General features: G+C 61.5%; 54 protein-coding genes and 3 pseudogenes (1 of these 57 only partly in view). 18 read left to right on the top strand and 39 right to left on the bottom strand.

Going from position 1 to position 56,478, the window contains the following annotated elements; genetic code table 11:
- Positions 1–35: 35 nt before the first annotated feature.
- On the bottom strand, positions 36–467 hold the full coding sequence (locus NKI67_RS02980) for a VOC family protein (protein ID WP_352644437.1): 432 nt from the start codon (positions 465–467) through the stop codon (positions 36–38).
- A 110-nt stretch (positions 468–577) separates the two neighbouring features.
- Positions 578–1,348, bottom strand: a complete 771-nt coding sequence (locus NKI67_RS02975) for an AraC family transcriptional regulator (RefSeq protein ID WP_352644505.1) — start codon at positions 1,346–1,348, stop codon at positions 578–580.
- 290 nt (positions 1,349–1,638) lie between these two features.
- On the opposite strand from NKI67_RS02975, the gene NKI67_RS02970 reads away from it, so the two are divergent.
- Together NKI67_RS02970 and NKI67_RS02965 are read left to right on the top strand one after the other, a co-directional pair.
- Positions 1,639–2,001 carry a VOC family protein gene (locus tag NKI67_RS02970; protein WP_031211108.1) on the top strand — a complete coding sequence of 121 codons (363 nt, stop codon included), beginning with the start codon at positions 1,639–1,641 and terminating at the stop codon, positions 1,999–2,001.
- Positions 1,998–2,363 (top strand): DoxX family protein, encoded by a 366-nt coding sequence (locus NKI67_RS02965; RefSeq protein WP_023674265.1) that lies wholly within the window; start codon positions 1,998–2,000, stop codon positions 2,361–2,363. Before NKI67_RS02970 ends, NKI67_RS02965 begins: the two co-directional genes overlap by 4 nt.
- 374 nt (positions 2,364–2,737) lie before the next feature.
- Here NKI67_RS02965 and NKI67_RS02960 read toward each other — a convergent pair whose 3' ends face one another.
- Positions 2,738–3,130: a GFA family protein gene (locus NKI67_RS02960; RefSeq protein ID WP_031211109.1), complete on the bottom strand. Its 393-nt coding sequence runs from the start codon at positions 3,128–3,130 to the stop codon at positions 2,738–2,740.
- Positions 3,131–3,297: 167 nt separating this feature from the next.
- A complete protein-coding gene (locus NKI67_RS02955; RefSeq protein ID WP_023674267.1) occupies positions 3,298–4,146 on the bottom strand; it encodes a beta-keto acid cleavage family enzyme in 849 nt (282 codons plus the stop codon).
- 96 nt (positions 4,147–4,242) lie between these two features.
- On the opposite strand from NKI67_RS02955, the gene NKI67_RS02950 reads away from it, so the two are divergent.
- The 10 genes from NKI67_RS02950 (at position 4,243) to NKI67_RS02905 (ending at position 16,289) form a co-directional block, all read left to right on the top strand.
- A complete protein-coding gene (locus NKI67_RS02950; protein ID WP_023674268.1) occupies positions 4,243–5,148 on the top strand; it encodes a MurR/RpiR family transcriptional regulator in 906 nt (301 codons plus the stop codon).
- Positions 5,145–6,476 carry an aspartate aminotransferase family protein gene (locus NKI67_RS02945; protein ID WP_023674269.1) on the top strand — a complete coding sequence of 444 codons (1,332 nt, stop codon included), beginning with the start codon at positions 5,145–5,147 and terminating at the stop codon, positions 6,474–6,476. Before NKI67_RS02950 ends, NKI67_RS02945 begins: the two co-directional genes overlap by 4 nt.
- A 94-nt stretch (positions 6,477–6,570) precedes the next feature.
- A complete protein-coding gene (locus NKI67_RS02940; protein WP_023674270.1) occupies positions 6,571–7,524 on the top strand; it encodes a TAXI family TRAP transporter solute-binding subunit in 954 nt (317 codons plus the stop codon).
- Between the two features lie 56 nt (positions 7,525–7,580).
- The gene (locus NKI67_RS02935) at positions 7,581–10,181 is read left to right on the top strand and encodes a TRAP transporter permease (protein WP_023674271.1); all 2,601 of its coding nucleotides are present in this window, start codon (positions 7,581–7,583) and stop codon (positions 10,179–10,181) included.
- An 88-nt stretch (positions 10,182–10,269) separates the two neighbouring features.
- Complete coding sequence (locus tag NKI67_RS02930; RefSeq protein WP_023674272.1) at positions 10,270–11,175, top strand: DMT family transporter; 906 nt, start codon at positions 10,270–10,272, stop codon at positions 11,173–11,175.
- A gap of 195 nt (positions 11,176–11,370) precedes the next feature.
- Positions 11,371–12,090, top strand: coding sequence for a FadR/GntR family transcriptional regulator (locus tag NKI67_RS02925; protein WP_023674273.1), 720 nt, complete (start codon positions 11,371–11,373; stop codon positions 12,088–12,090).
- Positions 12,091–12,141: 51 nt separating this feature from the next.
- Entirely contained in the window at positions 12,142–13,116 is a 975-nt protein-coding gene (locus NKI67_RS02920) for a sialic acid TRAP transporter substrate-binding protein SiaP (RefSeq protein WP_023674274.1), read from the top strand.
- A 144-nt stretch (positions 13,117–13,260) separates the two neighbouring features.
- Entirely contained in the window at positions 13,261–13,833 is a 573-nt protein-coding gene (locus tag NKI67_RS02915; RefSeq protein ID WP_023674275.1) for a TRAP transporter small permease, read from the top strand.
- Between the two features lie 3 nt (positions 13,834–13,836).
- Entirely contained in the window at positions 13,837–15,243 is a 1,407-nt protein-coding gene (locus NKI67_RS02910) for a TRAP transporter large permease (protein WP_023674276.1), read from the top strand.
- The gene (locus NKI67_RS02905) at positions 15,240–16,289 is read left to right on the top strand and encodes an L-idonate 5-dehydrogenase (RefSeq protein ID WP_352644434.1); all 1,050 of its coding nucleotides are present in this window, start codon (positions 15,240–15,242) and stop codon (positions 16,287–16,289) included. The genes NKI67_RS02910 and NKI67_RS02905 overlap by 4 nt, the downstream gene beginning before the upstream one ends.
- Positions 16,290–16,399: 110 nt before the next feature.
- Here NKI67_RS02905 and NKI67_RS02900 read toward each other — a convergent pair whose 3' ends face one another.
- From NKI67_RS02900 to NKI67_RS02875, 6 genes are all read right to left on the bottom strand, one after another.
- Positions 16,400–17,506, bottom strand: coding sequence for a hypothetical protein (locus NKI67_RS02900; RefSeq protein WP_156937508.1), 1,107 nt, complete (start codon positions 17,504–17,506; stop codon positions 16,400–16,402).
- Positions 17,507–17,543: 37 nt separating this feature from the next.
- Positions 17,544–18,989, bottom strand: coding sequence for a S8 family serine peptidase (locus tag NKI67_RS02895; RefSeq protein ID WP_023680788.1), 1,446 nt, complete (start codon positions 18,987–18,989; stop codon positions 17,544–17,546).
- 12 nt (positions 18,990–19,001) lie between these two features.
- Positions 19,002–19,937, bottom strand: a complete 936-nt coding sequence (locus NKI67_RS02890) for a phosphatase PAP2 family protein (RefSeq protein ID WP_198023675.1) — start codon at positions 19,935–19,937, stop codon at positions 19,002–19,004.
- A gap of 73 nt (positions 19,938–20,010) precedes the next feature.
- Positions 20,011–20,370 (bottom strand): hypothetical protein, encoded by a 360-nt coding sequence (locus tag NKI67_RS02885; protein WP_031213365.1) that lies wholly within the window; start codon positions 20,368–20,370, stop codon positions 20,011–20,013.
- A 78-nt stretch (positions 20,371–20,448) separates the two neighbouring features.
- Positions 20,449–20,877 (bottom strand): hypothetical protein, encoded by a 429-nt coding sequence (locus NKI67_RS02880; protein WP_023680785.1) that lies wholly within the window; start codon positions 20,875–20,877, stop codon positions 20,449–20,451.
- A complete protein-coding gene (locus NKI67_RS02875) occupies positions 20,877–22,532 on the bottom strand; it encodes a vanadium-dependent haloperoxidase (protein ID WP_023680784.1) in 1,656 nt (551 codons plus the stop codon). The genes NKI67_RS02880 and NKI67_RS02875 overlap by 1 nt, the downstream gene beginning before the upstream one ends.
- Before the next feature lie 227 nt (positions 22,533–22,759).
- On the opposite strand from NKI67_RS02875, the gene NKI67_RS02870 reads away from it, so the two are divergent.
- Positions 22,760–24,424, top strand: a complete 1,665-nt coding sequence (locus NKI67_RS02870; protein ID WP_352644431.1) for an AfsR/SARP family transcriptional regulator — start codon at positions 22,760–22,762, stop codon at positions 24,422–24,424.
- 202 nt (positions 24,425–24,626) lie between these two features.
- Positions 24,627–25,298 (top strand): annotated as a pseudogene (locus tag NKI67_RS02865) (zinc-binding dehydrogenase); the annotation flags it as partial.
- Between the two features lie 187 nt (positions 25,299–25,485).
- Here NKI67_RS02865 and NKI67_RS02860 read toward each other — a convergent pair.
- The 13 genes and pseudogenes from NKI67_RS02860 to NKI67_RS02800 all read right to left on the bottom strand — a co-directional run bounded on the left by NKI67_RS02860 (position 25,486) and on the right by NKI67_RS02800 (position 32,525).
- Positions 25,486–25,794: a type II toxin-antitoxin system RelE/ParE family toxin gene (locus NKI67_RS02860; protein ID WP_023674278.1), complete on the bottom strand. Its 309-nt coding sequence runs from the start codon at positions 25,792–25,794 to the stop codon at positions 25,486–25,488.
- The gene (locus NKI67_RS02855) at positions 25,791–26,051 is read right to left on the bottom strand and encodes a CopG family ribbon-helix-helix protein (protein WP_031211112.1); all 261 of its coding nucleotides are present in this window, start codon (positions 26,049–26,051) and stop codon (positions 25,791–25,793) included. The genes NKI67_RS02860 and NKI67_RS02855 overlap by 4 nt, the downstream gene beginning before the upstream one ends.
- Before the next feature lie 56 nt (positions 26,052–26,107).
- Complete coding sequence (locus NKI67_RS02850; RefSeq protein WP_245274603.1) at positions 26,108–26,506, bottom strand: ABC transporter permease family protein; 399 nt, start codon at positions 26,504–26,506, stop codon at positions 26,108–26,110.
- A complete protein-coding gene (locus NKI67_RS02845; protein ID WP_031211113.1) occupies positions 26,503–28,245 on the bottom strand; it encodes a relaxase/mobilization nuclease domain-containing protein in 1,743 nt (580 codons plus the stop codon). The genes NKI67_RS02850 and NKI67_RS02845 overlap by 4 nt, the downstream gene beginning before the upstream one ends.
- A complete protein-coding gene (locus tag NKI67_RS02840) occupies positions 28,242–28,493 on the bottom strand; it encodes a hypothetical protein (RefSeq protein ID WP_156937256.1) in 252 nt (83 codons plus the stop codon). The genes NKI67_RS02845 and NKI67_RS02840 overlap by 4 nt, the downstream gene beginning before the upstream one ends.
- A pseudogene (locus tag NKI67_RS02835) lies at positions 28,490–29,091 on the bottom strand (lytic transglycosylase domain-containing protein). Before NKI67_RS02835 ends, NKI67_RS02840 begins: the two are co-directional and overlap by 4 nt.
- Positions 29,092–29,539: 448 nt before the next feature.
- Complete coding sequence (locus NKI67_RS02830; protein ID WP_023674284.1) at positions 29,540–29,866, bottom strand: DUF736 domain-containing protein; 327 nt, start codon at positions 29,864–29,866, stop codon at positions 29,540–29,542.
- Positions 29,867–29,910: 44 nt separating this feature from the next.
- Positions 29,911–30,471 (bottom strand): S26 family signal peptidase, encoded by a 561-nt coding sequence (locus NKI67_RS02825; RefSeq protein ID WP_023674285.1) that lies wholly within the window; start codon positions 30,469–30,471, stop codon positions 29,911–29,913.
- Positions 30,468–30,899, bottom strand: coding sequence for a replication initiator protein A (locus tag NKI67_RS02820; RefSeq protein WP_023674286.1), 432 nt, complete (start codon positions 30,897–30,899; stop codon positions 30,468–30,470). The genes NKI67_RS02825 and NKI67_RS02820 overlap by 4 nt, the downstream gene beginning before the upstream one ends.
- A gap of 17 nt (positions 30,900–30,916) precedes the next feature.
- Complete coding sequence (locus NKI67_RS02815; protein ID WP_023674287.1) at positions 30,917–31,207, bottom strand: helix-turn-helix transcriptional regulator; 291 nt, start codon at positions 31,205–31,207, stop codon at positions 30,917–30,919.
- Between the two features lie 114 nt (positions 31,208–31,321).
- Positions 31,322–31,846, bottom strand: coding sequence for a DUF2285 domain-containing protein (locus NKI67_RS02810; protein ID WP_352571244.1), 525 nt, complete (start codon positions 31,844–31,846; stop codon positions 31,322–31,324).
- 46 nt (positions 31,847–31,892) lie between these two features.
- Positions 31,893–32,078, bottom strand: coding sequence for a transcriptional regulator domain-containing protein (locus tag NKI67_RS02805; RefSeq protein ID WP_352455880.1), 186 nt, complete (start codon positions 32,076–32,078; stop codon positions 31,893–31,895).
- Between the two features lie 168 nt (positions 32,079–32,246).
- Positions 32,247–32,525, bottom strand: coding sequence for a DNA -binding domain-containing protein (locus NKI67_RS02800; protein WP_023674289.1), 279 nt, complete (start codon positions 32,523–32,525; stop codon positions 32,247–32,249).
- 126 nt (positions 32,526–32,651) lie between these two features.
- Between NKI67_RS02800 and NKI67_RS02795 the strand changes: the two genes are divergently transcribed.
- The gene (locus NKI67_RS02795) at positions 32,652–32,867 is read left to right on the top strand and encodes a helix-turn-helix domain-containing protein (RefSeq protein ID WP_023674290.1); all 216 of its coding nucleotides are present in this window, start codon (positions 32,652–32,654) and stop codon (positions 32,865–32,867) included.
- 193 nt (positions 32,868–33,060) lie between these two features.
- On the opposite strand, the gene NKI67_RS02790 is transcribed toward NKI67_RS02795, so the two are convergent.
- The 6 genes from NKI67_RS02790 to NKI67_RS02765 all read right to left on the bottom strand — a co-directional run bounded on the left by NKI67_RS02790 (position 33,061) and on the right by NKI67_RS02765 (position 44,552).
- The gene (locus tag NKI67_RS02790; protein WP_023674291.1) at positions 33,061–33,390 is read right to left on the bottom strand and encodes a DUF736 domain-containing protein; all 330 of its coding nucleotides are present in this window, start codon (positions 33,388–33,390) and stop codon (positions 33,061–33,063) included.
- Between the two features lie 849 nt (positions 33,391–34,239).
- Entirely contained in the window at positions 34,240–35,175 is a 936-nt protein-coding gene (locus NKI67_RS02785) for a DUF2493 domain-containing protein (RefSeq protein WP_031211117.1), read from the bottom strand.
- 313 nt (positions 35,176–35,488) lie between these two features.
- Positions 35,489–36,535, bottom strand: coding sequence for a DUF7146 domain-containing protein (locus tag NKI67_RS02780; RefSeq protein WP_023674295.1), 1,047 nt, complete (start codon positions 36,533–36,535; stop codon positions 35,489–35,491).
- Complete coding sequence (locus NKI67_RS02775) at positions 36,535–40,893, bottom strand: strawberry notch family protein (protein ID WP_023674296.1); 4,359 nt, start codon at positions 40,891–40,893, stop codon at positions 36,535–36,537. Before NKI67_RS02775 ends, NKI67_RS02780 begins: the two co-directional genes overlap by 1 nt.
- Positions 40,894–41,258: 365 nt before the next feature.
- Positions 41,259–43,373, bottom strand: a complete 2,115-nt coding sequence (locus NKI67_RS02770) for a ParB/RepB/Spo0J family partition protein (protein WP_352644426.1) — start codon at positions 43,371–43,373, stop codon at positions 41,259–41,261.
- 237 nt (positions 43,374–43,610) lie between these two features.
- The gene (locus NKI67_RS02765; protein WP_023674298.1) at positions 43,611–44,552 is read right to left on the bottom strand and encodes an ArdC family protein; all 942 of its coding nucleotides are present in this window, start codon (positions 44,550–44,552) and stop codon (positions 43,611–43,613) included.
- A 494-nt stretch (positions 44,553–45,046) separates the two neighbouring features.
- Here NKI67_RS02765 and NKI67_RS02760 point away from each other — a divergent pair, with 494 nt between their 5' ends.
- The 3 genes and pseudogenes from NKI67_RS02760 to NKI67_RS02750 form a co-directional block, all read left to right on the top strand.
- Positions 45,047–45,478 (top strand): excisionase, encoded by a 432-nt coding sequence (locus tag NKI67_RS02760; protein ID WP_245274605.1) that lies wholly within the window; start codon positions 45,047–45,049, stop codon positions 45,476–45,478.
- The gene (locus NKI67_RS02755; protein WP_245274606.1) at positions 45,475–46,536 is read left to right on the top strand and encodes a tyrosine-type recombinase/integrase; all 1,062 of its coding nucleotides are present in this window, start codon (positions 45,475–45,477) and stop codon (positions 46,534–46,536) included. The genes NKI67_RS02760 and NKI67_RS02755 overlap by 4 nt, the downstream gene beginning before the upstream one ends.
- 504 nt (positions 46,537–47,040) lie before the next feature.
- Positions 47,041–47,241 (top strand): annotated as a pseudogene (locus NKI67_RS02750) (transposase); the annotation flags it as partial.
- A 751-nt stretch (positions 47,242–47,992) separates the two neighbouring features.
- Here the strand turns inward: NKI67_RS02750 and NKI67_RS02745 are convergent.
- From NKI67_RS02745 to NKI67_RS02700, 10 genes are all read right to left on the bottom strand, one after another.
- The gene (locus tag NKI67_RS02745; protein ID WP_352619987.1) at positions 47,993–48,817 is read right to left on the bottom strand and encodes a 3-methyl-2-oxobutanoate hydroxymethyltransferase; all 825 of its coding nucleotides are present in this window, start codon (positions 48,815–48,817) and stop codon (positions 47,993–47,995) included.
- 145 nt (positions 48,818–48,962) lie between these two features.
- A complete protein-coding gene (locus NKI67_RS02740; RefSeq protein ID WP_023674303.1) occupies positions 48,963–49,742 on the bottom strand; it encodes a TIM barrel protein in 780 nt (259 codons plus the stop codon).
- Between the two features lie 6 nt (positions 49,743–49,748).
- On the bottom strand, positions 49,749–50,057 hold the full coding sequence (locus NKI67_RS02735) for a MocE family 2Fe-2S type ferredoxin (RefSeq protein ID WP_023674304.1): 309 nt from the start codon (positions 50,055–50,057) through the stop codon (positions 49,749–49,751).
- An 11-nt stretch (positions 50,058–50,068) separates the two neighbouring features.
- Positions 50,069–51,028, bottom strand: a complete 960-nt coding sequence (locus tag NKI67_RS02730; RefSeq protein WP_352644423.1) for a sugar phosphate isomerase/epimerase family protein — start codon at positions 51,026–51,028, stop codon at positions 50,069–50,071.
- Positions 51,025–52,029 (bottom strand): Gfo/Idh/MocA family oxidoreductase, encoded by a 1,005-nt coding sequence (locus NKI67_RS02725; protein WP_031211122.1) that lies wholly within the window; start codon positions 52,027–52,029, stop codon positions 51,025–51,027. Before NKI67_RS02725 ends, NKI67_RS02730 begins: the two co-directional genes overlap by 4 nt.
- Positions 52,030–52,131: 102 nt before the next feature.
- On the bottom strand, positions 52,132–52,977 hold the full coding sequence (locus tag NKI67_RS02720) for an ATP-binding cassette domain-containing protein (protein WP_352457196.1): 846 nt from the start codon (positions 52,975–52,977) through the stop codon (positions 52,132–52,134).
- Between the two features lie 39 nt (positions 52,978–53,016).
- Positions 53,017–54,051, bottom strand: a complete 1,035-nt coding sequence (locus NKI67_RS02715; protein WP_352644420.1) for an ABC transporter permease — start codon at positions 54,049–54,051, stop codon at positions 53,017–53,019.
- 9 nt (positions 54,052–54,060) lie between these two features.
- Complete coding sequence (locus NKI67_RS02710; protein WP_023674310.1) at positions 54,061–54,996, bottom strand: ABC transporter permease; 936 nt, start codon at positions 54,994–54,996, stop codon at positions 54,061–54,063.
- Positions 54,997–55,203: 207 nt separating this feature from the next.
- Positions 55,204–56,169 (bottom strand): sugar ABC transporter substrate-binding protein, encoded by a 966-nt coding sequence (locus tag NKI67_RS02705; protein ID WP_031211128.1) that lies wholly within the window; start codon positions 56,167–56,169, stop codon positions 55,204–55,206.
- Between the two features lie 102 nt (positions 56,170–56,271).
- Positions 56,272–56,478: the final stretch of a sterol desaturase family protein gene (locus NKI67_RS02700; RefSeq protein ID WP_023674312.1), read on the bottom strand. It continues 837 nt past the right edge of the window; only the last 207 of its 1,044 coding nucleotides appear in the window; its start codon lies beyond the right edge, outside the window — the gene reads right to left on this strand; its stop codon occupies positions 56,272–56,274.

Genomic DNA, 56,478 nt, shown 5'->3' with positions numbered 1-56,478 from the left:
GCCAGCACCGGCGAGACTGCAGGCCCGCGCCGCCCTTAAAGAGGATTCTCACTCGGTATGTTGGCGGGGTTCCAGACGACCTCCCACAGGTGTCCGTTCGGGTCGCGGAAATATCCGGCGTACCCACCAAAGAATGTGTCCCGGGCAGGCTTGATGATCTCGGCTCCGGCGCGGGCGGCCTCATCCATCACTTGATCGACTTCTTCGCGGCGCACAACGTTGTGTCCGATCGTGAACGAGGTCGAGCTGATCGGCGCCTTGGGGAGGCCGGTGTCGTAGGCGAGGTCGTCCTGCGCCCAGATCGCGAGCTTCAACCCGCCGGACAGCGTGAAGAACGCGACGGCGCCATGCTCGAACTCGCGGCCGATGATCCCTTCCGTCGGCAAGCCGAGACCGTCGCGGTAGAATGCGAGAGAACTCTCGAGGTCGGCGACAGCGATAGTCAAAACCGAAATGCGCGGTTTCATGGCAGTCTCCTCTGGTTGTCGGAGACACCAGGATAAAGTCGGGCGACAATGAAGACTTGAACAAAACGGCCAACAGCGCGCCGCCAAGTCGAAGGACGCGCCGAGAGGTTTCACCCGTTCTGCAGCAGCCGATGAATCTGTCGCGGGGTGCTTCCTGTCAGGCGTCGGCTCTCGCGGACAAGATGCGCCTGGTCGGAATAGCCCGCCTCGGCTGCCAGGATGGCCGTAGCGCTGTTCGATTGGCTCGAAAGCCGCAGAAAGCGCTGGTAGCGGAGGATACGGTCGAGCGTCTTGGGGCCATAGCCGAAGCTCTCGTCGAAGCGCCGGCGCAACGTCCTTTCGCTCATCTCGAGCGCGCGCATCAACCAGGGGATGAGAGGCGCGTCGGGTGGCGGCCCGCGCTCAATCAAGCGATATGCCGCCTGCATGGGAACGTCTGTCGCGTGGGAGGCCGCCTCCTCGGCGACGACCTGTTGGAGCGAGCAGGCCAGATCCTCGAGATTGTCACCAGCGCGCACGCGGCTGGCGAGGCGCCGGGCTCGCGCTCCCCATAAATCGTCGAGCGACAGCCTCTGGCCGACAAGCTCGATTTGCGGCACGCCGAGCCATGCCGCCGCCGTGGCAGGATGAAAGCGCAAGCCGATCACGCTCTCGTCTGCCGCGAGAACCACGGTCTGCGGCTCCTTGTCAGGGCCAGCAATTCGGAAGCTGCCTCCGATCCATTGCAGATCGATCGTTGCGTCGGGCATGATGACGATCGGCGGTGAGCCCGCCGGGTCCATTCGATGCACCCACACCGAAGCAAAGCTCCCGCGAAGCCGCGCCGACGCTGGACGTTGCTCAAATGAACCCGTTGCCTGCGCTGGGACGGGATCGCTCATCTCGCTCCTCTTCGGACTACCGGCGGTGAACCTACGACGCAGTGGCTGCGCCCGCCGTCGCTCGAGACAAGAATCTGCACGACCGACAACGTCTGCCAATCGAGAACGGTTGCAAGAATCGGTTGTTTTCTTCCGGCCGGAAGGAAGAGGGCAGGTGAGGGGTGATGCTACGTGCATCGCCATCGGCAGCGCCGTGTGCGGCTCATACGTCGATGGCCGTTTCGTTCAATCCGGCAAGCGAGATGCGTGCTTATCTTTCGGCGTCGTACATCACACGAGAGGTATGCGTCATGAGCAACAACAACGATCAACGGATCGACTACGTCGAATTCAACGTGAAAGACATTCAGCGGTCACGCGACTTCTACGGAAAGGCCTTCGGCTGGACCTTCACCGACTACGGCCCGCAATATTGCGAGTTCAACGACGGGCGCTTGTCAGGTGGCTTTGCCGCTGGCCCAGCGAGGTCCGGAGGAGGCCCGCTCGTCATCCTCTATGCAGATGATTTGCCGGGAACGGTCAAGCGGGTCGAGCAGGCGGGAGGCAAGATCGTCAGGCCGATCTATGGATTCCCGGGCGGCAGGCGCTTCCATTTCGCGGACCCGGATGGTTACGAGCTTGCGGTTTACACCGAGGACGGCAGCAAGGAATGATCGCGTTCTTCCACCACCTCGGATTGGTTTTGCTCGGCTGCGTCTTTATCTGGGCGGGCGCCGAGCATTTCCTCAGGTTCCGGGCGGTTGCAGCGTCCCTGGCCGAGCGGGGCTTTCCTGCTCCCAGGCCTCTTCTCGCGGCCGGATCGGTGCTTGAGATTGCAGGTGGCTTTTGCTTAGCAACGGGCCTTGGTGGACCGTTTCCCGCCGCGACCTTGGCCGCATTCACCATTGCGGCGTCGTTCATGGCGCTCAACTTCTGGCGCTACAGCGGCGATGAACGCGAAGCGCTTCGTACCGGCTTCACCATCAATGTCGCCGTCTTGGGCGGGTTGATTGTCGCCGCGACCACTAGCCTGTGATCATCGTTTCGAGGCGGCGGGCCACTGGACCACGACAGTGCCATTCCACGACGCTGCGCTGCTTGGGCATTTCGTTGATGGCTTCCGCAAGGCCGATCTTCCGGCGTGACCTCCTAAACGGCCAGCATTGAACGCGGCGCTCTGTACAAAGCCTACGTCAGGATCGCGACGATGAATCCCATCCCCTGCGATCCTCCTCTAAGGTACGGCGCCTTGGCTGTCACGGGTCACCTTAGGCGCTCACGAATGCCTATGGGGCAATGTGGATGAAGGCAGCGCACCTTGTAAGCGTGCAAGTTCACATTTTAGCGGCGCGAGAAGGCGGCCTCATCCGTGTTCTGATGTCGTTGCCTCCTCGGCAGCGTTCGTGCGACCTATTCCTCAAAGCGACCCGTGGCGTCACGATCGCGCTCGTATCGTCTGGTGAGCGGAAACGGCGGCAACCAGGCCTCGCGACGGATGATCCAGCTTTCGTAGGTTGGCATCAGCTGGTCAGGCGCATCCAGCGACCCCAGGTTTACTTCGATTTCGTCTGCGGTGCGTCCGAAAATGGAGGAGCCGCAGCGGGGACAGAAAAACCGCCCGGCATAGTCGCGTGTTTCGCCGTCGATCGTCACCGCATCCTCAGGAAAAATCGCGGAAGCGTGAAAAAGGGCGCCATGATGCTTGCGGCAGTCAAGACAGTGACAAAGGCCGACCCGGTATGGGCGCCCCGACGCGATAATTCGGACGTTGCCGCACAGGCAACCGCCGGTGAATCGGTCCATGCTGCGTCTCCTCCAAAATCAAGCGGCCGGAATGGTTACAACGACCGGCACTGTTGTTGCAATCGCCGCGCCGCGGGCGGGGACACGTCGTTCTTCCGTGGCGATGACATTGCAGCCGCCTCTCTATGCCTTGCGCGAGCTTGCCGCCGAAAATAGGCTTTGGTTTGTCATATGGAACGAAACGGCGCGTTCCATTGAGCCGCCAACTCGGCGGCCGAGGCGATCTTGACACCGCAGTCGGCGAGTATGCGTGCGACGGTCGCTACCAGCTCGGCGTTGGACGAGGCTATGCTGCCGTCCGGAAGGAAAAGATTGTTTTCGAAGCCGACCCGGACATGGCCGCCAAGCAACGCGGCGGCGGTCACGCACGCCGCTTCGTTGCGGCCGAAGGCGCAGACGCTCCAATGGTCGAAGCGCGGCATGTTCGCCGCAAGGAATGGCAAGAGATCGGCAGGAACGGACGTCTGTCCCGGCGTGTAGCGGCCCAGCACGTAGAGAACCGGTATGCTTGCCCAGGGGATCAGTCCGCGCTGCTGCATGTCCGAAAGCCTGACGGCCTCCTCGGGCGAATAGAGGATGATCTGCGGCGCAACCCCCTCGGTGTGCAGCCAGGCCATGAAGCGCACGAAGGCGAGTTCCGATCCGGCATCAGGAACGATTTCGCGAAGCGCCAGGGAGACAGCTTGCGGCTTTACATCTTGTACGACGGCCATCTGTTGGGCCGGCGAATAGATACCGAGCGCTTCGGAGGTGATCTGGATTACCAAGCGGTCGCCGGCAGCACCGCGGATGGCGGCGATCGCCTGGCGGTAGGCGTCGGCGTCGAGCAGATGATTGTCGCTTCTGTCACGGACATGAACGTGGATCATAGCCGCACCGGCATCGGCGCATTCCGCGGCCGTCCTCGCAAGTTCGGCTGGTGTCAGCGGAATCGCCGGATGGTCGGCCTTGCTGCGACGTCCCCCGTTCGGGGCGACGGCTATGGCGATGCGGTCGAGACCATGGGGCGGCTTCATGGGAACGTTCTGTAAGTGACAAGATGCATATGAATCAGTCTTTGATCACACTGAAACAGACGTTGCAATCGCTGGTCTGGCGAGCTAGCAATATCCATGGACCAGGAAGAGCTTGCTGGACAGATCGTCACTGCCTTCGACGGTATGTCGGCGCAGCTTCGGTCCGCTGCGCGCTATGTCCTTGATAAGCCGTATGATGTCGCGCTGTTGTCTATGCGCGAGCAGGCCAGGCACGCAGGAGTGCAGCCGGCGACGATGACGCGGCTGGCCCAGCATCTCGGCCTTGATGGCTACGAGGCGGTACGCGATATCTACGCCGCCGCGATCCGGGACGGCGAAATCGGTTTCGCCGGCAAGGCGGGCCTTCAGGTGGCCAGCCAAAAGCTCAAGGGCGACCACGCGCTGGCGGCCGATATTCTGGATTCGATTTCCAGCCAGCTTTCCCATCTCGCCGAAGGCAGGTCGATCGACCGTCTGGTCGAGACGGCCAGGGCGCTGAGTGCGGCAAGGCGCGTCTATTGCCTCGGCCTGCGCTCGAGCCACGCAGTCGCCTGGCATCTGCATTACATCCTGTCGCTGATCGGCGAGAAGTCGGTGCTGCTGCACGGCATCGGCGGAACCGATGGCGACGCTCTGGCCCATGCGACCAAGGACGACGTGCTGATCGCCGCCAGCGTCCTGCCCTACACGCGCTTCACCATCGAGCTTGTCGAGTACGCTGCCGGCCGCGGCGTACCGGTCATTGCGATCACCGACAGCGGGGTAGCGCCCTTGGCGCTGCTTGCCGATCACCTAGTCGTCGTGCCGACCGGCAGTCCGTCCTTTTTCCACACCATGACGCCAGCTTTCATCGTTGCTGAGGTCCTCGGTGCTCTTGTCGCAGGGCAGGCAGGCGAGGGCGCTGTTGAGTCGCTGCGACGTTTCGATGAGCAGGGCGCTGCTCTCAAGACCCATCTGAACCAACGTCCGCCGAAGAAAATGCCCATGAGGGACCGTCGATGACACACATTCTTCATCGAACCATCCACTCGACGCTGCCGGTCGCCATTCGCGGCCAAGGCATCGAACTGTTCGATGCCGAGGGCAAGTCCTATATCGACGCGTCGGGCGGCGCGGCCGTGTCCTGTCTCGGCCACGGCCATCCCGACGTGATCGCTGCACTGCACACCCAGCTTGACCGCATCGCCTACGCCCACACCAGCTTCTTCACCACCGAAGCGGCGGAGCGCTTGGCGGATCGGCTGGTCGAGGACGCGCCGAAAGGCTTGGACCACGTCTATCTAGTCAGCGGCGGCTCGGAGGCGGTCGAGGCCGCGCTCAAGATGGCCAGGCAATATTTTGTCGAGAAAGGCGAGCCGCAACGGCGCCATCTCATCGCACGCCGGCAGAGCTATCACGGCAATACGCTCGGCGCTCTTGCCACCGGCGGCAACGAATGGCGGCGCGCCCAGTTCAGGCCGTTGCTGATCGAGACCCACCATATCGACCCCTGTTACGCCTATCGCTATCAAAAGCATGGCGAAAGCGACGAAGCCTATGCGGCGCGCGCCGCCCAGCAGCTCGAAGACAAGATCCTAGAACTCGGCCCGGACGAGGTCATCGCCTTTGTCGCCGAGCCGGTGGTGGGTGCCACGCTCGGCGCGGTGCCGCCGGTCGCGGACTACTTCAAGCACATTCGCGCGATTTGCGACCGCTACGGCGTGCTGCTCATTCTCGACGAGGTGATGTGCGGCATGGGCCGTACCGGCACGCTGCATGCGTGCGAGCAGGACGGCATCGCTCCCGACCTGCTGACCATCGCCAAGGGGCTCGGCGGTGGCTACCAGCCGATTGGCGCGGTGCTGCTCGGCCGGCATATCTTCGATGCCTTTGCCCAAGGCTCGGGCTTCTTCCAGCATGGGCATACCTATATGGGCCATCCAATGGCAGCGGCGGCCGGCCTTGCCGTGCAGGAGGTCATCCGGCGTGACGGTCTGCTCGACAACGTCAGCGCAATGGGCGCGCAGCTGGACGAACGCCTGCACCAACGCTTCGATAACCACCATCACGTCGGCGACATTCGCGGGCGGGGTCTATTTAGGGGAATCGAGCTGGTGGTTGATCGCGCCAGCAAGGAACCATTCGACCAGAGGCTTGAACTCAACGCCCGCATCAAGCGCGAAGCAATGGCCCGCGGCCTGATGATTTATCCGATGGCCGGGACGATTGATGGTGTGCGGGGCGTTCATGTGCTTGTGGCGCCGCCATTCATCATTTCCAAACAGGATATCGATCGGATCGTCAAACGGCTCGGTGAGGCGATCGACGCTGCGATCGCTTCAGCGGCCTGACCCGCACGACGCGGACCGCCTCAACCAGTTCCAACGCGTCATCGGCGACGGGCCGGGACACCCCACCAGAGAGGTAGCAACCATGTACAGTTCAATGAAAACCCTGATCGGCGCGGCGGCCTGCATGCTGCTGGCGCTGCCATCCGTCGGAGCCGAGCAGCGCTTCGTCACGGTCGGCACCGGCGGGGTCACCGGCGTCTACTACGCCGTCGGCGGCGCCATTTGCCGACTGATGAACAAGGACCGGCAGAAAACCGGCATCCGATGCTCGACGGAGTCGACCGGCGGTTCGGTCTTCAACGTCAACTCCATCCAGACCGGCGACCTCGATTTCGGCTTGACCCAATCGGACGTCCAGTACCAGGCCTATGAGGGGACCGGAAATTTCGACGGCAAGCCGTTCAAGGATCTGCGGGCCGTGTTCTCCGTCCATCCCGAGCCGTTTACCGTGCTAGCGCGGCCGGACGCCGGCGTCACCAAATTCGAGGATTTCAAAGGCAAACGCTTCAACGTCGGCAATCCCGGGTCAGGCACCCGCTCGTCCATGGAGGAGTTGCTCAAGCAGATGGGCTGGACGCTCGGCGATTTCTCGCTTGCCGCGGAGCTGAAGGCGGACGAGCAGGGCAGCGCGCTGTGCGACAACAAGATCGACGGTTTCTTCTACGGCGTCGGTCATCCTTCCGCCGCGATCCAGGATCCGACCACGGCCTGTGGCGCCAAACTCATCCCGCTGACCGGTCCGGCAGTGGACGCGCTGTTGGCAGCTCATCCGTACTATTCAGTCGCCACCATCAAGGGCGGCATGTACGCCAACAATCCGGACGACGTGACGACATTCGGCGTCCGCGCGACAGTGGTGACGAATGCCAGCACGCCCGATGAGGTGGTCTACGAACTGGTGAAGTCGGTCTTCGAAAATTTCGACGACTTCAAGAAACTGCATCCGGCTTTCGCCAATCTCGATCCCAAGGAGATGATCAAGACCGGTCTGTCGGCGCCAATGCATCCGGGCGCGGAGCGCTATTATAAGGAGAAGGGCTGGCTCTGAGGCCTTCAATGCGAGGCGCCACAGGCGCCTCGCATCGCAAATAATTGTGGGGAACGATGACAGATCAAAGCCAGCGGGCGGCAGGGCCTGACCAACCCGTTATCGACATTGACAAGCTTAGCGAGATCGTCGCCGAGGCCGACACCGGTGGGCGCAAGCCGACCGGCCGCACCGCGAAGCTGATCCTCGGCGTATCGCTGGCATGGTCGCTGTTCCAGCTCTGGTATGCCTCGCCCCTTCCGTTCATGCTCAATTTTGGTGTCGTCAGCGACGGCATCGCCCGCTCCATCCATCTGGCCTTCGCCCTGTTTCTGGCGATGCTGACATTTCCGGCCTTCAAGACCTCGTCGCGCAGCCGGGTGCCGCTGCCCGACTGGGTGCTAGGCATCGCCGGGGCGGCGTCCGCCCTCTATCTGTTGGTCTTTTACAGCGATATCGCCCATCGGCCGGGCCTTCCTACTACGGCTGACCTGGTCGTCTCGATCGCCGGCGTCCTCATCCTGCTCGAGGCCGCCCGTCGCGCCGTCGGGCCTGCCATCACCGTCATCGCGGCGATCATGCTGACCTATATCTTCGCCGGGCCTCACCTTCCTGGCCTGCTCGGCCACAAGGGCGCGACGTTATCGCGCGCAGCCTCGCAGATGTGGCTGACGTCGGAGGGGGTCTTCGGTGTTGCCCTCGGTGTGTCCACCAACGTCGTCTTCATGTTCGTTCTGTTCGGAACATTGCTGGAGCGCGCCGGCGCCGGCGGCTTTTTCATCCAGCTTGCCTTCTCGCTGCTCGGCAAATACCGCGGCGGTCCGGCCAAGGCCGGTGTCGTGGCTTCCGGCCTGACCGGCATGATTTCCGGGTCGTCGATCGCCAATGTCGTGACCACCGGAACCTTCACCATCCCGCTGATGCGTCGCGTCGGATATTCTGCGGTGAAGGCGGGCGCCATCGAATGCGCGGCCGGCGTCAATGGTCAGCTGATGCCTCCGGTGATGGGCGCCGCCGCGTTCTTGATCGCGGAATATGTCGGCATCTCCTATGCCGAGGTGGTCAAGCACGCCTTCTACCCGGCGCTGCTGACCTACGGCTCGTTGTTCTACATCGTCGATATCGAGGCGATGAAGATGGGGCTGAAGGGTCTGCCGTCGCGCAGCGCCCATTCGGCCTATCAGGGTGCGCTGCGCGGGCTGATGGGCGTATGCGGCTTCATCGTCCTCGCAGGGCTTGTCTATTACGGCATTGGCTGGACGAAGATCGTTTTCGGCGCGGCCGCGACCTGGATGATCACTGCCGCGCTGATCGCCGTTTACATCGGCCTTGTCGCCTACCGGGCGCGTTATCCCGACCTGCCGCTGGAGGATCTGGAGGGCGAGATCGTCAGGATTCCCCACTTCGGCGAGACGGCGCGCACCGGCCTGCATTTTCTGCTGCCTGTGATCCTGCTGATCTGGTGCCTGATGGTGGAGGAGTTGTCGCCCGGCCTGTCGGCATTCTGGGGCGCTGTCGCCCTTATGGCGCTGATCGTCACGCAGCGGCCGCTCACCGCCTTTTTCCGCAAGGACCGCGCGCTGGCGCAGCATTGGCTTCACGGTTTCGACGATCTGGTCGGTGGCCTGTCCGCCGCCGCACGCAACATGACGACGGTCGGCATTGCCACTGCGACGGCCGGCATCATCGTCGGCACGGTTCTGCTCACGGGCATCGGGCTGGTAATGACCGAGCTGGTCGAATTCATCTCGGGCGGCAGCTTCATCGTCATGCTTTTGTTCACCGCGGTGATCTGCATCATTCTCGGCATGGGCATGCCGACCACTGCGAGCTATGTCGTCGTCGCCACCTTGATGGCGCCGGTCATCGTCGATTTGGCGGCGCAGAACGATCTTGCCGTGCCGCTGGTCGCCGTCCACATGTTCGTTTTCTATTTCGGGCTGATGGCGGACGTGACGCCGCCAGTGGGGCTGGCGGCTTATGCTGCTGCGGCAATTTCAGGCGCCGATCCGGTGAAGACCGGCATTCAGGGCTTCAAGTACGAGATCCGTACCGGCCTCTTGCCATTCATCTTCATCTTCAACACCGGACTGCTGATGATCGATCTCGAAGGGCCGTTCGACTTCGTCGCGATGGTGGTCACATCGACGCTCGCCATGGTCTCGTTTGTAGCAGCGACGCAGAATTGGATGCTCGTGCGCAACCGCTGGTACGAGACGATTGCGTTGCTTGTGGCCTGTTTCATCTTGTTCAGACCGGGATTGTTGCTCGATCAGGTGAGCGAACCTTATCGGGCAGTGCCTGCCTCCGAACTCAGCCGTATCGTCGACGAGACAGCCGAAGGCGGAGCGGTTCGCCTGCGCCTGACGACACTGAACCTCAACGGCGATGAGATATCGAAGCTGGTTCGGCTACAACTCGGGCCCGCAAATTCATCGGCCGAACGCCTGAAGGCTGCGGGCCTGGACGTCAGTGCGCTTGGCGATAGCGTGACAGTCGGCGTCGTGCGACTGGGCAGCCAGGCGGCCAAATTCGGCCTGCAGCCCGGCGACGAAATCAACCAGGTGCTAGTCCCTGCGGAACGGACGTCGCGCTATTGGTTCGCCATTCCGGCTCTGCTGTTGCTCGGTCTCGTCGTCTGGGGCCAGAAGCGGCGAAGGCGGGCGGTTGGTCTGTAAACGTCTTGTGAGCGGAAGCGTCTTGGCCAGCATGTCGGTAACCAAAGAACCAAACGACGCCCTGGAGCCGGCTAACGCGGAAATGCGCATGACGACGCGCGACCGCCCCTTCGAACCCGTCGACTACGGGCTTTACGCGCTGACGGTCATTGCCTGGAGCGCATCGTGGTTCGCGATCGAACTTCAGGTCGGCAGCGGCGTGTCGAACGAGGTCAATCTGGTCTGGCGCTTCGCCATCGCCACGCTGCTGATGTTTGCCTGGGCGGGTTTTTCCGGTCGGCGGCTCCGCTTTCCGATCGCCGATCATTTGCGCTTTGCTGTGCTTGGCATCCTCATCTTCTCGTCGAACTTCCTGTTTTTCTATTATGGCGCCGGCTATCTCGTCAGCGGCTTGCTCTCGGTCGTCTTTTCGCTCGCCTCGGTCATCAACATGCTGCTCGGTGCCTTGGTCATCGGCGAGCGCCCGGCGCCGCGCATTCTCGCCGGCGGCATCATCGGCTTCGCCGGAATAGCGCTGATGTTCTTTCCCGAAATCGCTGCCAACGGGCTTTCCGGCGGCACGTTGGTGGGCCTTCTCCTGTGCCTCTGCGGCACGCTGAGCTTCTGCGCCGGCAATCTCGTCTCCGTCGCAAACCAGCGCCGCGACCTGCCGCTCGTTTCAACGAGCGCCTGGGGCATGCTTTATGGCACTCTGTGGTCGGCGTTCCTGGCCTTCCTGCTTGGTGAGCCGTTCGTGTTCGCGACGACCGCCCCTTATATCGGCTCGCTGGTCTTCCTCGCCGTCATATCGACGGTCATGGCTTTCGCCGCCTACCTGACGCTGCTCGGACGCATTGGCGGCGCCCGCGCCGGCTATGCGACCGTCATATTTCCCGTCTTTGCGCTTTTGATCTCCACGGCGCTGGAAGGTTATGACTGGACTGCGTACGCGATCATCGGGCTCGTCCTCGTTGCCGCCGGAAACGTCCTGGTCATTCGCGGAGGACGGCGCTGACGCATGCAATACTTCGCAATGCGCCGCCTTCCGCTGCGCGGGCCGCGCCACATAGGTGCACCGGATAGATGGGTCAGGGCGCCTTCTTCTTCTGTCTTTTTTATCCAGCTTGACTCTCTTGGTCGTCAGTTTAGGCTGCGGTCAATGGGTCAGACCAATGTACCAGGGTTGGCCCCGGGAGGGAACTAAACGCGCATGCCGATCCAGTCCGTTGAACCACGCCGGCTTTACCGACAGGTCGCCGATCAGCTCAGGCAGCTGATCGATGCCGGCGAGTTTTCCGTCGGCGACCGCCTGCCGACCGAGCGGGATCTGGCCGACCAGCTCGGAATTTCCCGCCCGACAGTCCGTGAAGCGCTGATAGCGCTGGAGGTCGAAGGCCGCATACGCATCCGCGTCGGCTCGGGTATCTACGTCATCGATCCGCCGAGCGCCGCCGCCTCCGAACCCGAAGTCGAGGAAGGCCCGTTCGAGCTGTTGCGCGCGCGCGAATTCGTCGAAGGCGCGATCGCCGCCGAAGCGGCCCTCCATGTCCGGCCTGCAGATATCGAACGGCTCGACGACGTGCTGCGCCGGATGGAGGCCATGCGTCACCCCAACAAGATGACCATTGCGCTCGACCGGGAATTCCACACCGCTGTCGCCGGCATTCTCGAGAACGCGGTGCTGGTGCGCTTCATCGGCGAGCTTTTCGACCAGCGCATGAACCCGTACTTCGAACGCCTGTCGATCTATTTCGAGACCAGCGATTCCTGGCAGGTCGCGGCAAAGGAACATCGTGCCGTGCGCGATGCAATTGCCGCGCGCGACCCCGAGCGGGCCAAGGCCGCCATGCAGCAGCATCTGCGCCAGTCGCAAATCAGATTCTCACGCAATTTCGATGAGAGAGCCGCAGCCAAGGAGGTTGCGGAATAGCAGTTGGCCGGGGGGAGATCCGGCCGTCAAGTTCAACCAGGGAGGAATTAGATGCTGAGAAAATACGCAGTTCTGCTCGGTGCGATCGCCGCAATTGCCATACCCATGGCGTCGGCCTCGGCGGAAACGGTCCTGAAATGGGCACATGTCTACGAGACGACGGAGCCCTTCCACACCGAATCCGTGTGGGCGGCCGACGAAATCAAGAAGCGCACCCAGGGCCGCTACGCCATCGACGTCTATCCGGCCTCGCAGCTTGGCAAGGAAGCGGACATCAACCAGGGCCTGATGCTCGGCACCGTCGACATCATCATTTCCGGATCGAGCTTCGCGGCGCGCGAATATCCACCGATCGGCGTCACCTATTTCCCATACACTTTCCGCGATGCCGACCATCTGCTGAAATACACCAAAAGCGACGTCTACAAGGCCCTGACCAAGGGCTATGAGGACAAGACCGGCAATCATATCGCCGCCACCACCTATTACGGGACGCGGCAGACCACCTCGAACCGTCCGATCGCCAAGTGCTCCGACATGCAGGGCTTGAAGATGCGCGTTCCCGACGTGCCGGCCTATCTGGCCATGCCGCGTGCCTGCGGCGCCAACACCGCGCCGATTGCCTTCGCCGAGGTCTATCTGGCCCTGCAGAACGGCACGGTGGAGGCCCAGGAGAACCCGCTGACCACCATCGAGGCGAAGAAATTCTACGAGGTGCAGAAGAACATCGTGCTCACTGGCCATATCGTCGATCATCTCAACACCATCATATCGGCGTCGCGCTGGGCCTCGCTTTCCGACGAGGACAAGAAGATCTTCACCGAGGTGATGCAGGAGGCTGCCGCCCGCGCCACGGCAAAGATCGTCGCCCGCGAAAAGGAACTGGTGCAGGTATTCAAGGACCGCGGCATCACCGTAACCGATGTCGACCGTGCCGATTTCGAGAAGAATGTCCTGGAGAAGGTCACCTTCGAGGAGTTCGGCTACAACAAGTCCGATTGGGAAGCGATCCGCGCCATCAAATAGGCTATCCGGAAATCGGATGCTTAATCAAGAGGATAGAGCGGCAATCGGATTTGCTGCTTTGACCTGCCCTTCCGTCCGGCTCCAAATTGCGCCGGACGGCCTTTTCAATCCTTGACGACCCACCAGCTTCGGGAGCCCGCGCCGATGGCCGAGGAACACCACACCGAGATCACCGTCGAAGAGATCGCGCACGCCTTCGAGGAGGTGCCGGTACACGTCGACCTGTCGGACCACGGCGTCGAGGACTGGATTACGCTTGCCGTTTTCTGGGGCATGGTCGTCTGTGTCTTCCTGCAGTTCTTCACCCGCTATGCGCTGAACAACAGCCTTGCCTGGACCGAGGAGATCGCCATCAACGCGCTCGTCGTCGTCGTTTTTCTGGGCGCCGCCATGTGCGTGCGCCTTTCGCGCCATATCCACGTCGACGTGCTTTACCACTATCTGCCGGAGCGTGTCGGCCGCTGGCTGGCGCTCGCCGTCGATATTATCCGCATCGCATTCTTCGCCTACGGATCCTGGCTGATGTGGCGCTACGTCACGATCGTGGCGCATGAGCGCATGGTCACCGTCAACCTGCCGCGGCGCTGGTTCTTCTACGCCGTACTGGCGGGCTTCGTGCTGATGCTTCTGCGCTCGATCCAGGTCTTTATCGGCAATTACCGGCGCGGCTATTCGGTGCTCGAGCGTCCCGGTGCGTTCGAGACAGCGGGGGTCTGAGCGATGCTGCTTCTGGTCGGGGGCTTTCTTGTCCTGATGCTCATCGGCGTGCCGGTCGCCGTTTCGATGGCGGCCGCGTCGATCCTTTACCTCGTCATCTACGGCGTCGCGCCCGATATCATCGCGGCCCAGCGCATGATCGCCGGGGTGGAGAGCTTTCCGCTACTCGCCGTTCCGTTCTTCATCCTGGCCGGCAACCTCATGAACATCGCCGGCGTCACCGGGCGCATCTATTCCTTCGCCCTTGCCCTGGTCGGCTGGATGAAAGGCGGCCTGGCGCAGGTCAACATCATCGGATCGGTGATCTTTTCCGGCATGTCGGGCACCGCGCTCGCCGACGCCGCTGGCATCGGCACCATCGAGATCAAGGCGATGAAGGATCACGGCTATCCTATCGACGCCGCGGTTGGCGTCACCGCCGCTTCCGCCACGCTCGGGCCGATCTTTCCGCCCTCGCTGCCCTTCGTCATCTACGGCATGATGGCCAATGTCTCGATCGGTGCGCTGTTCATGGCCGGCATCCTGCCCGGCGTGGTCATGACCGTGCTGATGATGATTACGGTTGCCATCTTTGCCTACAATCGCGGCTGGGGTTCCGACACGCCTTTCGAGCTTCGGCGGCTCGCCGAAGCGGCGGGCGAGGTGCTGGTGGTGGCTGCCTTTCCGATTGGCTGTTACGTGCTTGTGCAGCTTGGCCTGTCGATCAACATCGCGGTCGGCATCGCGCTGCTGCTGCTGATCGCCGCGGACTGGTATTTCGATTTCTCCGCGGTCATGGCGCTGATGACGCCGGTCATCCTGATCGGCGGCATGACGATGGGCTGGTTCACGCCGACCGAAGCGGCGATGGCGGCTGTGATCTGGTCGCTTTTCCTCGGGCTGGTGCGCTACCGCACAATGACGCTGCGTTTGCTTGCCAAGGCCAGCTTCGACACGATCGAAACGACCGCGTCGGTGCTGTTCATCGTTACCGCCGCATCGATCTTCGCCTGGCTGCTCACCGTCAGCCAGGCGGCACAGCTGTTTTCGAACTTCATTTTCGCGCTCACCGAAAATAAATGGGTCTTCCTGATCCTGGTCAACATCCTGATGCTGGTGGTCGGCTGCTTCCTCGATACGATCGCCGCGATCACGATTCTGGTGCCGATCCTGCTGCCGGTCGCCGCCGTCTACGGCATCAACCCGGTGCATTTCGGCCTGATCATGACGCTCAACCTGATGATCGGGCTTTTGCACCCGCCGCTCGGCATGGTGCTGTTCGTGCTGTCGCGCGTCGCCAAGCTTTCGGTCGAGCGCACCACCATGGCGATCCTGCCGTGGCTGGTGCCGCTTATCGTGGCGCTGCTTCTGATCACCTTCATACCCGCCATCACGCTTTGGCTGCCGACCGAGATGGGCTTGATCCGGTGAGCGGCCAGGTGATTGCCGCAACGCTGTTCGGCCCGCAGGACCTGCGCGTCGTGGAGCGTCCGCTTGAACCGCTGGCACCAGGTATGGTGCGGGTGCGCTTTGGGGCAGGGGGCATCTGCGGCTCCGACCTGCATTATTTCCGCCATGCCCGTACCGGCGACTTCGTCGTCACTTCGCCGCTTGTCCTCGGCCACGAAATCTCAGGCGAAATCGTCGAGATCAACGGCGCCGCGCCCGGCCTTGGCGTCGGCGACCATGTCGCGGTCAATCCATCGCGCTGGTGCGGGCGTTGCGCGCGATGCCTGGAAGGCCGCGCCAATCTCTGCGAAAACATCTACTTCATGGGCTCGGCATCGAAGACACCGCATATGCAGGGCGGCTTCGTCAGTCTGTTCGACGCCACGCCCGCGCAATGTTTCAAGGTTCCACTTGATGTGGCCTACCAGGCGGCGGCACTTGCCGAGCCGCTAGCGGTGAGCCTGCACGCCGCCACGCGGGCGGGCGACATCAGGGGCCGCAATGTCATCCTGTTCGGTGCCGGCCCCATCGGTCTCTTGACCATGCTCGCGGCCAGGCTTGCCGGCTGCGCTGAACTGACCGTCGCCGACATCGCCGCCGCGCCGCTCGCCTTCGCCCGCAGTTTGGGCGCCGACAGGACGATCGACCTTTCCGGCGGCGACGCCGAACTCCAGGCGCTCGCGGCCGGCGGTTCGCTTGATGTGGCGTTCGAGATTTCAGGCACTGCCGCAGGCCTTGCCGCGGCGATCGCCAGCGTCCGGCGCGGCGGCACGGTGGTCCAGGTCGGCAATCTTCCCGGCGGCCAGATCCCGCTGCCTGCCAATGCAGTGATGGCCAAGGAGATCGACCTCAAAGGCACCTTCCGCTTCGGTACGGAGTTCGGCCGGGCGGTCGATCTCATCGTTTCGGGGGAGGTGGATGTCCTCAAGCTGGTGACCGCCGAGCGCACGCTTTCTTCCGCGCCCGACGCCTTCCTTCTTGCCGCCGACCGTTCACAAAGCGTCAAGGTCGTGCTCACTGCGGACTGATCGAGAAACGGCCCAAACGCATTGAGCCGCGCGAGACGTTGGCAGTCAAACTCAATCACTTGTTCTGTGCTGACGTTTCGTGGAACGGGTCGCTCAGATGGAACGCCGGCTCAGGGAAGAGGGAAATCACGCCGTGTGCAGTCCGCCAAAGATAGTCCTGGCTTTGAACTGCAGAACCAAGTTGTTATGGGCGGCTGGAAGCGACTAAGTGCCGTGTCCATTTCGGACAACATGTTCGCATCTGTCTGCTTGCAGTTGTCTGGGCTGTCGTTACAGACGAGGATAGCGCCCGCGGCACGTTTCGACTGCTGGCCGGTCATCGTGCCGAACGCCGTTGAGAATTGCATTGCGCGTGCGACCGCGCTTTTCCACAAATATATCGGCTCAATCGCGATTGCATGTGTGTCGTTTACACAGTCGGCTATGGTTTTGTCGCTCAGCCGCATCTGCGTCACCATTCCAGCACAGAATTGCGACTGTAGTTCCGCTTGCTCATCTCCGATTGCGAGCCCTGCAATCTCTGACCTTGCGCGGTCGGAAAGTGACACGATGTAAGGGGGCCGCGGGCCGTACCGGTCAACATAAGAAAATTCACAGGTATTCATACCCGTAGCTGAATCGTGTTCTTGAGAACCAGTAAGCTTTCCGAAAGTGATGATCGACTGTCCGGCGTCCAAGGTTGGAAAAAACTTCCTCTGGGATTGAATGTCATAGAAGTCGAAATAATAATCCATGCCGGCGCCGTCGGAGGTCTGCAATGCGCAGCGAAAATTCGATCTGATCGAGGCGGTAGAATAGCCGGTATTCTTTCCGCCGACGCGGATCAAAGAGATGTATTGCGTCACCCTGTCCGTTTGGTCGCTCACTCCGCGATCGTCTAGACCTACATTGACAATGTCGGGATTAAATAGCTCGGCCGTCACATAGGCTCTGTCTTGGTCGAACCAACTCAGCATGGCAGCGACCGTCGGGGTGAAGAATGCAGTTAATAGCGCAGCCACTGCCGCAGGAAACCCGATCCAGTCGCGTACGAGTTTTGCACCAAGTGTCACCTTTTGCCATCTGGTTGCCCCTCTACCGAGATCTGCCAGGCAGTGAGGGCATCGAATGGCTTTTAAGGAGATCGGCTCGTCACATTTCGGACATTGCCTCCCAGAGCCGGGGAATACAGATCTCGGGTCGGCCGTTGCCGTTGCCTTCTCTGTGCCGTCTTCCATGCTTGCCTCCAAATAATCGAGACTTACAGTCGTGCCTTCATGGTTTGATTGGCACGACGTCGCTGATCTGGACGTAAGGGGGTGGCTGGTCTCCCTTATTAAGTTTCGAGCGCGACGAGCCTGATGAGGTAAGCACCAGTTCAGCTGGACGTTTGCTCAGCAGCAGCTCGCGCAATTGGCTGCCGGAGTGTCGTTTGCTGCTGTCGGCAAGTGCCTTCGCTTGAATCAACGAAGCCAGACCTGCAATCAGCGCCGATGCGGCCGAGGTTCCGCCGAAGCGGGTATAGAGAAGCCCGGTCGGCAGGGGTGTTGTTTCGTCGATGACGTCCGCATCGCCGGCCAGGCGGGCAGGTACGTCAATCGCCAGAACACTGAAGGGTGAATATTCGGCTCCGGCCTTCGCACGTGCTGGCCCAACCGACCTGGCAATTGCGCTGCCCATCTCAGCGGCGAGGTCAATTCGTACGACATGGTCGGTGATCATAGCCTCGTCGTCACTCGGGCCGTAGATCGTAACGCCTGAAGCGTAGGTGCCGCTCGAGTAGGCGGAACGCCACCCCAGCTGATTGCCCGCGCCAACAACGATCAGAGATGTCGCTCCGAAGGGTGCCTCCGTCGCAGTCGCCAATGCCGCGGGATAGGCCGGTTCGGCCATTCCGTCATTCCCGGCCGCGAGAATGACCGGACGATCCGCTGCGATCGCTGCCAGGAGATGCTCAAAGATCTTCTTGTCGGTGGCCAACGCCTCGTCGTCGTCGAACCGCGTCATGCGAACACCCGTCCCAGACGCGTTCTTCCCTCTGGCCAACCTGCCGAGATCGTTCACCGATCGCGGCAGCAGAATGACATCGGCGCGACAGGCGACCGCGTGCAGAAGCGCGGTGACAAGTGGAGCGATTTCATGGCTGTAGGGGGTGGCGACCGGAATAATCGTCGCAAACGGATTCACGCCAAAGTACGGCAAAACGGCGCCATCGAGCGCAGGCGCCGACCCCGCCGGCGGCTCCTTCAGTGTCCGGCCTGCTATAAGACCGGCGCAAGAGGTGCCGTGTCCGGCAAAACGCTCTGCCGGATCGGCAGCGTTGACAAGCCGGGGCTCCCCTTCGGACATCGCTTTGATGCGCCGGGCAATATCGTCGCGAACGGCGTCGTCGGCGATCATTTTCAATATTGGAGCCATCGTCGCTTCAAGGTTCTGCCAGCCATCCCGGGCGGCGCGCCGGTCCTCCTCGCGATAGACTACTCCGTCGGTCGACACCGCCACGTCCAGCCGGGCTTCGATGCAGCTAGCTGGCAGATTTGGATGCCTCGATGTGCAGCCGCTGTCGATAATGGCGACCCGGCTCTCAGGCAGGCCCTTTGACCAGATTGGCGGCACAACGCCTGGTCTTTGCGCGTCGAGCAAGCCAATGCTGGCAAGATGCCAGAGATAGAAAAGAGGGGACTCGGTCCGCTCCTGTCCTGGTGCAGTGTCCGGTTCCATAGCTCCCCTCCCTCAGTGCCATTCCAGGAGAGCTTGACGCATCTCGCGGCTGCACAAATTGATGAAAAACGGTGCGAACTGCCTGGCCAGAGCCTGGCCGGCCTCCGTATCCGAACGGTAATGTAGCCCCGCGTGCTCACGGTTTTCGGCGACGCGCTCGGCAACGAAGAACAGTTCGGTTGTGCCGGGATGTTCCGGTATCAGGCGCGTGAGAACCTCGGCGATGCAGAACATTTGAAACGAATGGTTGCTTGGAAATGCCGCATGAGGCGGAACGGGGATGAATGGCCTCAACCGGGAGTCCACCTGGTTCGGTCGCTGGCGATTGAAGACGGCCTTGTAAAAGTAGCCAACGCGCTCGGCGACCTGCAGGATCAGTTCGATCATCCTCTCAGTACTGTCGAAGCCGCCGCTTTCGATGCCGAGAGGGGCAAAGATGTCCGACAGATTGGATGTGTCGGCCTGCGACAGGATCTCTTCCTGCCTGGCGCGATCGTTGACAAGGCTCAGTTGGTGAACGTGAAGCGCTGCAATTTCGGCGGCAGCTTCCGACGGACCCGGCGGCGGTTTTATCTGCAGGGCCTCGAAAGGGTAAGTCCCGTCCAACATCCCCGCAGCGTAAAGCCGCCTCACGACGTCCCAGGACGCGAGAACCTCGCCGACTGCGCCGCCGCCGCGCTCCACCTGCGCAGTTGATCTTGAACGTGATCGCGATCGCGATCTTGACCGCGAGCGGGACCGTGAGCGCGAAAGGACTTCGAAGCTGCTGCGGGAACGCGATAGGGATCCCGCAAAGGCCGCAGCGAACTTGTTCGCATTGGGCAGATCTTTAAAAAATTCCGTGAAGAGAGCGTTGTCTGTTTGAAGAAAGCCGATTTCGCCGCGTCTTGTCAGGACGATATTCGAACTGATCCTAAAATCCAGTTGGTCAACAGGTTGAAGTCCCATCTCTTTGTCCCCCATTTGCCCGGCAGCCTTCTTCGAAAAGGCTGCCCCGTGTTATAATTTCTGCAAGCGGTCGTCATGCCGGCTTCTGGAACATCGCCTTCAGTTGGTTGGCCGCGTATGGAAGAAAGAGCGATGCGCCGTAGAAAAGAAAATTCCCGACACTGGTGACGATTCCAGAAACCTGATCGGGCCGCACGATCGCAAAGTAGAGGACGACGTTGCTCGCGCCCCAGAATAGCGTAACCATCAAAGATGCCCCAAGCATGCCGGCTACACGACTGTAGCTCTCGACAGGAGCTACGCCGTTGTCGTCCTGGATATTCTTCTCCAACATAATCGATTTGTAGTCAATGCTTGTGAATACGGAGCGCAGAAGAAATATAGTCGCTCCGTTGAAAGCAATCAAAAGTCCCCATACCGGATAATTGTCCATTTTATTTCTCCCACAGAGTGATCACGTTTCGGGTGTGGACGCCACCGCAACCGATGGCGTCCATTGATTTGGGGAATGTCAGGCGGAAGACGACTGCAGGGCGTCGAATATCCACCCGCCGCAGTTCAGGCGTCCGTTTCCATCATCGGTGCCGTAGGCTCGCAATCGGCGAATCCCGTCGGCCCCGATGCTTAGGCGGCAGTCATGCGGCCGGCCTGCAAGGACTAGAAACGGCTTGGCGTCCGGCTGATCGATTTTTTCCAGCATTTCGAACACGGTGTCGTCGCCGTCCTGTTTGACCTTGCGTGCGTGAATGCGGTTATTGGCGGCAAATAGCCCATGCTTGCTATTCGGGAAGTCGAACAGATGCGTGTCGCTGATCGAGAGCGTGTCGTCCTTGAGCTCGACGATTAACGTCTCTGACGAGGCCGGCGTGATCGGCCGAGCTGGATCTTCACAGCGGCTATGACTAAGTTGGTTCGCCATACGCGTGCGAAAGTTGTTCATCACATCATCTCCTTTGCTTTGGCGGCGAGTTCAGACTCGAAAGGATCGTCGGGGATGATCGCGTGCAGAGGCCCAACGGGGTTGGACTTCATGACGTCGATCAGGTTGCGGCCAAGACGCACACCTTCGACAGCGTCCATCTGCCAATGCACACCGAGATAGAGACGGCTGACGGCATTCTCATGGATTGCCTGGGCAAGCGTCATCTGGCGGACATGGTGGGGACGCACGGACCCGTCCGGGTCGATGGCGCGGCCATCATACTCATCGGATACGAAGGCAAAGACGAGATCTTTGCCGCCGCCCAGAGCTTCAAGCAGCTCGCTTGCGAGCCCGAAGCAGGTTGAACCGAAGGTCGCATGCCCCGATGGATAGGCCGGAAACTGCGGCGTTCGTGACTTCGGACCATCGCCGCCACGCGGGACGGAATTCGTCTGTGGTGCCCCGAGGGGGGCCCAATGCGCATCCGATTCGACCAGCGAAGGTGTGTCGGGTGGCAATTCGAGCCATGCCTTGATGGAGGTATAGTCCGGTTTGCCGGCCTCTCCGGCGGGCATTGAGAGCCTGGCCTGATCGAAGGTCGGCACGGACGCGGTACCCTCCCTGAATCCGGCCTCGTTGGTGCGAAGCAAGGTTGCCGGCCGTGCGATATGATAGGTGAATTTTTCGCGCCACGCGGCAATGCCGGCATCGGCCATTCCCAGGTTGCAGATGGCCAGCAGAACGGCCAACGCCTCCGTCGAGAAGTTCGCCTGCTCCGCTATCGCGTGAAGACATTGATTGTAGAGGCGCGGCGGCAAGCCGATCCCGCGAACCCCGTCATAGGCCCAGAAGGTTCCGATGAGCGTTTCCTCGGCTGTTCGTGTCAACCGGTCGGTCCCTGGAGCAGCGCCTTTGCCGGCGACCAGGTCGCGATCCGCCGGCCAGTTCATTGCTTCGAGAAACGACCCCAGGGGCTCTGTCTGGCCCGGCTGCGGCGGCCGCTCTCCAAGGGCCTCGCTTGGCCCGACAAACTCTATCGCGCCGGCAGGGTAGGTGACGAAGGGCCTAACGTCGAAACCCCATGTCGCACCCAGCACGGCGGCGCCCAGGGGCGAATAGGGGTCAAGGCTGAAGGTTCCTGGTAGGCCGAAGGCGCGGTATTGCCTATCCCGTGTTCCCGAACCGTCGGCGGACCGAGCGTCCGCGAGCATCCGGCCGATGGCAGCGCCATACTCGAGCCCGTTTTCGATCGCCTGCGCCGACTGGCCCTTTTCATACAGATGCAGTCGGTATTCCGTAACGAGCTGCTCAACGAAGGCGTCTTCGAACAACAGCCGGATCGTGACCGACGCCGCTCCGGCGACAGCGGCTTCACGGCTGATCACGGCAGGCGCGGCAGGGAGCATGGGCTGATATGCGGCCAGCCGAGCAAACCGATGATGGTTGTTGTGGAATGAAGCCGGATCGGCCATCAGCAGGGCGTCGTACATGGCGATATGCACGATTGCCAGCGCGCGGGACGCACGCGTCGGCCCGCCCACTTTCGGTTCAAGCTTTGTTCGGCCTTTTCCGGCCTCGTCGATGCCCGTTCCATCGCCGAACGTATAGTCCTGGCGTTGCGCTTCGAGTGAAGCCCTGCTCCAGAACAAGATCGGATCAAATTGATCTAACATTTTTTTAGCCTCCATCTTGGTAGCGCAAGCAAGATTTTGATTTCAGTGCGCCGCCGACGCGGGAAATGACCATGCCCGCGTTCCAAAACCGTCCGAATTTCCGTCGTTGTTGCGTGAAAAATGCGTGAAAAGACCATCACTGAACGCGCGATCGAGTGAGATTGTGTATTCTTTTGCGGTCTATGCTATAGAGATGGCCGGGGTTCGAGGGTAGGCTGGAAATGGCCATGCAACTCATCGCGCGGCTTACGCTGCGGGGCATCTTTCGACTTGAGGATATGCACGGCCGTCAGATTGCCGTGCCGAGCAAGAAGGCACGTGCCTTGCTTGCGATTCTTGCGTTTTCCCGGAACGGGGAGCGTTCCCGAGCCTCGCTGCAGGACATGCTATGGGGGCGATGCGAGAAGACGGAGTCTCAAAACAGCCTTCGACGCGAGCTGTCATCGTTGCGCGCGCTGCTCGCGGGGGACTTGGCCGATCTGCTTCATATCGATCGCGAAACCGTCTGCCTTCGGCTCGACCGGTGTGACGTCGACGCATTGGGCGAGGGTGAAAGCGCTCAGACGAACGGAACGCTTCTTGAAGGCCTCGACATTGCTGGAGAGGAAGGGTTCGAGGAATGGCTGCGCGAGAGGCGAAGCCAGCGGCAAACGGCGGCGCCGAGAGTGACCAGTCCGGGGGCCGACGACACTCGACGCAGTGGCGCGCAGCCCGACAGGCGTCTGGTCGTGAGCATCGGCTTGGATGCTTGGCACAATGGTGCGGTCGGCGCCATGATTTTGCCTGAACTCTTTCGGCAGGCCGTCATCTCCGGCCTTGAGGAAACGGGCTGCTTTCGGGTTTCCGTCCCGGATCCCGCTCGCAACGGGCCGCGAAGTGCTGCCGACGCGCAGGACTTGGATCTGCTGATCAAGACGGAGAGCGCCTACGATACTCTGGCGGTTGCCATTATGTGCGTCGGTTCGACCAACCGGGACGTTATGGTCAGCATGAGTACGGTGGTAAAGCTTGGCGGAAAGACGCTGGCACTGGAGCGGGATCTTCAGGCCTTCGCAACCAACTGTGTTGACCGTCTCCTGCACCGGAACATTCTCTCGCTCGATGCGCTGGACGATTCCCATCTCAGCCGAAAACGGCTTCTGACTGCTACAGCGCAGATGTTCAGCCTTAGCCCGTCCGACGTCAGAGCCAGCCGTGCGACGCTGACCGAAGCAAATGGACTCAGCCGCCAGGGCATCTTTCATGCTTGGCGCGCGTATCAGGCTGTATTTCTTTACGACCGTTCGCATGCCTACGACTATCGCCTTACGATCGAAGAGTGCAAGGACGACATGCGCGTGGCTATGGACCTTGATCCATTTAATGGCGCAGCCCTGTCTCTATGCGCCCACGTACACGCGTTCCTCCTTCAAGATTTCACTACTGCCGGAGAATATTTGGAAAAAGCAAGGCAGACGGGTACACAAAATGTCATGTACTACGACGCATTCTCTATGCTAAACTTCTATACTGGACGTTATTCAGAGGCTAGGGCAGCGGCTAAGAAGGCAGAGATACTTGGAAAGAACTTGACGTTTCGATATTGCTTCGCGACGTCACTGTGCATGATTGAGGCGATGTCGGGTGATTTCGAAGCGGCCGCCCGCGAGGGGCGTCGCGCTCTCGCGCTTGAACCGGGGGGGCGCGAGATTTCGTATCCCCCGACACTCCGCTATTATGGGGCTGCGTTGGCGCATCTCGGCGTCAAGGACGAGGCCCGCGAACTGTTCGGCCAGCTTCGGACGAAGGACCCTGATATCGCCAGCCAGAAAATCAGAAACAATTTCGGGCCATTTCCCAACCCGAGAAGCGTTGAATTGATAGGTTCGGCTCTGGCTAGCGTCGGTCTTTAGGCGGCATTTCATCGACGACGTATCGAGATCGAACTCGGTCGTTCGGATTGATTGGGCCTCGGCCGTTAGAGCGGTGCAGCCTCCTGCCGATATGTCCGGAACGGACCCTTGAGCGACCCGAGACACACCCTGTCGCCAGCGTTGTCGACATAGTAGTGTCGTTGCCGCCATAGCCGACCATCGTATCGGCGCCGCCACGGCCGGCGGCTTCGCCAGCCTGTTCGACGCCACGCCCGCGCAATGTTTCAAGGTTCCATCTGACGTGGCCTACCAGGCGGCCGCACTTGCCGAGCCGCTAGCGGTGAGCCTGCACGCCGCCACGCGGGCGGGCGACATCAGGGGCCGCAATGTCATCCTGTTCGGTGCCGGCCCCATCGGTCTCTTGACCATGCTCGCGGCCAGGCTTGCCGGCTGCGCTGAACTGACCGTCGCCGACATCGCCGCCGCGCCGCTCGCCTTCGCCCGCAGTTTGGGCGCCGACAGGACGATCGACCTTTCCGGCGGCGACGCCGAACTCCAGGCGCTCGCGGCCGGCGGTTCGCTTGATGTGGCGTTCGAGATTTCAGGCACTGCCGCAGGCCTTGCCGCGGCGATCGCCAGTGTCCGGCGCGGCGGCACGGTGGTCCAGGTCGGCAATCTTCCCGGTGGCCAGATCCCGCTGCCTGCCAATGCAGTGATGGCCAAGGAGATCGACCTCAAAGGCACCTTCCGCTTCGGTACGGAGTTCGGTCGCGCAGTCGATTTCATCGTGTCGGGAGAGGTGGACGTCCTGAAACTGGTGACCGCCGAGCGCACGCTTTCTTGCGCCCCCGATGCCTTCCGACTTGCCGTCGACCGTTCACAGAGTGTCAAGGTCGTGCTGACCGCGGACTGAATCATGGTTTTGCCAGATCGTTAGCAGCCATAACTCATTGCGAACGGACGAAACTCAGAACGTGCTCGACGTATATGCTCCCACCCAGGTCTCCGGTTAAACTCGGGAGCAATACCGGCAGCTTGCTGTCAAAATTGTTGGCAGCAAATCCGCTCGCGATTAAAGCCCCTTCGTCGCGAGATTTTGCTTAGTTCGGCCATTCCTCGTCCTGCCAACCGCGCGCTGCGTGGATCACCCGCAAAATTGAAATGCTTTCCCGGCCGCCCTTGGCGGTCACGGCATAAGCGATGATGTAGGGCAGGCGACTCACAGGCTTTTCATAGGTGCCGGATAGACGGCCGGGTCGCCCGGTTGCCATTTCCCCAAGCGCGGCCCCTGCGTCCAGAATCCGGTCTGCGACCAGGCGCGCAGCGCGCGGATTATCCTGCGAGATATAGGCGATCTGTTCCTTGATGTCGTCCAGCGCACCGCGAGACCACTGAACGGCTCGCGTCACACCTTGCGGCCCATGCCGGCATCAATCGCGGCATAAATTTCTGCCATGGCCTTATCATGAGACACGATGCGCCCAGCTTCGACATCAGCAAGGCCGCGCTTGATACCTTCAATGATTTCAAGCTCGCGATCGACATACGCTGCGACGGCTTCACCTGCGAGGAACGACTTGCTACGCCGGGTGTCGGTTGCGATCCGGTCGAGCTTTTCCTTTACATCGGGACTGACGCGAATTGTCATAGTGGTGCTAGCGGCCATAGCGGTGTCCTGTGTTGATCTGTGTACACCTTAGCACAGAGCGCCGCGCTGGTCCATTATCCCTTGACCGCCGAGCCGACGATCGAATCCACGAAGAAGCGCTGCAGGAAGGCGAAGAGCATCAATGGCGGCAGCACGGCGAGCGTGGCGCCGGCCATGACCAGTCCTGTATTGAGGGCGCCTCTGTTGTAGCTGAGCAGGCGGCTGAGGCTAATGACGATCGGATAATCCTCTGCATTGCCCTGCAAAACTGTCAGCGGCCACAGATAGCTGTTCCAATGATAGACGAAGGCAAACAGCGCCAGTGCCGCGATCGCGGGCGCCAGACTGAATCGAGGATGCGCAAAGTCCCTATTTTGCGAGGCAATCGGCGCTTCACTGTGCGGGTACAAATAGAATGTGCGACCGTGCTGGCTTCCCAGCATCAGGATAGAGCATACGCCTGTAACCTTCATAGCCCGATGCCGCGCTTCTTTCCCAGGTTCCAATCCACGCCCCCCGTATCCGAGCACACGACCCCGATGACTTGATTACCCAATCGCTTTTCGAGCGACGGCGACCAGGGCACGAGCTTGAATTCGAGCCCATTGTCGATCATCGCGAGCCGGCCTGAAGCCAGCGAGAAACGCCGCCGGTAAATCCCAGCCACATGATCGCCGTTGGCAGCCTTCGTGAATGAGAGGCCCGTCTCGGCGGCGAGGCGGGCACCGAGCGATTCCACCTCATGATCGTGTAGAGTATCGATCAGATTGCGCACAAGAATGACGCGCTGTCCCTCGCGCCTGGCCAGATCGCGGCTGACAAGGTGGTCGACCCGATCTTGCAGTGCCTGTCTTACGTCCCTGCCAAAGCCGCCGTCACCGAATTCGGCAGGCTCGCGTGCAACGAGTTGGCGATCGAGCCAAGTCGCGCCGGAAGCATGGACCTGCTGTTCGATTGAGAGGTCGGAGCGGACCGCGAGCGTGACCCGGCCACCGCCATTTGCACTCGCATCGCGGCACAACTCCACGACCGAGCCCGGGTCGGAGTCTCCGGCCGCATCAGGGTCATGGAAGCGAATGTGGTGCGTGCGTCCATCAATGCCATCGACGATGGCATAGGCCGCGCCGCGCCGTTCGTCATCAAGGCCGCGTTCGAGCAGTCGGCCGATCACGGGCGCATCAATCTTTTCGGCGGCCAGCACATAGTCGGCCGTCCCTTTTTCTAGCCCATGCACAGTGAGGCTGCGGTGCATGCGCTTGATGGTGTCGCCGCGTTCACCGAGGGCGCGCAAAGTGGCCTCGGCCTCTTCGACCACCATCCACTGGCCGGGACCGATCTCGTTCGCGAGGCCCAGGCTTTCCAGTTGCCGCAGCCGGCCGACTTTGAGCCCCAGGAACTCGTCGGGCCGGCGATCAGGGTGTGGCGCGAGATCAATGATACCATGACGGTCGGCGTCACGAACAAGCTGGCGATCGAGCTGCGTCCAGCGCTCAGTGTCGACCTGGTGCTCGATGGCCTGGCGGATGTCGAGGTCCGTGCGGAGCCCAAGCGTCTGGGTGAGAATGTCGCTCGCCCGATCGCGCATGCCCTGGCGGATGTAGTCGCGCGAGATGACAAGGCTCTCGCCATCGTCGGCAACGCCGCGAACGAGGATGTGAACGTGCGGATGTTCGGTGTTCCAGTGATCGACGGCTATCCAGTCGAGCCTCGTGCCGAGGTCGCGCTCCATGTCGACCATCAGGTCACAAGCGAAGTTCTTGAGGTCGCCGAGCTCCATTGCATCCTCCGGCGAAACGATGAAACGGAAGTGATGCCGATCATCCTTGCAGCGGTCGCAGAAGGCGTCATGATCTGCATCTTTGGTGTCGGGACCGAACATCCTCGCCTTCTCACCATCACGTGTAACACCTTCGCGGCGAAGATATTTGAGATGGGTGGCGAGTGGCGCAGACCCTCTGAACTGCCGTACCACACGGGTCTTGACGACGGCGCCGCGTGAGCTGTCAGAGATGAGGCGACTGGCGCGGATGCTCGCTGACCTGCCGCGGCCAAACGTTGAAGCTCGCGGGGAGGTGATCCGACCCTCGCGTGTAAGGTGCCCGCCGGCGCGCTGTGTGGCCGCAAGAGCCTGGAAGATGAAGGGTCGTGCGCGCTGGCCGGCGCGGGAGCGGATGCGACCGGGGCGGACGCGAAAGCTATCGTCACGCTTCATGCTAGACGGCCACGAGGTGCGGTTTCCATTGAAAGACTGAAAAATTGGGAATAGCGCACATCGCTGATTGTGCCAGCACATTGCGAAATGAGACGAAAATCGTAAGGAAAACAATCGGCCGAACCGAGCCGCACCTCGCGGCCCTTTATCCTGCCAATCTCTCTGTTCTCATCCACAGCCAACCCTTCCGCCGCAATTTCCGCGACGGAACAGGCCGGAATGCAATTGAGGAGGAACGTGGCGATCATCGCGATATGGCTAAAGAGGGCTGAGCGAATAGGCCGGAAACAGCGTGGTTCGATTGGAAATCGGTTTCACCCGGCCGTGGCTCGATCGCGGTCAGGTCCGCAACAGGATTGCCCATTGGCGACCGCATTGCGGACGAATGAATCGCCGCAAAGATCGTCTCGCCATAACCATTGCCATCCGATGCAGTGGCGTTCCGAATGTCATGGGGATGCGCAAAGATCGTTGCACGGAGCGAGCTGGCTCTGCCCCTTCCCTGCCGCGCGCGCCGCGGACTGAGAACTGCACCATCGAGCAGCGGCGCGAGTTTCCTGACGTAGTCGACCGTCTCGCGTGGCAGCGGACGGCCGGTTATGAGATGTTCCGTGTACCGACCAGGACCGGCATTGTAAGCGGCAAGAAAGCCGCTGCGCCCGAAGCTGTCGAGCATTTCGCGAAGATATGCTGCACCTGCAAGAATGTTGTCACGCGGTTGATAGGGATCGTCACCGAGACGGTATTTGATGCGCAGTTCTTCCCACGTCACCGGCATGACTGCATCAAGCCCATTGCGCCCTTGCTTGAAAGCGCACGAACATCGCCGACGCTCTCAACATGCATGACGCCGCGCAGCAACCGCTCTGGAATGGCGAAGCGTTTTGACGCTTCCCGGATATGCCGCGACCACGGGCCAGCCGACAAGATCGTCGACTCGGAGTGCGCCGGCCGTTCACCATGAGAGGAAGCCGCTGCACCAGTTTCGGGCGCCACGAAGCCGAGCATGACACATGCGGCAAACGTCGTCATGCCTCTGTGGGCTGCATCCCGCAGACCGCAGAACCGATGCGCTGCCAGCCTGCGACGGTGTTCGCTTCCGTTAAGGGCAGGGGCTCGCCGATCGAACCGGCTTTGCCAAAACTGTGATGAAATCGGCGTCCGCAGCCACAAGCAAGTGTCCGGCCCCCTCTGGGCTGCCTCGCGGGCGGTCGGATCGAAGGGTTTGACCGGCGCGCAATGGATCAAAAGGGTTGGCGAGAAAGATTCGTCGAAGGGCTCCAGAAGCATCTGTTCAGCCTCGCCCGTCGCGCTTCGATGATCGGTTCCAGTGCAGGCTCCAGACGCTGTTCTCTGCATCGGACCGAAACAGCTTGGCGCGGATCGGCTGCGTAAAGGACGGGTCGTCAATTGAGACGGAGAGGTAATCCCCAGCCTTGTCTCCGGCGCGGTCCCAAGCGGCACCGACCGCCATCCCTTCGCAATAGATCAGATGGTCGGGCGCGTTTTCGGTTTTGGATTTCTCGGCAGGCAGGATGGCAATCTTCGCCTCGATTGTTAGCGTGGAGAGATTGCCGAAGAAGCCGTCATCATTGCGCGTGAAGGTTCCGATCTGGGTCATTGCAGTGCTCCTTTCTGAGTGTTAGTGCGCGTCGAGCCGAGCCGTCACGGCTCGCTAGCGAGGGGATCGTTGGTGATATCCAGCACCGGAGTGGTGCGCTCCGTGGTCCAGACGGGAACCGCACGGCCAACGATCGATGAGAGCGGGAGCGGGCCGAAATAGCGGCTGTCAAAACTGTCGGCTGCACCCGGGTTCATAAGGAAGACGTCGGCCTCGGCAATGTCGCGGCAGCCCTGCCAGATGGGCAGGGGTCGACCGCGACTGTCACGCTCGCGCGCATGTCCATACGTCTTGCCGTTGACGATGATCGTTGTGCCTTGGCGACAGACGGTTGCGCCCCCGAGTGCCAAAATACGCTTCAGGAGCGGCACATTTTTCGGCAGATACCCGCGTCTTGCCATGAAGGCCGCCAATGGCTCGGGCTGCATGATGACGGCGATATTGGCAATACCGATTTTGTCGGCCGGCTGGACGCGATAGAGCCCGACGGGGATGCTCGCCGATGCGTTCCAGATGGATATCGGCGGATGGCTAATCCATGCCGGCGCCGCGGCGAGCACTGCGCCGCCAACCATGGTGGCGATGATCTTTGTGCGCTTGCTCATGACTTGATCCCGGGGCGCAGCAGGCAAGCTTTAAGACGCTTGCCCGTGTATGGACTCGGCTGCTCGCGTGCGGCTATCCGGCTGTGGACGTGCCGCCGTTGACGCGGCGACCTGAAGGTCAGGGTTTGCTGCTGTTTCGCCGCTACCAGGCGGCGCGGTTGCAATCTCCTGGCTTGCGCGTGGATGTTTTGCGACACAGCCCAGACCAGGATGGCAGCGTTCCAAATCGTTGCCATGCCGTGCACACTTGCCGCCTCTACGCAGGTCGATTCTTCGCGCGCATGAGAGTGGATCGGTGTCAGGCGGCGGGATTTCACCAATAAGACGAGCTGCCACGCCACGACGTCCCGCGTGCTGCGTGGAGGGAAGTCGGATGAGGGGACATGAGGCAGCGCAAATTGCTGCTGAACGGTCTCGCGATACTGCATTTTCGGTGCGCCACAGATCAGGAGCTGCGGTCGCGCCTGCCGACATAGGCGGGCGCGCGGGCTGCATGGGGTTTTGCCGGCGGAACATAGGTCGCGTTGGCATCGCTGGTGGAAGTGCGTGCGCCCAACTCTATCCAGGCGTGCAGGTCGTTGATGTCGTAGAGAACGCGCCCGCCGACCTTTCGGTATTTTGGGCCGGTGCCGTAGGTCCGGTGCTTTTCGAGTGTGCGGGCGCAGAGCCCGACGATGGGTGCTGCCTCCTTCGTGCGCAAATACTTTTGGGGCGCGTCCGCGGGACCCTTCGACATCGCTCGATCTCCATTCGGTTCTGCTGTCGTCCTGGCCTGCCGGGACGCGCGAAGTGGACCATGATCGAAATGAGGAAAGGCGAGGGAGGGCAAAGATTGGGGGGCGCGTTTTTGCTACCCCGAAGAAGGACTTCGGCGGCCGGACTTTTCGCTGCGGTTGTGGGGGTAGAAGAGAAGATCGCGATAGCCGCCGGCGACTAAAAAAGCTGCACGGCGTAAGATAGCTCGGACCTTGTGGCGGAGATGATGATCACGCCAATCTCGCGGCACAATCGGCTCCTGCGAAAACAGCACCTCCGCGAGCTGACGATAGGTTGCACCCGTGCGGTGACCATCATGTGCGCGTAAATTGAGGATATGCCTGATCTTGGTCTGTTGCGGCAGCGCGCCGTAAGATGGACTGGCTGCCCGGCCGTTCAGTGCGCGCCAGAACCGGCGCGCTGCATCGAGCCGCGTCTCGAATGCAGCGTCGAGCGGCAGAAGGATAGCGTTGAATTCACCGGCGCGGTCGTCAGCGACGAGATAACTTTTCCCAATTAAGGTAGACCAAATAATGTGAAGGCCTTCGTCCTGCGGCCAAACGCTGGCTCCGCCAAGGCTGGAAGGTCGAACTGTCTGATGGGATGCAGATACCCGCATGACCCTGAGCACGCGCGGCGAGGCCTGTTCTGTCCAGATGATATTGTCAACTTTCGGAAGTCCGGCACCGGCAGTTTTGAAATCGCGCGCCCCAACGGGCGGCGAGATCGGGCTGACCGGCAGGTTCTCCAGAACCAGCGAATTGCGATGCAAGCTGGCTGCACTCTGCCACGAATTCGTCATTCCGGATCAGATACTCGGCAGCGAACTCCGTAGCCTGGTAGCTGCACATGTGTGAATACGCCGCCGGATCGGTCCAATCGCCTTGCACTGTTCCTGTCCTCTCCGCGTACCCGGATGTGAGGCGTCGGCGTCAACATTCCAGGGGGATAAGGAAGTTGGATAGTTTGAGAGTCGGCAAACCATTATGCCGATTCAGCAAAATGGAGCGCCGGCCGCGTCAGTGCGGAGCGCCGCCAGCGAGAAGATATCGGTAGCCGCTGGTCGTCATCCATCGCGCGCGGGCAAGATGGGTCTCCCAGGACCGGAACGCTCGTTCCGGCTCCTGCTCCGGGTCTATATGCAAGACGATCCTGGCCACCTCTCGCCAATCGGCATCTTCCGCTGCCGCGTCAAGCAGGCGAATGTAGGTGAGCAGACGCTCCTCGTCATAGCCGGTCAGGACCGGGGCATCCGGCGCAATGTCGGCGACATCAGGATCGAGCAGCGGTTTAAGCATGGTATTTGACCGTTCATATTTCGATCGCGATCTCGAAGGAGCCGTCCTTTAGATCGAGCACCAATCATAGCGAATAGGAACGATCATTCCTAGAACGATAGTTCCCTTTCTGGTCCCTAATCCGTCATGAATCTCAAGGAGATCATGGCGGCCAACATGCGTCGTCTGCGCCATGACCAGAACGTGACGCAGGAGGAACTGGCCGCCCGCTCTGGACTGAGCATGCGTTACGTCGGATCGATCGAGCGCGCTCGGGTCTCGGCCAGCATCAGTGTTCTTGGGAGGATCGCAACTGCGCTGAATGTGGACCCATGCGAGTTGATCAGAAAATCGGCACCGTGAGTTGACGCGGGAAGCACCGCGAATTTTCGATTATCGGCGAGGCAACATGCAGGAATGAAGTCTCCAGCCGGGAACACGACAGGTAGTCGCCCCAAAGTCCGACGGAGCTCGTTGCGCAGCGACTGCGCTCATCTTGTCGTGAAAAGGAGGACGGCCCCGCCCTGTTCGTCCGGGCGGAGCCTTGGTCGGGGCCTTACTCCGCGTTGCGGCGGCCGTTGGGGCGCGACCAGATGAGGCTGTAGCCTTCGCCTTCCTCATCGTTGAAGAGGTTGGCGTAGATCGGAGCAGTGAAGCTCGGATCGTCCAGCTTCACGCCGAGATAGTCGCGGCCGTCATTGGAGCGCTTGGACCATGCGGCGCCGATCTCGACCCGCCCGACGAAGACACGGTGGCTGGGGGCGCTGTCGCCAGAGCGGTTGGTCTCGGGCACGACGCGGACGTTCTTGGTCTGGAGCGAGAGAGTGACGATTTCGCCGGTGAACTCGTTGTTGCCGGTCCTCTTGAAGGTTCCGATTATCGCCATGAGTTTTCTCCTTGAACTCTGTTTCGAGCCCGCACCATTGCGGCCTCGATGGCGATCGGCGGGCCGGAGGCGATCGACGCCGCATCGCTTGCGACCGCAGCGCCAGCGGAGGATGGCAGCCAAGCGACTTTGTTGTTTGGCGAGGAATGACGGCGCAGCCGGCAGGGGAAGAAAGTCGATCGGCGCCATTGCGGCTTAGGCGATCGAGGCGCAGCCGACCTTCGGCCAGATCAGCCCATTAAAGAGGCCGTTTGGAGCGGCCCACCAGATAGAGACATCAACGGAGAACCTGGCGATACCGTCGCTGGCGAAATCCCGGCTACGACGATCACCGGCGTCGATGCTCCTCTGTACAGGCATCGCGAAGTCGCAAGCTGTTGTCAGCAACGCGCATAAGAAACGCACGTGATGGTTCAAGTCACGGCTGACGTGCACCACCGGATATGCGCTATCTTTGGAACGAGACGGCACGCCGTGGTGGATTCGAACTGTGCGTCGCGCGATGCCGAGTCAGCGACGACGCTAACAATGCGACGGCCGAAAAAAGCATCCTGCCCACGCCGGTTGTTCGGTGAGTTCGCCCAGATCCAGGCCCTGTTCGGTTAAACAGGCGTCGTTATTCGCAGCTGTGATGCCAGCTGCGACGCAGCTGAAACGTTGACGGCAAGCGTGACGGCGTCGCGCGCCTTTGCTAGGGCGCGGACTTGAGTATCGCAAAAAGACGGGCGGCGCTGGGAGCCTGAGATCCGGCATCCCGGGCCAAGCACTCCAGCGAGCTGCAAATACAGTACGCGCTGCCCGATCGCGGCCGTATCGTACAATCGAAAAAAGGGTAGGGGCGGGCAGCGCTTACGCGCCGCCTCCCTTGGGGCGGAAGTCGAGGACTGGGATGCCGAGCTTCTTTGCCTTGTCTGCAAGATTGTCCTGAATTCCGGTCCCGGGAAAGACGATGACGCCTATCGGCAGTACCTCCAGCATTGCGTCATTGCGCTTGAACGGGGCGGCTTTGGCATGCTTTGTCCAATCAGGGGCAAAGCCGATTTGGGGTACCTTGCGACGGTCTGCCCAACAGGAGGCGATCTTTTCGCCACCCTTCGGCGATTTCCCATGCATCAAGACCATGTCGGGATGCCTGGCGTGGACCTGGTCGAGCTTGGCCCAGATCAGCTGGTGGTCATTGAAGTCGAGCCCAGCGGTGAAGGCGATTTTCGGGCCAGGTGGCAGAAGGACTTCCTGCGAGGCGCGTTTCTTGGCGCTGAGAAAGTCGCGGCTGTCGATCAGCGCAGAGGTCATGTTGCGGTGGTTGACCATCGATCCGCTGCGCGGTCGCCAACTCGATCCGGTGTGGCGCTCGTAGTGCTCCGCGGCCTGATCACGCATCAGTTCGAAGGCGCTTTGGCGTTCGATCAGCGTCTGCCCTTCGGCCGTCAGGCGTTCCAGCTCGACGGATTTCACTTCGCTGCCGTCCTGCTCACGCTGGCTGCGGCGTTGCGCCTGCTCGTTGTGATCGAGTTCGCGCTCGATCCGATCTGCGGCGCGGTGAAAGATGTTGACGGTCGACCACAGAAGATCGTCGAGATCGGGCTCGAGGCGAGTGTCTTGCAGTGCCACGATGAGGGCGTCGAAGATGTCGGCGATCGCGCCGGCGACGCAGTGGCCCTCTGGAAGCGGTCGAGGATCAGGCTCATCCGCGAAGGGTCGGTAGCCATAGAGCTGGAGTTCGGTGAGGACGAGGTCGATGGGTGAAGACGAGTGCTGTGGTTCGTAGTCGTCATGCTCGCTCATTGGATGCTCCGCCGGTTGGACCGCGACCCTCGCGGCCTTCATGGCGACGGAAGCCGGCGGACGGGACGGACCTGCACCCGCAGCGAAGCGAAGGGCCGGAGTGTCAGCGGAGGAGGGTGAAGGCCGGCTATTTTGCTTCGCGATGGAAAGCGCTCCCTTGGGGAGCGCGCCGGAAAATAGTCGGCCGGAGACATTGCGGGTCCGGGTCGTTTGCTGGCCGATCGCCCTCTCGAAGGCCCGCAGGCGCGGTTCTCTCCGACTTCAGGAGCATCCAAGCGATGCAAGCGACAGCGGACAGGCTGTTCGTTCCGAGTTATTCCGCCACTGCCATGAAACGGGCGATGTCCTGGGGGGCGAGCTGAACACGGACTGCTGCTCGAACGGCATCCACGCCTAGCGTACAGAGATCTTCGTTGAGGTCACCAAGTGCCGGCGAGAGCACGACCGCCTCGATCCCGGCAGCATTCGCTCTTTCGATCAAGGTGTCACGCGCGCCGTTACCGGCTGGATCGGCGTCGCGCACGATGTAGAGCCGTCTCAGCGTGAGGGGGAACAGCATGGCAGCAAGATGGGCGGCCGAAAGTGCCGCTGCCATAGCCATATCGGGCAGGATGCATCGAAGCGACAAGACGGTCTCGATGCCTTCGCCGCCCGCCATGACGTCGCCCGGCAGGCCAAAGCGAACCGCGTGACCGAGAAGATCGCCCATCGCGCGCCTCGGCGTACCGACCGATGCCTTGCCTCTGCCGGAAGGATCAAGCCAGGTGCGATGTGCGCCAGTCAAATGGCCGTCGAGATCGGTGACGGATGCGATCATCGCCGGCCAGGTCTCAGTCGGCGCGTGTTCGTCGGGCCGGTAGTAGCAGCGCGGGTGAAAACGCAGGCTTTCGGTCCCGTGCAAAGCGGTAATACTGCGGTTGCGCAGATACGCCTCTACGACCGTACCCGCAATCGGCTGCGACATCGTAAACAGCCGACGCGCTGCTTCAGATGATCCGGATGGCGTGTCTACCGATTTCGGCCGGGGAGAAATCTGCTCTGGTTCGGGATGCGGCAAGCCGAGAAACGTCATTGCTTCATTCGCAACGTCCTTGAAGTTGCTGAAGCCGCGGCTTTCGCGGATGACGTCTAGAAGGTCCCCATGCTCGCCAGTCGCCGCATCGGCCCACTTGCCGGCGGCTCCTTTTCCGTTCGCTGACCCGACGAGACGCACGAACATTGAGCGGCCCGGCGTGTTTTGCACATCGCCGACAAGCCAGTAGCGGCCCTCGCGATGCCCGTTTGAAAGATAGTAGCGACAAACCGCCTCAGCCTGCTGGCCGAGGCGGTGCGCCAGTTCTGACGCATCGTGGCGGGCCATCACGCATCCTCCCGCGTGTCGATGCGCTGGACTGGATAGCCCTTCAGCAACTTGCCCAGAATTGCGGGTCCAGATGCGTCGGCGGGCACGAACATGCGCAGCTTCCAGGAGATGATCTCTCGGAAGAGGCCGTAAGCCGAAAGACGGTCACGCATTGTGTCGTTGAAGCCCGTCAGCTCGATTCGGCTGACGCCCATGAGGCGGCTGCGCCGAAGCTGCAGACCATCGGCGAGGTCGAGGATCGTTCGACCGCCCAGTAGCGCAACGAAAGCATCACTGGCTGTGATCGAAGGCGAGCTTGTTGCCAGTGCGCCTGCGATCCATGCTGGCGGGACCTGACGACCGATGATGCGCTCGCCATCGTCAGTCTGGAGCCGGTACACACGTGAGAATTCCCTGGGCAGACGCTTCCAGATCGGCAGCAGCATGCCGGCAACGACATGGATAGTGCTGTCCGTGAATTCGGGCACATCAGCCGTCTCGACACTCCAGGCGTCAGCGAATGCAGCCTGCTCAGCCTCAACCCAGTGGCTCTCCGCCATCATCTTCAATGAGGCCTGATGGTGCTCCATCGGCCGGATCAGCCGGACGCGCCATTCGATCTCGCCATTGTCGAGCATCAGCGCGGGCGCTGGCACCTGTACGGCGGCGCGGCCGGATCGGTTGTTGACCAGGAGCTTCGCGCGGGGATCGTGAAGCTGGGCGAGGGCATCGGCAAGTGAAACGGGTCGATTGCGCTTGCGCTGGGCGATGGTCAGCAGTCGCGTTTCCGCACCGGTGGCGGCATGGACATGGATGACGCGTCGCTCGGTGACGACGAAGCTCTCCGCACGCAGTGTTTCCAAGCCGATGTCGTAGGCACCGGAGGCGATGGCGCCCTCGATTTTCGCATTTAGCAATTGTTCGAAGGCTGTAAACAGGACGGTTTGAAGTGCGATGGTAAGCGCCAGCAGCCGATTGAGGAAGGTCGTGATCGGTGGCAGCTCGTCCTTGATGCCGGTGGAATCCGTCAGTGTGAGGCCGGTCGCTTCCTCGAACATCTGGAGTGAGCAGCCATCCACCTTGCCGCGAACCAGCAGCAGGTAAAGCTGCCGCAGCGCGTCGCGGGCATAGTGCGACTCCAGATTGTCCTCAGGGCGAAATAGGCCCTGGCCGCCGGTCTGGCGCTGGCCGCGCGTAATGGCGCCCAATGTGTCGAGGCGCCGGGCTATCGTCGAGAGAAAGCGCTTCTCAGCCTTCACATCGGTCGCAACCGGCCGGAACAGCGGCGGCTGCGCCTGGTTCGTGCGGTTGGTGCGCCCCAAGCCCTGGATGGCGGCATCGGCTCTCCAGCCCGGCTCGAGCAGATAGTGAACTCGAAGGCGGCGGTTCTTCGCAGTGAGATCAGCGTGATAGCTGCGGCCAGTGCCACCGGCGTCGGAAAACACCAATATGCGCTTACAGTCATCCATGAATGCCTGTGCCTCGGCGAGATTGGCCGATCCGGCGCGGTTTTCGACGACAAGGCGATCGATGCCTCGAGTGCTGGTCTTGCGCACGATTCGGCGCGACCGGCCTGTCACTTCCGCTACGAGGTCGGTGCCGAAGCGCTGTACGATCTGATCGAGTGCCCCCGGCACGGGGGCCAGTGAAGCGAGTTGCTCGATGAGGCGATCGCGGCGGGCGACCGCTTCGCGGCTCTCAACGGGCTGGCCGTCGCGATAGACCGGACGTGACGACAAATTGCCTTCGCTGTCGGTGAACGGCTCGTAGAGTTGCACCGGGAACGAATGCTGCAGATACGAGAGGACATGTTCGCGCGGCGTGATATCGACGCGAACGTCGTTCCATTCCTCGGTTGGAATTTCCGCGAGGCGCCGTTCCATCAGTGCCTCGCCGGTCGAGACGATCTGGATGACGGCGGCATGGCCCTGATGGAGATCGCGCTCGATCGAGCGTATCAGGGTCGGCGTCTTCATGCCGGTGAGCAAATGCCCGAAGAAGCGCTGTTTCGTGCTCTCGAATGCCGAACGTGCAGCCGACTTTGCCCGACGGTTCAGTGTCCCGGTCTCGCCTGTGACGTTGGCGGCCCGCATCGCGGCGTCGAGATTGTTATGAATGACGCTGAACGCTCCGGCATAGGCGTCGTAGATGCGGGTCTGCTCGGGGGTAAGCTGGTGCTCGACCAGCTCGTATTCGACACCATCGTACGAGAGCGATCGGGCCGTATAGAGACCGAGTGCGCGAAGGTCTCGGGCGAGCACTTCCATGGCGGCAACGCCGCCGGCCTCGATCGTCTCGACGAATTCGGCCCTGGTCGCGAAGGGCAAATCCTCACCACCCCATAGGCCCAAACGCTGCGCGTAGGCGAGGTTGTGGACGGTGGTTGCGCCCGTCGCCGAGACGTAGACGACGCGGGCGTTCGGCAGGGCGTTTTGGAGGCGGAGCCCGGCGCGTCCCTGCTGTGAGGCGGCGGCGTCGCCGCGTTCTCCCTTGCCGCCTGCGGCGTTCTGCATGGCATGGCTCTCGTCGAAAATGATCACTCCGTCGAAGTCGGTGCCCAACCATTCGACGATCTGCCGCACGCGCGAGACCTTCTCACCGCGTTCGTCGGAGCGCAGCGTGGCGTAGGTGGTGAATAGGACCCCTTGATCGAGGCGGATGGCCTTGCCCTGCGGGAACCGCGACAGCGGCGTGACCAGCAGGCGCTCCATGCCGAGAGCAGACCAGTCGCGCTGGGCGTCTTCGATCAGCTTGTCGGATTTGGAGATCCACACCGCCTTGCGGCGGCCCTGCATCCAACTATCCAGCATGATGCCGGCCGACTGGCGGCCCTTGCCGGCGCCCGTCCCGTCGCCGAGCATGAAGCCCCGGCGGAATCGCACGGCGTGCGCGGCATCGTCGCGCGCGGCAGAGACAAGATCGAAGGTGTCGTCCACCGTCCAGGAACCGGCGAGGAACTCCGAATGGGCCTCGCCGGCATAGATGACTGTTTCTAGCTGCGCGTCGGACAAGAGGCCGTCGCTGACAACCTTGGCAGGAAGAATCGGCCGGTAGCTCGGCTTCGGCGGAGCAACGGATGCCATCGCCGCCGATTGAACCAGCTTGGTCGGATGCGGATGGGCGCCCGGAATGCGGATCGCCTGCAACCCGTACTCCTCATAGATGCCATCGGTGATGTGCCTGCTTTCGGCAGGCCTCCAGTCCAAAGTCTCGTAGGCAAGCTCGGCGCCTTCCGGGTCGGCGAGGCTGCGCACCGGAGAGGAAGCGGCGGATCTGGCGAGATCACCGCGCACCGTGTGCGCTGTGGGCCCCAGTGCCTTGACGGCGGGCGCAAAAGCCGAAGCGCTGACCGGCAGCCGTGCGGGAACGTGCTCGCCAATCCTGGCGATCAGTGTGGCGACATCGGGCGCCGTGCCGGCTGATGCTGGAAAGGTGCCTGGATTGTCGGCCGGCAGTTTGTCGATGACGGTCAGCCGCGTCTCGACGGTGGTGCCATGCCTGGCGTAGACGGCGCCGTCGATCGCGGCGGTGAACACCACGCGACCGCGCTCCTGGAGCCTGACGAAGGACTCGCGCCAGATGGGCAGCTCTGGGGAAAAATTTGCGCCAGTGATTGCGACAAGCCGCCCGCCCTCGGCGAGCCGGGCCAGCGCAGAGGCGACGTGACGATAGGCAGCGTCGGACACGCGACCCGAGACATTGGCCAGAACCGAGAACGGCGGGTTCATTAGCACGACGCTTGGTGCAATGCCGGGATCGAGATAATCATCGATCTGCGCTGCGTTGAAGCGAGTGACGGGGATAGCCGGAAAGAGCAATGAGAGAAGCCCGGCGCGGGCCTCGGCCAGTTCGTTGAGCAGCAACGTGCTGCCGCTGATCTCGGCCAAAATAGCAAGTAACCCGGTGCCGGCGGAGGGCTCAAGCACGCGGTCGGCAGGGGTGATTGCCGCGGCAGTCACGGCCGCCAGACCGAGCGGAATGGGGGTGCTGAACTGCTGAAGCGCTTCGGTCTCTTCGGAGCGGCGCGTGTGAGTTGGGAACAGGCCGGCAATCTTGCCCAGCATCGGAAGTGCGGCGGCCGCAGAACCGGCTTTGCGGAAAAGCGACTTTCCGTATTTGCGCAGGAACAGCACCGTCGCGACTTCGCAAGCGTCATAGGCTGATTTCCAGTCCCATGCGCCGGACGCATCGGAGGCACCGAAGGCAGCTTCCATGGCCGAGCGAAGGTTCGAGGCGTCGACACGCTGACCGCGTTCGAGATGGGGCAGAAGAAACTGCGCCGCGCGGTGGATGGCGGCAGCTGGTTCGACAGCCGGGGATGAGACAAGCGGAAGCGGCACTGCCGGTGCGGCAGTCTTCGAAGAAACATCAAGCATGGAGAAAAACCTCGAGGAGAGCGGAACGGGAATGAACCGGGCGGCCCTCTCTCTCGACCAATCCGGCTCAAATCCGCCCTGGCCGGCCTCTCCCCTCTGGACTGCGGTCCTGCCGATAACGATCCTTCTTCGATCCAGGCGCTGCGCCGCTACCCGCCGTCAGTCCAACGACGACAGCGGCAACGCGGTTGGCAGCCCGGGGGCGATATCTTGGCACGCAGTGGGACGGCGGGGCAGCAGCCGCCGAGCGAGAAGGACGCGGCAGAAGCGGCCAATTGGCTTTGCCCGTGTGTGAGAAAGTGAGCGTCCGGCAGGGGTAGGAAAGGGCGCGGGGCGGCCGCAGCCGCGCCGCGCGCGGCGCTCGATTAAGCGGCCATGTGCGGTTCGCTGTCTTCAATCTGCGCATCGTCGTCTGAGAGGAATTCGGGCAGCTCTTCCCCATAGCCGTCGGCGCCGGCGCCGCTATCAGCGCCAGCACTGCCGTCGAGGTCGACCAGGCGCAGTGGCTCGGGCAGCCAGCCACTATCGGTCAGCAAGCGCTCGGCTTCCTTCGCCATATCTCCCTTTTTCAGGTGCTCGATCAGCTGCGCGGCCTGTTCGCCCTTCGCCTCTCGCACCGCCTCGAGAATGCGAGACTTGGTGATGCAGCCGAGATAGTTTTCGACTGTCGGTGTCCAGCCGGCGTCAACCATATCGAGACCGACCGCGCGTGCCAGTCGATCAGCTTGCGCGATCCGCTGCCGAACGCCGTGTGCCGAGACAGCGCCGCCATAGCGGTCGCCTTTCTCGTGGAGCGCGTTCACGCCGTAGCTGACGCAATGGGCGAGCAACGCCGCGCGGCTGGTCTCATCAAGTGAGGCGATCCAGTCCCAAAGTGCATCGTCCTCGGTCGGCAGGTCCGATTTCCAGGCCTCATGGCGTTCGGCCACCGATTTCGCCGAGGGGCTGTCCTTTAGGTCACCTGCCTGCAGAGGGAAGAAGACGTGACGGATCGAGGCCTCCAGGCACCCGTTCGTGGTGCGGTGCTGGAACGTGTCAGTGACCAGCTTGTGCAAGAGCGCTGTCATGGCGACGTGAGGGTTGCCGGCAACCGCATCGCGCAACGCCAGTGTCCGGTGTGCGGTCAACTCTGTCATCAGTCGGTCCGGCAGGGGCTTGACCGCATCGTCCTCGTCTTCCTCGCACTCGACTGCCTGGCCGCCAATGGTGACAACGGCACGGTGCACCGACGAGTCGGCAGCCCCGGACCCGCCGTCCCTTTTCGATTCATTCGCGCCGTCAAATGACATCGGCGGCACGTCCTCAGGCCGGAGAAAGCCGCGGTCGACCGAGAGCGAGCCGTCAGTGTCGATGCTGACGAACGCGCCGGCGATGGCGATGTCGGCCGGATCGAACTGCTTTGGGCGCTTGTCGAAATTGGCGAGCGCGGTCTCGATTTCACCGAGTCGCTGATCGACGTCTTCGGGCAGCTCGTCAGCACCCTCATATTCGGTTTCAAGCTTGGCATGCTCGGCGTTGAGGGCATCGATGGAAGCCTGCTCCTCGGCAGAGAGATCGAGCGGGTCACTCTGCAGCTGATACAGCCCACGCGTTGCGTCGTAGGGGAAGCTGACAGCGACCTCGACCCACTTCCAGCCCTCGGCTGCAACTTCCTGGGCAGCCGCCTTGAGCTTCTCTATCACTAGGCGGTCCAGCAGCGCTGCATCCTGCAGCCAGCCCCCGTCATCGGACTGGAACAGGTCGTGCATGACGATACCACCCGCGGCCTCATAGGCGTCGGTCCCCACGAAGACGGCGCGCTTGTCGGAGGCGTGCACCGTCGTTTCGGTTAGCATGCGCCGGATTTGATAGGGCTCTTTCGACCAGGCATCCCTGATTGCCTCCCAGATCTGCTCCTGGCGAGCGCGGTCTTCAGAGACCGTGAAAGCCATGAGTTGCTCCAGCGTCATCCCGTCATCGGCATACACATCGAGCAGCACTGGGGAGACAGAAGCCAGCCTAAGCCGTTGCTTAACAACGTTGACCGGCACGAAAAAGGCTGCGGCAATCTCCTCCTCGCTCATGCCTTTTTGGCGCATGTCCTGGAAGGCGCGAAACTGATCGAGCGGGTGCAGCGGCGCTCGCTCAATGTTCTCGGCGAGCGACACCTCCTCGGCCACGATCGCGCTGTGACGGGCGCGCACGACACAGGGCACGAGGGCGGTCTTGGCGAGGCGCTTTTGCTTCACCAGCAGCTCAAGCGCGCGGAAGCGCCGGCCTCCGGCAGGTACCTCAAACATGCCAGTCTCGTTACCGTCGCTGTCGACGACGGGCAAGACGCTGAGGCTCTGGATCAAGCCGCGGCGGGCAATCGAGGCCGCAAGATCCTCGATCGAGATGCCGACCTTGACGCGCCGGACATTGGACTGGGAGAGCACTAGCTTGTTGAACGGAATGTCGCGCGAGGACGACAGGGTGATCTTCTGAACGGCAGTAGCCATCGGGATGTACTCCGCGACGGGCGGCCGAGAGCCTCTCTCTCGACCTCCAAACCCGTCATGAGAATTCCGTCACTCCTCGCCCTCTGATGTGCTCTGCAGCCACGCGACACTTGTCGCGGAGCAGCCGGTCGGTCCTGGCGCTCTGCAACGACTTCGCCGCAGCGGGGTCCGGCATCCAGGCAGACTTCGGTCATGAACGCATCCGCAGGAAGACGCCGAACTGGAAGCGGGCGGCCATTACGCTGCCTCCCGCCGATCGTCGTCAGCGGCGACTTTGTCGGGCAAGAACCCCAAGAGATAATCCGCAGCCCTGCTTGCCAGAGAGGCGGCGCGAACGATCGCACGGTTATCCTCGCGCAGCACCTCCAGCCACGAGCCGATATAGTCGGCGTGACGCACGGTCGGCGTGATGCCCAGCGAGGCGCCGCAGAAAGCCGCACTTATCTCGGCAACCAGCTCTTCGAAGGCATACTTCTTGGTGCCGAAGGAACCAGACAAATCCCGGTTGAGGCGTGAGGCATGACCGGTGGCGTGCCCGAGTTCATGCAGGGCGGTCCGGTGCCAATTGATCGGCTCGAAGTAGGCTTGGGGTGGCGGGACCCGCACATAATCGTGGGCCGGAGCGTAGAAGGCGCGGCTGCCACCAACCCGGAAATCGATCCCCGTCTGCTTGATCAGCCTCTCGACCTTGGGCTCGATCAGGCCGAGTAGGGGCGGGGGCGTGGCCATTGCAACACCGTCGGGCAGCCCGTCGCACTGCGCGGCGTTGAACACCGTGAAGCGTTTGAGGAATGGGATCGAACGGGCTTGCTCGCCGGTTTCGCGGGCGCGTTTTTTCTCGTCGTCGGGCACGAACCGATCGGCGTAGACGACCGTCGTTCCATGCTCACCCTTGCGGACGCTGCCGCCAAGCGCGAGCGCCTGGCGGAAGGTCAGCCAGCTCTGTCCTGAAAAACCCTGCTCGATCACCGAACCCCAGAGGATCAGGATATTGATTCCAGAGTATCGCCGGTCGGTGGCGGCGTTCTTCGGCATGGCGAGCGGCGCCTTCGCAGCCGCCATTCCCCATGGCTGAACCCAGGGCAGCCGACCGGCCTCCAGCTCGCCGATGATCTTGTTGGTGATATCGTCATATACGCTGGCCCGGGTCGGGGCAGCCTGGTGCTGATGCTTGGTCATTGCGAGTCTCCGCGCCGGGCGCCGGGAGCCTCTCTCCCAGTCTTCAACCCGTCAGTGCGCCAAGCGCGGCCCTCTAACTCTATGGACTCGAACGAAGATTGCGGTTGCTGACCAACTCCGAGGTGAAAGACACCGTTCGAAACCGCAGCGTGAGGCGATCAGCCGAACCCACTAAAGCGGCGCGCGGGAGTTCCGGCCCAAGGGAGCCGGCCAGTGAGTAAGCCGCGCAGCCGAAGCCCAGTCGGGAGCGGTTTCACCGGCCACGGAAGTGGGGAGCCAGCCGAAAGGCTCGTGGAGTGCGCGTCAGCGCAACCGTTCCGATTAGCAGGTCAAAGGAGCATCTTTGCCGCAGGCGCTCCAGTCGGCGCTTTTCGCAGCCGTATATTCAGAGAAAAGATCGTGCGGCAGGGCATCCGGAATGGCGAGACAGAAAAGTGTGCTCAATGCGACCCGCGATCCGTCTGTTTCCGAGCGAAACTATCGGACCATAGAGATTGGCTGAGGGCTCCGTTTTGAAAATCCCCGAACAATTCGACGAGACCGCGCCCCTGCGCGTCGCGATTGCAGCACGAATTGCCTTTCCCGATGGCTCGATGTGCGCAGCAGGCCTACGCAAGGAACGTGACGCCGGCCGACTTGAAACCGAGCTAATCGCAGGAAAGGAGTACGTCACCTTGCTGGCGATCACCAGAATGAGGGAACTATGCCGCGGGCGTCGAAAGGGCCACGCCTCGTCTGGCGCGGCGAAAGCTGGAAAAAGGACGGAACACTCCGAAACAAAGCTGGATGGTTTATCCGCGATCGAACAACGTTCATCAGCGCTGGCAGCGGCGAAAAAGGCCATCCAGGACCTGAAGCTGAAAAGGCGCTCGCGGTCTACATCGCCGGCAAGTACCATCGAGCGCGCGGTGCCGAAGATGTCTTGATAGCCGATGTCGTCAGCGTCTACCTGAGAGAGGTTGCACCGAAGCATGCCGCGCCGGAAGAGACGGCGGCTCGGCTGGACAACATCCTCGATTTCTTCGGTGAAAAGACGCTCGCCGCTATCAACGGCAAGCTTTGCCGCGACTACGTCGCGTTCTGTCCCACCGAAGCCGTTGCGCGCCGCCAACTCGAGGATCTTCGTGCGGCCATCAACTACTACCGCAGGGAAGGCCACACGACTGCCGCACCGACGATTGTCCTGCCTGACAAGGCCGGTGCGCGCGAGCGCTGGTTGACGCGCAGTGAGGCGGCCGCCCTTATCTGGGCCGCGTGGCGTATGAAGCAGAAATGGAAGGGCCAGGAGAGCGACCGGCGTACCGGGCGACACCTCGCCCGCTTCATGCTTGTCGCGCTTTATACAGGAACGCGCTCTGCCGCAGTTTGCGGTGCCGCCATCCGTCCCACCAAAGGGCGTGGTTATGTGGACCTCGACCGCGGCATCTTTTACCGCCGCGCCGATAGCGCAAAGAAGACCAAAAAACGCCAGCCGCCTGTGCGCTTGCCGGACAGGCTGTTGGCGCATCTCCGCCGCTGGGCGTGCACAGATCTCGATATCAGGACCAAGGCGCGCGGCAAGAGCGCAAATATTGGTCGCAAGATATCGCAAGACTTTGTGGTGGAGTGGAATGGAAAGCCGGTGGGGTCGGTCAAGAAGAGCTTTAGGAGAGCTCGCGACGCTGCCGGCCTCGGTCCCGACGTCACTTCGCACACGCTTCGCCACACCGCTGCGACCTGGCTGATGCGGGCCGGCGCCGACATGTGGCAGGCCGCGGGCTTTCTCGGCATCACCGTGGATGTTCTGATCGATACTTATGGTCACCATCATCCCGACTTCCAGGCAGACGCCGCCGAGAAGATCGCCAAGAAGCACGTCGCCGCCAAGGCAACGAAAACCTCGCTCAGGATAGGTGGCGATGAAAACGTGAACTTGGCCCGATCGCACCACAGGTTCCCCACACAAAGCCCGAAAGGAAATGCAATCATTGCGGAGCGAGCGTGACGAAGGAACCCGGGAACCTGCGGCTTTGCCTGGTAGCGCACATCGTTCGGGACGATGGGGTCGCAGGTTCAAATCCTGAGCGCGCTCAGGTCCCTCCTGTCTGAGCGACCACGGGGCGAGCGGTTGAGCGAACAACAGAACCGCTTGTGAACGCGCCGTGTCAGATCGAGCTTTAGACCCAAGGCTTTTCTGTAACGAACGCTGGCTATCGACCTGAACGTTACCTTGGTGGCGATCGATGGTGTGATATCACTTCGGAACATACCCTAAAATGACCGCTTTGCGCCGTATGCACGAACCCGCTTCGCGGGAGGGTCGCCTGGTTCTGAGGTGACGCGTATTCATAGGCCTTGAGCAGGTAAAGCCTGCGATTTGATCATGGAGTTCCCTTCAACGAGAGGAACTTGCCACGGCTACCTTGTCGACCGATGCTCCGATCACGCCGCTTCGCAGCGCATGCAGCAAGACATGCTGATGCGGGCTTGGGACCCCATAGGCAGCAGGATGCCGGGCGGCGGCATCGCGCCGGACGGATCACGCTGGATATCGTCGCGGCCGGCCTTCGTTCTTCCAGTCAGAGTACTGGCCAACCTGTTCCGCCGTCTGTTCCTGACCCGGCTGGTCGCGCTGCACGACGCCGGTCGGCTCGCCTTCTTCGGATCGGCGGCGCACCTGGCCGACCATCAGGCCTTCCTGCGTCATCTGAAGCGCCGGTCAACAGGATGCTATGTGCACGTTGCCGTGGCGCCGGTCGTCACGCACACCATTCCCGTCGGAAGCAACGCTACAGGCTCTGCGACCTGGCCCGGAAGCCGCTTCCACGACATGCCCAATGCGGGGTTCGCGACAAGCGCTGGCACCCCCGAGGCACAAATCCCCATAGGCAATCGTCCGCGGCCCGCGGGTTCCTGCATGAGAGACTTTCGTACGCCTGAGGCCACCAGAAACGCTTCACCAAGTCAGTCATTGCTGCGGACTTCGCCATCGCCGAAAAGCGGACATTGCCGAGGACTACGCTGCAGGTCGAGGTTGCTCCATCTCCTGCTATTCACAGCTCTCGATGATCTAAGCTAACCGGACGCGGTCTGGCCGTCTCTCAATGACGGGCTGGAAAGCGTGTCAGCTTGTTTTGCTTGGTTCTTTCGATTTAGGATACAATTTCGGAAGCAATTCTGCATTTCCTTGAAGGACCTAAAGCCGAGGCGCGGTGCGAGGCGGGATAAGGTTGTCGGGGACACTCCGCATCGGCGCGCGATCGCGGCGGCATTCTCGAAAGCCACGTAGTCCGGCTGCGCAAACATCACCCGGGCGACAGTTTCCAACTTCGTGGGAAGTACGAGCTCCTTTTTCGCAATCAGCATTTTGAGTTCGGCGAGCGTTGGCACCGGACTGTCGCGAGATACGACTTGTCTACCGCCCGCTCGTGAGGAATCAGATAGCCCCACACGCATGGTTCTCACTGTTTGGCTGCTTGCATGAACATGTCGAACTCGGCATCCCCAATCGGAACAGTATGCTCGTCACCGGGATACCTACCGGAATCGACGTCTGCCTTGTATTCCCTGAAGGCGACAAGGCGCTCGTCCTGGATCTTCTGCAGTTCAGGGCCAAGGTGTCGGTAAACCTTTCCGTGTCGCGGCGTGTGGTTCTTGCCGTAACCACACACATCTTCCGTGAAGAGGTACTGCGCATCCGCATACTTGCCAGCGCCCATGCCAAGCATGACAAGCGATGAGTTTTCAGCCAAGAATTTCGCGACCCGATCGGGCACGACTTCCAGTTCCGCTCCGAAGACGCCGATCTCCGCAAGTTTCTGGGTGTGTCGCCAGAGGCGCATCGCTTCGTCCGCGGTCTTGCCGACTGCGCGCCAGCCCGTCCAGGTGATGTATGACGGGATTAAGCCGATATGGCCAACGACAGGGATGTAGTTGTCGCAAAGTGCCTTCTGGATGTCGTAAGACGCCGCACAATAAAAGGCGTCACCACCAATGCCAGCGAAGTGGAAGGCTGCACGCAGATAATCCTCTGCTGTCGCCAGCGGGCGGCCAGCAAAGCTGCCCCAGCTGCCATATGGCAGGCCGACCTGTACGAAACAGTCGCCCGCTGCCTGCCGCATTTCCGAATCGAAAAATCGACCCTCGATGGAAAGCATATGAATGCCTGCTGCGGCAGCGGCAGCTGCCTCGTCGGGCGTGCTGACGAAGAGCATGGAGATTTTCTGTCCATTCTTCTTCATCTTTCGGATGTCCTCGACATGAGGACGGTTGTGATACATGCCCATAATCAGCCTCCGCTGCAGTTCAGGCGACCTTGAAAATGAGTCTGCGAGCGGTGTTCGGATCGGAAAGCATAGTCGGATAGCTTGCCGCGCTTGATCATAACGCCCAAACCCGCATCGCACCTATGATGACCGTTCCCGGCATAGCTCACACCGTAAAAGCCCGCCGAAAAGCGTCCAACGCCGCTTCCGGATCGTTTTGGGCAAACGCCTCCAAACCCACCGGCCCGCGGTATCCCATGTCGAATAGAGCTCTCGCGATGTACCGCCAGTTCATCTCGCCCGTTCCCGGCTCGCGACGACCCGGGTTGTCAGCCACCTGCACCTCGCCGATGAACGGCAGGCACTTCTCGCACCAGCGCACAATATCGCCCTCGCCGATTTGAGTGTGATAGAGGTCGAGATTGATACGCAATTGCGGTCTGTTGATCGACGACACCAATGCCAGCACTGCTGCCGTCGAGCCGAATGGGCAGCCGGGGTGGTCAAGCCGGTTCAGATTCTCGAGCGTGAAGGTTACATCTTCGGCCTCGGCCATGTCACAGATGCGGTTTAACGTGTCCCGCGCCTTGAGCCACATCGGGCCAGTCTCGACGTCAGTTTTTACAATAGGAATGCCGCCCTCGCCGAGACCGGTGCCATGCAGGTTCAACCGAGCAACTCCGAGGCGCTTTCCGACCTTCGCGGTCTCGAGCGCCGATTTTAAGAGAATGTCGGCCCCCTCATCATCGGCGAGCCTTCCGTCGAGATAGCCGTTCATGATTGTGAAAGTCGCGCCCGTCTTCTCGAGCTCCTCGAGGTCATGGTCCGGCCAATTCCACAATCCGATGCCGAAACCCATCTCATGCAAGCGCGCGACGCGCCAAGCAATTGGGCGATCAAGCCAAAGCATCTCGGCGCAGGCGGCCAGCTGGAAGGGTTGGCCCATGATGGCTCAAGCCTCGATCATGACGCGGCCATTCTCGACCTTCGTCTTGTAAGTCTTGAGGTTCTCGCAGGCCGGTGGCGTCTCTACTTCGCCGGTCGTGAAGTCGAAAACGGAAGCGTGCTTGGGGCATTCCACCGTATTGGCCATGACGAGGCCGTCAGCGAGGTGAATCTTCTCGTGCGTGCAAAGCCCGTCTGTGCAGTAGTATTCATTCGCGTCGTTGCGGAAAATCGCGAAGGTGCGGCCGCCATGATCGAAGCGTTTGGCTTCTTCGGCTTCTATTTCGTTGGCGGCACAGGCGTTGATCCAGGGCATGGTGTCTTCCTTCAGATGGCTTGCGGTTTGAAGTCGGCAGGGGCGGACGGCATGACGCCTTGGAGTAGCGCAACGGACTTTTCGAGCCCGTCGAGCGAGTTCAAAAGGACATCCTCATGCTCGATCGAGAGCCAACCATCGTAGCCAGCCATCTTCAGGCGATAGCAGAATTGCCGCCACCACTCCTCGCCGTGGCCGAAGCCCAGCGTGATGTAGCTCCAGGATCGCGCCGGAATATTCATCAGGCTGCCGTTTTCCAATAGAGAGGTCGTCGCCTGCACCGGGCCGTTCAGCATCGTATCCTTGGCATGAACGTGGTAGACCGCCTCGCCCAACGACTGAGCCGCCGCCAGGGGATCAGCGCCCATCCAAAAGAGGTGCGAGGGATCTAGGTTGGCGCCTACGACCGGGCCGACCGCCTGCCGCAATTTCAAGAGCGAGGGCACGTTGTAGACGCACTGGTTGCCGTGGAGTTCCAGCGCAATGCGCTCCACGCCATTCTCCTGAGCCAGCGCCACGATGTCGGTCCAGAACGGGATTATCTTCTCTTCCCATTGATATTTCAGGATGGTCTGCGTTTCCGGGGGCCACGACGAGACGACCCAGTTAGGCATGGCGTCGGCAGCTTTGCCGCCAGGAAGGCCACTCATGGTGCACACGGTCCGGATGCCCATTTCCCCGGCCACGCGAATCGTATCTTTCAACCCCTGACCCTGGGCTGGGTCGGTTGGATGCAGCGGATTGCCGTTTGCATTGAGGCTGATGATTTCCAACCCGCGCTCCTCAAACGCATTGATGAAGCGCTTCTGGCCTTGCTTATCGCCCAGTAGGGACGAGAGCGGGAAATGCGGTGCGGTGGACCAGCCGCAGGTGTTCACCTCGACGCCATCGACGCCCATGCGCTTGGCATGGTCCAGCATCGTCTCGAAGGGAAGGTCGCCTAGACTGTCGGAAACGAAACCCAATTTCATGCATAAAACTCCGGCTTTTCGATCATTTGCACGGACACGTTGCGCCCTTCGTTCAGCGCCTTCACGCCCGCCTCGGCAACGGTGGCAGCGCAGTAGCCGTCCCAGCAATCGGCGGCGGTGCCGGGGAACTCGCCGGTAGTTACGAAACGAAGGAAGTCGCGATTCTGCCTGCGGTAGGCGTCGGCGTAGCGGGTCCGCCAGTCTGCATCGTAGCCCGTGCTCTGGGCGAGCGCCGAATCTAAGCGGGTGTAGGAGACATTGTTCATCGCCACAGCACCCTGCTCGCCAATAAGCTCGGCGCGCACGTCGTAGCCATATGCGGCATTGTTGTTGATCTCGATGTTGACGAGTTGGCCGTCAACTGTCTGGAGCACCATGAAGACTGGCGCGACAAGTGCATCGGAGCGCTTCGGCTGGAAGGCCGAGATTGAAGCGTATTCAGTGTCGAGTACGTAGCGCACCACGTCGAATTCGTGCGGGGCGGAATTGGTGATGGCCATGGCGCCGGTGAAATCGGCCGCTGGCGTTTCAACGTTGCGGTGGAAATTGTGCATCATCAGCGGCCGTCCAAGCCGGCCACCTGATAGAGCACGTTTCATTTCCTGGTAGGAGCGGTCGTAGCGGCGCATGAAGCCGATCTGGACGAACTTCGCACCCGCCTTCTGTTCAGCCTCCATCACTGCGACACATTGGGCGGACGATGGAGAAAGAGGCTTTTCGCACAGCACGCGTTTGCCGGCCGCGATACAAGCCTGCGACAACGGCGCATGCGTGAAATCGGGGCTCGCGATGATCACCGCATCCACGTCGTGCCGTGCGATGACGCCTTCGGGGTTGGTGGAGATGTCGGAGGCGCCAAGGGCATTGGCGACCGCTCGGGCACGCGCCTCGTCCCTGTCGCACACCAGCTGGAGCGTGGCGCCGGGGAGGTCCTCGGCGACTATTTTAGCATGGTCTGCGCCCATTAGGCCGGCGCCAATCACGGCAATGCGGGTTGTCATGTATTCTTCTGCCTTTTTTCTGAGTTAACGGCCGCCGACCCTGGCAATCCTAAGGCGTCGGTTGATGTGGAGGCGGCGGATGCCGCGCTTGCTGAGGGAAGCCTATCGACTCGTTCGCTCCTCAACTACTTCCAGAGGCGGCGGATGGCCTTCGTGCTCATCCATATAATTTTCGATCTCGGCTTCGAGGTCGGCCATGGTCTCGCCGCCGGCCATCAGGTCGGTGATCTCCTCTCGTGTCTTTTCGTGCTTGCGGAAATCCGCGGCGATGGCACCGCGGATGAGCACGGCGAAATGGTCGCCCACAGCCATCGCGTGCATCACCTGGTGGGTAATGAAGATGACCGCGAGTCCGCGGCGCTTGGCTTCGTTGACGATGCGAAGCACGTGTGCCGCCTGCTTGACGCCGAGCGCCGCGGTTGGCTCATCGAGGATGAGGACGCGGGCCCCGAAATGAACGGCGCGTGCAATAGCCAGGGACTGACGTTCGCCGCCCGACAGGCCGCCGACCAGCCGGTCGCCATCGTCGATGCGCGTGATGCCGAAATCTTGCACCGCTTTGACCGCGATTTCGTTGGCGCGCTTACGGTCGTAGAACTTGAACGGGCCCCAGCCCTTCGTTGGCTCCAATCCCACGAAGAAAGACCGGCCTATGCTCATTAGCGGGAAAGTGCCCCCGAATTGGTGCACCGTGGCAATGCCGCGCTCTTGCGCATCACTTGGCCCGTTGAAGCTAATCGGCTGGCCGTCCATCAAGATTTGGCCGCTGGTGGGCATGAAGACGCCCGCTAGCGTCTTGATCAGGGTGGATTTGCCGGCACCGTTATCGCCCAACAGGCACAACACCTCACCTTGGCGCACTTCCAATGAAATGTCGTGCAGCACGTCGATCGCGCCGAAGGACTTGTTGATGTTCTTCAGTTCGAGAATGGCAGGTTTGTCGCTCATGACGCGTTCAGCCCTTTTTCGCGGGATTGGCCTTCAATTTCATAAACTTCTCTCAGTGCTTGGCGGCACCTCCGGCGGGCTTCGCGCCCTCCGGGGTCTGTACGACAGGGCTAACTCGCGGAAGGACTGGTTCATCAGCACAGCCACCAGGAGCATCACACCGATGATCAAGTTCGACCAGTTGCGGTCAATCTGGGTAAAATAGATTCCCTGACTCACAATGGCGAACGTGACTGTACCGACGAAGATGCCGATCACCGAGCCGAAGCCGCCGGTGAGAAGCACGCCGCCCACCACCACAGACACGATCGCATTGAAGATGAAGCTCATTCCGCCGGAGACTTGGGCCGAATTGAACTGGATGGCTTGGCACATACCGACGAATGTGGCGCTGACGGCGGACAGCACGAACAGCGCGATGGTCATGCGGCCCGTCGGAATGCCTGCATTGCGGGCGCTTATGCGGTCGCCGCCCATGGCGAATAGCCAGTTGCCGTATCGAGTCTGATGCACGACGAAGCCGACGATCACAGCGATAATTATCCACCAGACTATGATGACCTGGTGGCTGCCGCCGATCAGTTGGCCGAACAGAAATTTGGCCCAGCCTGGCGCGGTGACCGCCACGCTGGCATTGCCGGTCAATAACACCGAGGCGCTGAGCACCACGCCCTGCATGGCGACCAGCGTGCCGAGCGTAATGATAAGCGAGGGCACGGAAGTGCGGACGGTCAGCAGGCCGTTGACGAGGCCGACCATCACGCCAACCGCGAGCGCGCCCACGATGCCGACCATCATGGGCATGCCGTAATAGCCGGTGAGGATGGCGGTGGTCATTGAGCCCGCTGGGATCAACGCACCGATGGAGATATCGAGTTCACCCGAGATCATCAGGAGGCCGAGAGGAATGGCGACAATGCCGAGATTGGCGGCGAAGTTGACCCAGCTGGCCGCACCGACGAGGGTCCGAAGGTCGACACCGCCAAAAATGACGAAGAACAGTACGACACCGACCAGGCTGAGGATCGAGCCCGCATCGGGGCGGCGCAGAAAAGCCTTGATTGCATCAGTCATGGCTGTCCCTCACGCCTTCTTCGCCGAATAGCTGAGAGCCAGCTGCCGGAAGGTGTCGTTGGTGAGCACCGCGATCAGCAAAAGTGCGCCGATGATGATGCTTCCCATGTTAGGATCGATACCGGTGAAGTAGATTCCCTGGTTGACGACTGAGAAGGTGATCGTGCCGAACACGATGCCGACGATTGAGCCGAAGCCGCCGGTAAGCAGCACGCCCCCTATAACCACGCACATAATGGAATTGAAGATGAAGGACCCGCCTGCCAGAACCTGCGCGCTTTGGTAGACCATCACCTGGCTGACCCCGACGAAAGCGGCGCTAAAGCCGCTGAACATGAACAGGCCGATTGTAAGCCGGTTGGTAGGAATACCGACGTTGCGCGCGCTTACCTTGTCACCGCCGAGTGCATAGATCCAGTTGCCAACCGGCGAGACGTGCAGCATCCAGAATGCGCTGACGATGAAGGCCAGCCACCAGAGAATTGTGACTTGGAACATGCCGCCGAGATACTGGCCAAGGATCGCCTTGGTGAGAGCGTCCGGCACCAACGATACACCGGTGCTGCCGGCGATCATGACGGTGAGGCCAAGCGTGAGGCCCATCGTGCCGAACATGGTCCCTATGGTAATGATGAGGGACGGGATGATGGTTCGCGTCACAAACAAGCCATTGATGAATCCGACGGCGAGGCCCATCCCGAGCGCAGCCAAGATGCCGAGCCAATCTGGTAGGCCATAGTGGCCGGAGATGATGGCGGCGGTCAGAGAGGCGGCGGGAATGATAGCGCCAACCGATATGTCCAGTTCGCCGGCAATCATCAGCAATCCTATCGGAAGGGCGATAATGCCGATCTCAGCCGCGACGTTGAGCCAGCTGGCCGTACCGGCTGCTGACAGAAAGCCACTGCCACCGAAAAGTCCGAAGAAGAGGAAGACTGCGGCCATGCCGAGGAACGAGCCCGCCTCGGGCCGGCGCGCCAGACGGCCGAGCGCCAGTGCATGACGAGCGGGCTCTGACGTTGGGGCTGCGGGAGATATCACTGGATGCGCCGTCATAATGGATCCGCTAGCAAGCGGGCGGCCGAACGCGGTCGCCACATTACAGGGATGGAAGGGCCGCTCGCTTCTTCGCGAGCGGCCTTGGTTGAGGACTTAGCGCGTCCCAGCCTTCACGCCCGCAATGGTGGCCTCGACAGTGCTCTTGTCGATTATGCCGGGGCCGGTGAGAATTTCGCGGGTCGGCACGGTCAGGCCGTAGTTCACCTTGCCATTCAGAATCGCGACGGCGAGGTAGCCCTGCAGGTATCCCTGCTGGTCGATGGCGCAGGCCTGTTTTCCCTCCTTCACGTTATTCAGGATGGTCTCGTCGAAGTTTATGCCGCAGAGCTGAACCTTGCCGTCTTTCCCGGACTGCGTGATGCCGTTCATGGCGGAGTTGGCGTCAACGTTGCCGATGGTGAACACGGCGTTCACGTCCTGATGTTGCAGCAGATAGGCCTTTACCGCCTGGGCCACAGCTGTAGCCGAGCCGAAGGACGTGGCGGGCAAGGGCAGGACGTCGGCTTCGCCGCCGCCATTCTTCATCCCTTCTTTGAAGCCACCACAGTAAGCCTCGATATTGGCCGCACCCGGGAGGGTGTTAATGCAGACGCCTTTCTTGCTGCCGGCCTTGGCGAGATACTCGCCGCCGGCGACGCCGCCTTTGTAGTCGTCAGAGCCAACATAGTTCATGGCGCCGAGGCGATCGGCCGCTTTCAACCCGCCGGCATTGTAAATCACTAGGGGAATGCCAGCATCCACGACTGCCTTGAACGCAGGGTCCATCGCTTCCGGCACCCAGTCTGGACCGACAATGGCGTCGGCCTTCTGGTCGATTGCCTGGCGGATCAGTTCGGCGGCGTCCACGCCCAGATTGTCGTAGTTCTGGGGCCCGAGCCAGGTGACCTTGCCACCCTGGGCTTCGACCACCTTGCCCGCGTCTTCGGCGCCGCGTTTGACGATTGACCAGAACGGGTCGTCCGGCTTGCCGCCGATGACGAAGATGTTGGCGGCAAGCGTCGCGCCAGTGCTAAATGCTGTCAGCACCGTTGCCGACACGAGTGTCTTGAATAACGTCACAGTCGTCCTCCCAGGTTTCACCCGCCTCGCGGGTGTTGAAATTAAGTTCTACTGTCCCGCCCGCCCGCTCCTCTCAGGCACATGCGGGACGGTGTCGTTCCGTCACTCTGCCGGCATGTCAGAGGCCGCGCCGCGGGCTTCCTGCTTGGCGCGCCGCCTTTCCTTCTTTTTGAGGAAGCGCGTCTTCATCGCGTCGTCGGCTTCCTTGCTACCGTCGTGCCAAGTACCGAACAGCTTATCGAGGGGCACGAGGCCATCACCGCCGTAGTTCACCTCGAAGTACTTATGGTGCAGGTAATGCACGTAGGA

The sequence above is a fragment of the Mesorhizobium sp. M0408 genome, assembly GCF_040321495.1.
GTDB lineage: Bacteria > Pseudomonadota > Alphaproteobacteria > Rhizobiales > Rhizobiaceae > Mesorhizobium.
The sequence above is the reverse complement of the archived record's forward strand: the minus strand, read 5'-3'. Positions and strand labels throughout refer to the sequence as shown.

What these genes read in the sequence shown, in the direction of transcription:
- NKI67_RS02980 (WP_352644437.1), bottom strand. Translation starts at nt 467, where the DNA reads ATGAAACCGCGCATTTCGGTTTTGACTATCGCTGTCGCCGACCTCGAG.
- NKI67_RS02975 (WP_352644505.1), bottom strand. Translation starts at nt 1,348, where the DNA reads ATGAGCGATCCCGTCCCAGCGCAGGCAACGGGTTCATTTGAGCAACGT.
- NKI67_RS02970 (WP_031211108.1), top strand. Translation starts at nt 1,639, where the DNA reads ATGAGCAACAACAACGATCAACGGATCGACTACGTCGAATTCAACGTG.
- NKI67_RS02965 (WP_023674265.1), top strand. Translation starts at nt 1,998, where the DNA reads ATGATCGCGTTCTTCCACCACCTCGGATTGGTTTTGCTCGGCTGCGTC.
- NKI67_RS02960 (WP_031211109.1), bottom strand. Translation starts at nt 3,130, where the DNA reads ATGGACCGATTCACCGGCGGTTGCCTGTGCGGCAACGTCCGAATTATC.
- NKI67_RS02955 (WP_023674267.1), bottom strand. Translation starts at nt 4,146, where the DNA reads ATGAAGCCGCCCCATGGTCTCGACCGCATCGCCATAGCCGTCGCCCCG.
- NKI67_RS02950 (WP_023674268.1), top strand. Translation starts at nt 4,243, where the DNA reads ATGGACCAGGAAGAGCTTGCTGGACAGATCGTCACTGCCTTCGACGGT.
- NKI67_RS02945 (WP_023674269.1), top strand. Translation starts at nt 5,145, where the DNA reads ATGACACACATTCTTCATCGAACCATCCACTCGACGCTGCCGGTCGCC.
- NKI67_RS02940 (WP_023674270.1), top strand. Translation starts at nt 6,571, where the DNA reads ATGAAAACCCTGATCGGCGCGGCGGCCTGCATGCTGCTGGCGCTGCCA.
- NKI67_RS02935 (WP_023674271.1), top strand. Translation starts at nt 7,581, where the DNA reads ATGACAGATCAAAGCCAGCGGGCGGCAGGGCCTGACCAACCCGTTATC.
- NKI67_RS02930 (WP_023674272.1), top strand. Translation starts at nt 10,270, where the DNA reads ATGACGACGCGCGACCGCCCCTTCGAACCCGTCGACTACGGGCTTTAC.
- NKI67_RS02925 (WP_023674273.1), top strand. Translation starts at nt 11,371, where the DNA reads ATGCCGATCCAGTCCGTTGAACCACGCCGGCTTTACCGACAGGTCGCC.
- NKI67_RS02920 (WP_023674274.1), top strand. Translation starts at nt 12,142, where the DNA reads ATGCTGAGAAAATACGCAGTTCTGCTCGGTGCGATCGCCGCAATTGCC.
- NKI67_RS02915 (WP_023674275.1), top strand. Translation starts at nt 13,261, where the DNA reads ATGGCCGAGGAACACCACACCGAGATCACCGTCGAAGAGATCGCGCAC.
- NKI67_RS02910 (WP_023674276.1), top strand. Translation starts at nt 13,837, where the DNA reads ATGCTGCTTCTGGTCGGGGGCTTTCTTGTCCTGATGCTCATCGGCGTG.
- NKI67_RS02900 (WP_156937508.1), bottom strand. Translation starts at nt 17,506, where the DNA reads ATGGAAGACGGCACAGAGAAGGCAACGGCAACGGCCGACCCGAGATCT.
- NKI67_RS02895 (WP_023680788.1), bottom strand. Translation starts at nt 18,989, where the DNA reads ATGGAACCGGACACTGCACCAGGACAGGAGCGGACCGAGTCCCCTCTT.
- NKI67_RS02890 (WP_198023675.1), bottom strand. Translation starts at nt 19,937, where the DNA reads ATGGGACTTCAACCTGTTGACCAACTGGATTTTAGGATCAGTTCGAAT.
- NKI67_RS02885 (WP_031213365.1), bottom strand. Translation starts at nt 20,370, where the DNA reads ATGGACAATTATCCGGTATGGGGACTTTTGATTGCTTTCAACGGAGCG.
- NKI67_RS02880 (WP_023680785.1), bottom strand. Translation starts at nt 20,877, where the DNA reads ATGAACAACTTTCGCACGCGTATGGCGAACCAACTTAGTCATAGCCGC.
- NKI67_RS02875 (WP_023680784.1), bottom strand. Translation starts at nt 22,532, where the DNA reads ATGTTAGATCAATTTGATCCGATCTTGTTCTGGAGCAGGGCTTCACTC.
- NKI67_RS02870 (WP_352644431.1), top strand. Translation starts at nt 22,760, where the DNA reads ATGCAACTCATCGCGCGGCTTACGCTGCGGGGCATCTTTCGACTTGAG.
- NKI67_RS02855 (WP_031211112.1), bottom strand. Translation starts at nt 26,051, where the DNA reads ATGGCCGCTAGCACCACTATGACAATTCGCGTCAGTCCCGATGTAAAG.
- NKI67_RS02850 (WP_245274603.1), bottom strand. Translation starts at nt 26,506, where the DNA reads ATGAAGGTTACAGGCGTATGCTCTATCCTGATGCTGGGAAGCCAGCAC.
- NKI67_RS02845 (WP_031211113.1), bottom strand. Translation starts at nt 28,245, where the DNA reads ATGAAGCGTGACGATAGCTTTCGCGTCCGCCCCGGTCGCATCCGCTCC.
- NKI67_RS02840 (WP_156937256.1), bottom strand. Translation starts at nt 28,493, where the DNA reads ATGATCGCCACGTTCCTCCTCAATTGCATTCCGGCCTGTTCCGTCGCG.
- NKI67_RS02830 (WP_023674284.1), bottom strand. Translation starts at nt 29,866, where the DNA reads ATGACCCAGATCGGAACCTTCACGCGCAATGATGACGGCTTCTTCGGC.
- NKI67_RS02825 (WP_023674285.1), bottom strand. Translation starts at nt 30,471, where the DNA reads ATGAGCAAGCGCACAAAGATCATCGCCACCATGGTTGGCGGCGCAGTG.
- NKI67_RS02820 (WP_023674286.1), bottom strand. Translation starts at nt 30,899, where the DNA reads ATGCAGTATCGCGAGACCGTTCAGCAGCAATTTGCGCTGCCTCATGTC.
- NKI67_RS02815 (WP_023674287.1), bottom strand. Translation starts at nt 31,207, where the DNA reads ATGTCGAAGGGTCCCGCGGACGCGCCCCAAAAGTATTTGCGCACGAAG.
- NKI67_RS02810 (WP_352571244.1), bottom strand. Translation starts at nt 31,846, where the DNA reads ATGCGGGTATCTGCATCCCATCAGACAGTTCGACCTTCCAGCCTTGGC.
- NKI67_RS02805 (WP_352455880.1), bottom strand. Translation starts at nt 32,078, where the DNA reads ATGTGCAGCTACCAGGCTACGGAGTTCGCTGCCGAGTATCTGATCCGG.
- NKI67_RS02800 (WP_023674289.1), bottom strand. Translation starts at nt 32,525, where the DNA reads ATGCTTAAACCGCTGCTCGATCCTGATGTCGCCGACATTGCGCCGGAT.
- NKI67_RS02795 (WP_023674290.1), top strand. Translation starts at nt 32,652, where the DNA reads ATGAATCTCAAGGAGATCATGGCGGCCAACATGCGTCGTCTGCGCCAT.
- NKI67_RS02790 (WP_023674291.1), bottom strand. Translation starts at nt 33,390, where the DNA reads ATGGCGATAATCGGAACCTTCAAGAGGACCGGCAACAACGAGTTCACC.
- NKI67_RS02785 (WP_031211117.1), bottom strand. Translation starts at nt 35,175, where the DNA reads ATGAGCGAGCATGACGACTACGAACCACAGCACTCGTCTTCACCCATC.
- NKI67_RS02780 (WP_023674295.1), bottom strand. Translation starts at nt 36,535, where the DNA reads ATGGCCCGCCACGATGCGTCAGAACTGGCGCACCGCCTCGGCCAGCAG.
- NKI67_RS02775 (WP_023674296.1), bottom strand. Translation starts at nt 40,893, where the DNA reads ATGCTTGATGTTTCTTCGAAGACTGCCGCACCGGCAGTGCCGCTTCCG.
- NKI67_RS02770 (WP_352644426.1), bottom strand. Translation starts at nt 43,373, where the DNA reads ATGGCTACTGCCGTTCAGAAGATCACCCTGTCGTCCTCGCGCGACATT.
- NKI67_RS02765 (WP_023674298.1), bottom strand. Translation starts at nt 44,552, where the DNA reads ATGACCAAGCATCAGCACCAGGCTGCCCCGACCCGGGCCAGCGTATAT.
- NKI67_RS02745 (WP_352619987.1), bottom strand. Translation starts at nt 48,817, where the DNA reads ATGGGCATGTATCACAACCGTCCTCATGTCGAGGACATCCGAAAGATG.
- NKI67_RS02740 (WP_023674303.1), bottom strand. Translation starts at nt 49,742, where the DNA reads ATGGGCCAACCCTTCCAGCTGGCCGCCTGCGCCGAGATGCTTTGGCTT.
- NKI67_RS02735 (WP_023674304.1), bottom strand. Translation starts at nt 50,057, where the DNA reads ATGCCCTGGATCAACGCCTGTGCCGCCAACGAAATAGAAGCCGAAGAA.
- NKI67_RS02730 (WP_352644423.1), bottom strand. Translation starts at nt 51,028, where the DNA reads ATGAAATTGGGTTTCGTTTCCGACAGTCTAGGCGACCTTCCCTTCGAG.
- NKI67_RS02725 (WP_031211122.1), bottom strand. Translation starts at nt 52,029, where the DNA reads ATGACAACCCGCATTGCCGTGATTGGCGCCGGCCTAATGGGCGCAGAC.
- NKI67_RS02720 (WP_352457196.1), bottom strand. Translation starts at nt 52,977, where the DNA reads ATGAGCGACAAACCTGCCATTCTCGAACTGAAGAACATCAACAAGTCC.
- NKI67_RS02715 (WP_352644420.1), bottom strand. Translation starts at nt 54,051, where the DNA reads ATGACTGATGCAATCAAGGCTTTTCTGCGCCGCCCCGATGCGGGCTCG.
- NKI67_RS02710 (WP_023674310.1), bottom strand. Translation starts at nt 54,996, where the DNA reads ATGGCCGCAGTCTTCCTCTTCTTCGGACTTTTCGGTGGCAGTGGCTTT.